The sequence below is a fragment of the Pantoea brenneri genome, from assembly GCF_038594305.1.
GTDB classification, from domain to species: domain Bacteria; phylum Pseudomonadota; class Gammaproteobacteria; order Enterobacterales; family Enterobacteriaceae; genus Pantoea; species Pantoea brenneri.
Genome location: NZ_JBCGBG010000002.1, coordinates 287,391 through 345,061, shown reverse-complemented (window position 1 = coordinate 345,061; position 57,671 = coordinate 287,391). Strand labels below are relative to the sequence as shown.

The window sequence follows — 57,671 nt, the reverse complement described above, 5'->3', positions numbered from 1 at the left end:
ATGAGTTATCTGGCCTCCCGTCATGGGTGCCTGTTGTATTACTCTTCTCTCTCTCGTTTGTATTGGGTTTTCTCGCACGCCTTATCCTTCTCAGGTTTATTCGCTACTGGCAGAGTCGTGACCGAAAGCTCTTCAAGTCACTTGAAAAGCACCTTCGTGGATCGATGTTTCTTTTTATTCCCCTACTGCTGATCAATGTAGGGATAAATTACATTAACATTCATCCGGACCTGCTGGTCTTTATCACCAATACAGTAAACGTCTTTATAATATTATCATTTTGCTCAGTGTTAATCCGGTTGACCAACGTAGCGCAGGATATGCTTTATATCCGCTACGACATTAATATTTCGAATAATCTTCGTGCGCGCAAAATTCGCACGCAGATCATTTATGTGAAGAAAGTCGTGATCGTCATACTGGTGTTATTCTGCCTCTCTCTGATTCTGCTCAGTTTCCCTGGCGTCCGGAAATTTGGCACCACTATCCTCGCCGGTGCTGGCGTAGCCGGTATTATCATCGGCTTTGCCCTGCAGAAGTCGCTGGTCAATCTGTTTGCCGGTATTCAGATCGCTTTTACGCAGCCGATCAAAATTGACGATGCGGTGGTGGTAGAAAAAGAATGGGGCTGGATAGAAGAGATCAACCTGACATATGTGGTGGTGCGAATCTGGGATTTGCGCCGGCTGGTGTTGCCGATCACCTATTTTACAGAAAATCCATTCCAGAACTGGACGCGCAATAATGCCCAGATTTTAGGCTCAGTTTTTCTCTACGTTGATTATTCGATGCCTCTGGAACCGCTGCGACAGCATTTTGATAAGGTGCTGAATGAAACCAAGCTTTGGGATCGGGAAACTAAGGTGCTTCAGGTGACCGATACCACCGAGAAAACCATGACCATCAGGATGCTGATGACCGCTCAGAACTCGCCGATAGCCTTTGATTTACGTTGTCACGTGCGGGAAAAGATGATTGAATTTATTCAGCAAAATTACCCGCAGAGTCTGCCTCACGTCAGGGCCTCCCTGACCGATACCGCTCCTGAGAAACGGAGTGAGTTGCAGGCGTTTTAGATAAAAGTGGAAGGTACAGCGAGCTGCTTAAGCGTCAGGGCCGCTGTACGTCCACTTCTTACTGATAGCCGACGCTGCATAAGCTCTCCTTTAATCCGCGAGTCATTCACGCTGGTAGTGATATCCAGGCATCCGGATGTCAGAAATCAGTCTGGAAGAGGCTTAAAAAGCTAAATTCAGGACCTTAATCATGTTCCAGGACGCCAGAATGACCAGTCCGATCTATACCTGCTGCTCAATTAATCGCTACAGGACTGTTTATGTTGTGCATCCGCGTTTTTTGTTTATTGACAGTTTTTCTCTACGGCTTGCAGGCTCAGGCCTATCCAGGTTTTCGCCAGCTAAGGTTATCCGACTCGACGCCGGAAGCTTTAAATGTGACGGTGTGGTATCCCGCGGCTTCTGAGGGAAATACAGCAGATAAAGGAAGTAATCCCGCTTTCGTTGGCGTTACGGTGATCCCCAATGCGCCGCCATTGGCTGGGGCTCACCCGCTGCTGGTTATCTCACACGGATACAACGGAAACTGGCGCAATCTGTCATGGATTGCCGCGGCGATGGCAGCAGAGGGATATATTGTTGCCGCTCCGGATCATCCAGGCACAACTACCTTTGATCAGAACCCGGTAAAGGCTAAAAAGCTGTGGCAACGTCCGCACGATTTGTCCCAGGTTATTGATTTCGTCACTCGCTCCCCTGCGCTTTTCGGCGTAACGGACAAGGACCGAATTGCTGCTTTAGGGCACTCTCTTGGCGGATGGACAGTCATGTCGCTCGCAGGTGCGCGATTTGACCCTTACCGGTTTATCCAGGATTGTCAAAACCATCCCCAACGGGGCGACTGTCGGTTGACAGAAAAGCTGGGTATTAATGAAGCATCTTCGCGGGAAAAAATGACGGCAAATAACAAGGATGGCCGGGTCCGGACTATCGTTGCTCTGGATTCTGGCTTAGCACCGGGTTTTACGTCTCAAAGTCTGAATGCGATTCACATACCCGTCATGATATTAGCCGCCCAGGCGGACAAACTGGCAGATTTGCCTGCAGCCGGGGAGTCGGGATATCTGGCTGCCAACATCAATCCGGACTGGAGGCACTATGAAATAGTCGAGGGCGCCACGCATTTCAGTTTCATGCAGCGTTGTAAACCCGGCGCTGAAAACCTGTTACACAAAGAATCACCGGGTGATGAGATTGTTTGCCAGGATGGCGCCAATGCAAATAGATCGGACATTCATCAAAATCTGGTTCGTAAGATCAGTGCATTCCTGAATGCTGCTCTTGATTATTCTCCACCTGCTGTCGGAACAAGGTAGGCGATGCGCCAGTGACCCGCAGGAATTCACGATTAAAATTTGATTTAGTGGTGAATCCAGACTCCAGCATGATCTCCGTCACGGGCAAAAGGGTGCTTAACAGCAACACCTTTGCCCGTTCAATTCTGAAGCCGTTGATCCACTGCGAGACATTACACTGACTCACAGAATTGACCGCGCCGGAAAGTTGTCGTGCTGGTATACCTGTTTTTCGTGCCAGAAGCGTTAGCGTAAGATCAGGATTAAGATAAATTTGGCTTTCATAAACGTATTTTTCGAGTCTGTTATAAATCTCCGAAAACGCGTTCGCAGGCGTCACTGCATTAATGGGGATCGCTTCTTCCCTGCTATTATTCCCGGGTGTCGTTGTTCTTCCCGCACTGATAATAGCTGCGGCAATCAGAGGGAGCAGTGTCATCTGGAAAAAAACAATGATACCCGGTGCCTGTTCTCCAGCGGCGATGCTGAAGTCAATTGCAATCGCGAGATCGGTTAAGGCAGATATCCAAAGAAAGCTGCCTGCGAAAAAAGCCATCCTGACGATTTGTGTTGTTTCAGTCAGTCGGCTCAGCGTGAATGTTGACTCCCCCCGCCATGCAATACGGAAGAGCTCACATCCATACCCCGCAAATATGATAAACAGGATAACATCCGTCGCAACGGGCCAATAAAACCTGAGCAATAAGGCCGTTGCTGGAGGCAATAAAAACATCAGCCAGCGATGCTGCTTATTCGTTTCCGTCATTGAGATGAAACAATGCCATGCCAGAGGAGGCAGCAGTATTGCCAGCACTGATTGAATATTCCTGAGCATGACTGATTCGTATTGCCAGCGCAGCATGCTGAAACAAATAAGCGCTATACAGGCGAAAAGGAAACGCAGAGTGCCGCCGTGGCGTTTTTTTTTCAGAGAAGAGCGCTGTTACAATCAAAATCAGCAGCGCCACCAGCGTAATAACAGGAAAGGGAACAGAAAACATAGCCTCAGTACCCGAATAAAAGTTTATAAGCAATATTTGCATACATGCCGGTAACCTGTCGCCTTAAAAGTCATACCAACAAATTTTATCATCGGGGGTTTATCTCTGATGGCTTCTTGCAACGCCAGAACATCCTCTCTGCCTGCCGATTCCGTTGCTGATAGCCGTCACATCCTCGTGAGTCACTGATCCTGTGCTGCCTGCAATCTGCCCCACTTTTAATTAACAGGACGGGGTAAGAACGGCTTCCGAAAGGCGTTCACCAGACGCGGTTGCTCATTCATTCTGCTGGTAGACAATACGGTATCCCTGACCCGCTTCAGACACGCGGGCAAATCCCTGCCGGTCTAAGTGCATTCCTGCAATCAGCAATTTTTCTCTTGCCGCTTGTGAGAGAATTTTTTTCCGCGTCTCTTCAGCCTGACGAGGGTCACAGTCAAAAACAACTGAGACTTCCGGGCGTGCTGCCTGGATAGGGGGGAAATGGACGATGTCTCCCCAGATCAATAAGCTTTCTTCAGCTGAAGTGATGCGAAACCCGGTATGCCCTGGCGTATGCCCTGGCAACCAGACCGGAGCAATGCCCTCAGCGATCTCATCCTGATTAATCAGGCGTATCTTGCCGGCATACGCGCTTAGCGCCCGTCGGGCCAGCTTAAAATTACGCTGTCCGCGCTCATTTGCTCGTTTGAAGTTTTCTTCATCCTGCCAGTATTCCGCTTCAAGAAAATGAAGATGAAGTTCGGCATGTTTAAACATGGGCTGCTCTGCTGCATCCAATAATCCGCCAATATGGTCAGGGTGGCCGTGCGTCAGTAATACGCTATTCACCTCATCTGGGCTGACACCGGTTGCAGCAAGATGACATGCAAGCTGTCCGCCCACATTGTTCAGACCACCAGCACCAGCATCGACCAGCAGGGTTTGTCCCCTGCCCTGAATAAGATAGCCATTGATATGAATATTACCGGGCTGAGTGATACTGGCATTGTGTTGAATATCCGCCGCTTCTGCTATATCAATGCCTGACAGTAAATCCAGGCTGGCTGACATCACGCCATCACTGAGAGCGGTAACCAGATAATCCCCAATCTGACGCTTTGGAAAAGCAGGATAGTTCATAATTTCCTCTGATTAATTTCCGGCAGTATTTGGGGTGTCGCAGAGCCAGAACAATCAACACGCGCGGTGAATCCTGCGGCTCCTGAACGGCCTGTTGCCGTTTGTGCATAAAATCCTGTATCGCGTCTGGCGTGCGGAATGTTGTCATATGACAAAGGCGTTCGGCATAAATTGGATGTCTGCATCCGGGTACTATTTTGAAATAAATGATATCGACGCTTGCCGGCTTTGCGCCGGGAGTGCGGATACAGCGAGCACGGCAGACAGGCGTTATGTCGCTTAAGCCACCGCAACTGTCTACCTGCTCCAGCTAAATATACAAACTCAGGTCAGTCATATTTTATGCACGTTCTTCGTTATCTGCTCCATGCGGCGGGGTCAGTTGCGACGTCAGCGGCGCATAACGGTATGCTCCGGTCACATCTGCTATCTGCGCAGCAGCTTCACGCGTCATCACATAGGCAATGCACTTCGCCGGCATTCTGTCTAACCCTGATGCCACCATCGTGAGTGCATGGCATCCCAGCCTCTCAACAAAACGTAATGGCTGGGTACTGAGCAACAGGATTTCATCTCTGGAAACAGCGGGCGCGATCCCTTCACACTCATAGAGGTTACGATGCCAGTCTGTGATGTGCTTCTGCCAGCGTGAAAAGTTGCCCCCTCCTTTCAGTAAATACTCTTCACTGGTTATCACCTGCGCATCTTTCACCGTATGAATGGCGAGATACATCGGGCAGTCCTGGCTCAGAGCCTGAAAGCGCTGGGAGCTGCTAAAGCCGTTAACAGAAATCAACGCTGGCAGTTTTTCCAGACTGTAAAACGCATTCCATTCTTTCTCACTTTCAGGATCGGTATAGCTGCACGCCACAAGGTAGAACATCGCCTCACCTCTGCATGAAATAAAGCAGTACTTTACAGCCCTGCTTAGTGACTTTAACTCATGCTATATGCTGTTATTCCAGTTATAAAACGATATTAACGCACCCGTTAGTGAGTTTTTGTCACTAACCAATCGTCTTACTTTTCGTATAAGGCAATTTTAATGCGCAGAAAAATCCCCAGCAGCGCTTCACTTCAGGCGTTTGAGGCTGCGGCCCGGCACGGTAATTTTGCCCGTGCCGCAGAGGAGTTGTCACTGACAGAAGGCGCCATCAGCCGACAGATTGCTCGCCTGGAGTCTCTGCTCAACTGCAGACTGTTTGACCGTACTAAAGCCCGGGTAAAGCTTAATCCGGTCGGGGCACGCTATGCTCATCACGTAAGGGAAATGCTCGAACGGCTTGAGCGGGATACACAGTTCGTTATGGGAATGCCTGAAGGCAGCAGAAGTCTGGAAATAGCCGTCCTGCCCACCTTTTGCAGCCGGTGGCTTATCCCCCGCCTCCGCGGTTTCCAATCTTTATACCCGGACATCACCGTGAATATCGCGGCCAGAACCGATCCCTTTATTATGACCGGCAGCGGTTTTGATGCGGCAATACATTTTGAACACCCTGCATGGGCGGGTATGTGCACCCACGCTCTGTTTAAGGAGAAACTGGTGCCGGTGTGCCATCCCGATCTATTAACCGATCAGAATGTGGCCGAACAATTAAACAGGCTGCCTCGTATTCACAGGCGGCAGAATCCTGATGCCTGGCTTCATTACGCTGAACAAAGTGGCATAGTCCTGGATAATCCGGCGCAGGGCGTAAGGTATGACCTTCATGAAATGGCTCTGGCTGCCGTGTTGGCGGGCCAGGGCGTAGCCATGATTCCGCGTATCTACGTCGAAAAGGAACTGGAAAGAGGAACACTGGTGGCACCCTGGCCGGACTCAGAGCAGTTGAGCAAGACATTTTGTCTGGTCAAACCGCTGGAAACAGGAATAAATGAATCTGCCCTGCAGGATTTTGAGCGCTGGTTGCAGGCTGAATCGTTGCTGGTGAGATGAAACCTTAAAACAGGCCGGCCACTTTTTAATGGAAGATGTCCCGTTGCCTGTCGCCGAACAGTTAATTGATTTTGTTAATCAACAGAATATGAGGTAGAGCCATGATCCTGATCGGAATGCTGGATTCACCCTATGTCAGACGGGTTGCTATTTACATGAAAGTATTGGGTATTCAATTTGAACATCGCCCGCTTTCGGTATTCAGCGATTTTGATGCCTTAGCAAAAATTAACCCAACCGTTAAAGTCCCAACGCTTATCACAGATGATAATCAGGTGCTGATCGACTCAACACTGATCATTAATTACCTTGAGAAATATTCCGCTCATACGCCTGTACCCACATCAGCGTCCGAGGCGGAAGAACAACGCGATCTGCGTCTTACCGGATTCGCCCTGGCTGCCTGCGAAAAAGCGGTGCAGATTGTCTACGAACAGCGTGTCAGGCCGGAAGAAAAACAACATCAGCCATGGGTGAATCGGATCACTCAACAACTTCATGGTGCCTGGCAAACGTTGGATAACGGGCTGCGGGAAAGTCATCCTGATATGTTGTCCGTGGCCGGTATCAGTATCGCAGTCGCCTGGAGTTTTACAGATGTGATGCTGCCGGATACGGTGAGCCGTGCGCGGTATCCTGAAGCGGCCAGATTTACATCACTGGCCGAACAGCAAACCGAATTTTTAACCACGCCGATGAAACAGACCTGAAAGGTCCGCAGGATATGATAGCCGGGCTGCACAACGCTGGTATTCATTACCGGGCTGGATTGTTGTAATCGATGACAATCTCTTTCCGCCGCCAGCTTAGCGTCAGGGCGGCTCAATCCTGGCTGCCGCTGAGTCCGGCTATCATTCTATTTTTATCGCACACTAATCGGTGGCATAGATGGCGGCCTGAACAGGCAGGCGCTGGCTCGGCTTCGAGCTTCTTTCCATAAACAGCGTCGGGTATCTGTCGATACGGCCTGTTCACCTCTGTTTCTGCTGTCTGCTGTCTCCTTTTCATTCACTGTAATCAGTGACTCTATTCTCCGCGAATCCGTAACGCAGTTATCCGTACAAACCGGCTGACGATCATGCCTTTATGGGTGTAGCACTATAAAATGACTATCTTTCAAGAAGTTAATTATAAAACGACCTCTCCGAACCGGGTTCCCCACCCGGTTTAATCCCCTCCTGCTAACTGCACCGCAGGAAAGGTTAAAGCAAAGATATTGCATTAAGGCCGCGCTGCCCGTATACCTGATTAAAGCTAATCCTTTGCATTAAGGTATCGATCATGACAGCCATCCAGCCCGCTTTGACACCTCAGTCTGCTGTGCGTCTGACGCTTTTCAGCTTCACTGGCGCGGTACTGATTTCAGCCACCAGCAGTGCCCCGACGCCGCTTTATCCGCTCTACCGCACGCTGTTTCATCTGAGTCCATCGCTGCTCACCGTGATATTTGGGGTCTACGCTTTCGCGTTACTGGCCGCGCTGCTGACGGTGGGGAAAATTTCTGACTATACCGGCCGCCGGCCACTGATGTTGCTGGCTCTGGCGCTCAATAGCGTAGCGCTGATGATTTTTATCTACGCTGATTCTGCCGCGGTTTTAATCGGCGCCCGTCTGGTTCAGGGCTTTGCGACCGGTATCGCTTTACCAACCTTTGGTGCCACCCTGATCGATGCCAATAAACATCGTGGTCCGTTGCTCAACTCAGTCACCGCGTTTCTGGGAATGACGCTGGGAACGCTGGCAGGCAGCATCCTGGTCACTTACGCTCCCTTCCCTACCGTCACGCTTTATGCGCTGTTGTTGCTGACGATGCTGGTGATGATGGCGCTGTTACCGCTGATATCCGAAACCATTTCACCACAGCCGGGCGTGCTGGCTGCACTCCGACCGCAGGTGAGGATCCCGCGTCGGGCGCTGGGGCCGTTGTTGAAAGTCGCGCCGGTGAACATTGCGACCTGGATGCTGGGCGGATTCTATCTCTCATTAATGCCGACGCTGGTGATCAGCGCTACCGGCCTGACTTCACCTTTTGTTGGCGGCAGCGTGGTGACGACCCTGATGCTGAGCGCGACCGCCGCGGTGTTTATCTTCCGGTCGTTAGCACCGGCGCGAGCGCTGTTAATCGGTACGCTGATGCTGATAGCTGGCGTCAGTGTCACGCTGACTGGCGTTGGTTTGCATAGCGTCGCCTTGCTCTATCTCGGTACTGTTATTGCGGGACAGGGATTTGGCTCAATCTTTTCAAATGTGCTGAAGATCATTATGCAACTGGCGGAAAGCCATGAGCGTGCCGGGTTGTTCTCTGCCTTTTTAATCAAAAGCTATCTCGCCTTTGCCGTGCCGGCGATTCTGGCAGGCATCGCCGCGCCACACATTGGTCTGACCCAGACCGTATTTCTTTATGGCATGACGATAGTGATGCTGGCGCTGGTGTCGCTGCTGGCGGTGCGATCCGGTTCATTTGCCAGCACAGCACAATCCTGAGGAGTGGGCTGAATGACGTGCCGTCAGTCGGCACGTCATTCACAAACGGCGATTATCATTTACACTCAACGGGTTGATTCACTGAGCGCTGTCGAGGCGTAACGCCATAAATACCATGCCTGAATCCGGTCCTGATAATGCTTTAGCGCTGTTTTCACCCGCCACGCGGCGCTGGTTTTCCACCGCCTTCGACGCACCTACGCCGGTGCAGCAGTCGGCATGGCAGGCTATTGCCAGCGGTCAGCACTGTCTGGTGATTGCGCCAACCGGCTCAGGGAAAACTCTGGCGGCCTTCCTGACCGCAATCGACTCTCTGTTCCATTTACGCACCGGGCAGCCTGCGCCTGACCGCCAGACCACCACCCGCATTTTGTACATATCGCCGGTAAAAGCGCTGGCGGCCGATGTGCAGCGCAACCTCAATGTCCCGCTGGCCGGCGTGGTTGCCGAACGTCAGCAACGCGGCGAGCCAGAGATAAGGTTGCAGGTCGGGATGCGATCCGGTGACACGCCCAGCGCGGAGCGGGCAAAACTGCTGCGACGGCCACCGGATATTCTGATTACGACCCCGGAATCGCTGTTTTTGATGCTGACCTCAAAAGCCCGCGATACATTGCAGGGCGTCACCACGGTAATCGTTGATGAAGTGCATGCGGTGGCGGGATCAAAGCGCGGTTCTCAACTGGCGCTCAGCCTTGAGCGGCTTGATGCATTACTGCCGCAGCCCGCTCAGCGCATTGGCCTGTCCGCCACGGTACGCCCGGTCGAACGGGTGGCGGCATTCCTTGGCGGCTGTAAGCCGACTCAGGTGGTGAATCCCGCCGCTGGCCGCACCTTGCATCTCAGCATTGAAGTGCCGGTGACCGACATGACCGATATCGCCAGCGATCCGAAACCTCATAGCGGGACGGGCCAGGCCAGTGGATCTATCTGGCCCCATATTGAAACCCGCATTCTGCAGCTGGTAATGGCGCATCGTGCCACGCTGGTGTTTGCTAACTCACGCGGGCTGGCAGAAAAACTGACCGCGCGACTGAATGAACGCTACGCGGCAGCGCAGTCAGCGGAAAAGAAACCGCATCCGGCGCAGCAATATGACTCTTTTGCCGGCGGCAGCCAGAATCGCAGCGACAGCGCGTCCGCGGTTATTGCGCGATCCCACCACGGTTCGGTATCGAAAGAACAGCGCAGCGAAATTGAGTCGGCGCTGAAACAGGGTGAACTGCGCTGTGTGGTGGCGACGTCGAGCCTTGAACTCGGCATTGATATGGGGCCGGTCGATTTGGTGATTCAGGTCGGCGCGCCGTTATCAGTGGCCAGCGCGCTGCAACGGGTTGGCCGGGCCGGACATCAGGTTGGCGGAGCCTCGACCGGTATCCTGTTTCCCCGCACCCGCCGCGATCTGCTTGACGCCGCCGTGACGGTACAGTCGATGCAGAACGGTCAGCTTGACGCCCTTTCGCCGCCGCGTAACCCACTGGACATTCTGGCGCAGCAGACGCTGGCAGCGGTCTCGATGGATCCGTTGCAGGCGGATGAATGGTTTGAACGGGTGCGGCGTGCCGATCCGTTCCGCACTCTGTCACGCCGCGTGTTCGACGCTACGCTGGATATGCTGGCCGGCAAGTTTCCGTCGGATGATTTCACTCATCTGCGTCCCCGCCTGGTCTGGGATCGCCAAAGCGGCCTGCTAACGGCGCGGCCCGGCACTCAACATCTGGCCGTCACCAGCGGCGGCACCATTCCCGATCGCGGCATGTTCAGCGTTATTCTGCCGGAGGGCGAAGAGCAGTCAGGTTCGCGCCGGGTCGGCGAGCTGGATGAAGAGATGGTTTACGAATCGCGGGTGAATGACATCATTACCCTCGGCGCAACGTCATGGCGGATCCAGCAGATAACCCACGATCAGGTGGTGGTGGTGCCAGCGCCAGGCCGATCCGCACGTCTGCCGTTCTGGCGCGGCGAAGGTATTGGCCGTACCGCCGATGCGGGTGCCAGCCTGGCGGTTTTTTTACGCCAGCTTGATAGCGCCGCGCCTGACGAGGCACAACGTTATCTGCGCTCACTCGGGCTGGATGACAATGCGATCAACAATCTGCTGGCGTTACTGGCGGAACAGCGCGCCGCCACCGGCGTTCTTCCCAGCGATCGCACCCTGGTGATTGAGCGCTGCCGTGATGAAAGCGGTGACTGGCGGGTGATCCTGCATTCCCCCTGGGGGCAGCGTATCCATGCGCCCTGGGCGCTGGCGATTGCGGCACGCATTCAGCAGCGCCTCGGCATTGATGCGTCCGTGGTCGCCAGCGACGACGGCATCATTGCCCGCTTTCCCGACAGCGAAGGTCGGGTGCCAGGCGCGGAACTGTTTGTGTTTGATGCCGATAACCTGACGCAGCGCGTTTCTGACACCATCGGCGGATCAGCGCTGTTTGCCGCCCGCTTTCGTGAATGCGCTTCCCGGGCGTTGCTGCTGCCGAGGCGCAATCCGGGTAAACGATCCCCGCTCTGGCAGCAGCGTTTACGGGCTGGTCAGCTGCTGGAAGTGGCTCGCCAGTATCAGGATTTCCCGATCCTGATTGAGACCGCACGCGAGTGTCTGCAAGACGTGTACGACTTGCCTGCCCTGCACCGTCTGATGAATCAGATACAGCAGGGAAGCGTGCAGTTTGTCGAGGTCACGACTGACGTCCCCTCACCGTTCGCGGCGCCGCTGCTGTTTGGCTATGTTGCAGAATTTATCTATGCCAGCGATGCGCCGCAGGCAGAGCGCCACGCTTCTTTACTGGCGCTCGACAGTAACCTGCTGGGCGAACTGTTGGGTCAGACCGATAAAGGTGATTTGCTGGCTCCGGCCGTTGTCGGGCAGGTAGAACAGGAGTTACAGCGCCTGGAGCCACGCTATCAGGCCCAGCATGCCGAAGGCATCGTCGATCTGCTACGTGAACTCGGCCCGCTGTCGCAAGCTGAAATAGAGGCGCGTTTCAGCGGCGATCGGCAACAGGCCATGGCGGCATTACGGCAGTTTGCGGCGGCACAGCGGGTAATCCCGGTCACCCTTGCCGGTGAGGTGCGCTGGGCGGTGGTTGAAGATGCCGCCCGTCTGCGTGATGCCCTTGCTACCGTCATTCCTGACAACCTGCCAGCCACCTTTTTACAACCGTTGTCCGATCCGCTGCGCGATTTAATCACCCGTTATGCCCGCACCCACGCCCTGTTCAGCGCGCAGCAACTTGCCGATCGCTATGGTGCAGGCGTCGCGGTGATCAACAGCGCACTGCTGCCTTTACGCGAGCAAGGCAAACTGCTGCACATCGGCAGCGAAAGCGGCCATACTGGCGGCGTCTGGGTCTCCGCCGACATTTTTAAACGGCTTCGGCTACGTTCACTGCAAACAGCACGCGAGGCGACCCGCCCGGTCCCTCCCGCCGCCTGGGTGACGTTGCTGCTGGAGCGGCACGGTGTACTCAACCCGGCAGCCGCTTTTACCCGTGAACCCTCGCCGGTCGCGCACGCCGTTTACCACGATATCGACGGACTGGCGCGGGTGATTGAGCAACTGGCGGGAGTGGCGCTGCCGGCATCGCTGTGGGAGTCGCAGATCCTGCGTGCCCGCATTCGCCATTACCAACCGGCGATGCTCGATGAGTTGCTCGCCAGCGGCGATGTGATCTGGTGCGGTCATAAGGCGCTGGGTAACAACGATGGTCTGGTCTCGCTGCATCTGAGTGAGTTTGCTGCTGAAACCTTGCCACCCTCCGATTCAGCACAACCGCTGACAGCATTACAGCAGGCGATCCTTGAGGCGCTCAGTCACGGCGGCGCGTGGTTCGCCCACGAGATTATGGCAAAACTCGACGGGCCACAGACGCCGCCGTCCGCAGAGGTTTATGCCGCGCTGTGGCAACTGGTGTGGCAGGGTGCGATCACCACCGACAGCTGGATAGCATTGCGCGGGCTGCTGGGATCGCCAGGCGCGACACGTTCACGGCCGACGCGTACGCTGCGGACCCGTCACGGCCAGCGCTTCACCCCGTCCGCGCTGCCGGGCCGGGGTCCTGGGGTCAATACCATTGCCGGCCGCTGGTCACGTCTCGCCCGTGGGGAAGTTTCGCCGACCCGACAGGCCCTCGCGCTGGCGGAAAATATGCTCGACCGCTATGGCGTCATCACCCGTGGCAGCGCGATTTCAGAACAGATCCCAGGCGGTTTTCCCGCGTTACAGCCGGTATTACGCGGTATGGAGGATGCCGGACGGATTATGCGAGGGCGCTTTATTACCGGCGCTGGCGGGACGCAGTTCGCTGACGCCGTGACCATTGAGCGACTGCGTGAACTGGCACAGCAACCGGCGGAAACCACCGCAGCCGTGGCGCTGGCGGCCATGGACCCGGCGAATCCGTTTGGCGCGACGCTCGGCTGGCCGGTTCATTCGAGCGGAGTACGTCCGGTGCGACGTCTGGGCGCGCGGGTAGTGATTGCCGCTGGCAAGCTGGCTCTGTATCTGCCGCAGGGCGGAAAAGATCTGCTGCTTTTCACCGATGACGATGCGCAGCAGCATGCCGCGATCGCCGCACTGGCGGTGGCGCTGAAACGTGAAAAATCGCTGAGCTTTACGCTGGAAACGGTCAACGGTCAGCCGGTGTCGCAATCACCGTTACTCAGCGTGCTGCGCCATGCTGGCTTTTCCCGGGTGCCGCAGGGATTTAGCTGGTACGGCTGAGGTTGTCCTCGCGAATAAAATCGATGAAAGCCTGTAACGGTGCCGGAATTAAGCGTCGGTCGTGATAATAAAGCCACGGCCCGGAGAAGCTGAGCCACCACGGCTGCAACAACGGTTCCAGTTTGCCGCTCTCAAAAGCGGGTCGCAGCCACTCTTCAAACAGATAAACGATGCCACTACCGGCAATCGCCACCTCAACAGCCAGATCGATTCCGCCACCGACACTCACCACCAGCGGCCCGCTGACCTGTACGCTCAGGTTGGTGCCATCCCGGCTGAATTCCCAGTCCGGCATCACGCCGCTGGCGTAACGGCCGCGCAGACAACGATGATGGATCAGATCGCGCGGATGGGTCGGACGACCCTTTTCAGCCAGATAATCGGCAGAGGCGGCTGCCGCAAATCGCTGAACCCGTGGACCAATCGGCAGCGCCACCACATCCTGCTCCAGCCGTTCATCGTAGCGAATACCGGCATCACAGCCATCGCGGAATACATCCTGAACGTTACTTTCCGCGACAATCTCCAGCTGAATATCGGGATAGCGCCGCAGAAACGCCGGTATCAGCGCCGGCAATACCAGCCGGGTGGCGCTGACCGGTACGTTCAGCCGCAGCGTCCCGCCGGGTGTATTGCGATAAAGATTAATCGCATCCAGCGCGGCATTGACTTCATTCATCGCCGGTAACAGGCGTTCCATCAGCGCCCTGCCCGCTTCCGTTAACACCACCGTGCGCGTGGTGCGATGAAACAGCCGGATACCGAGCTGCTGCTCTGCCCGGCGCACAGCTTCGCTCAGGCGTGAGGCGTTGCTGCCGCTCACGCGAGCCGCCTCGCGGAACCCGCCAGCTTTCGCCACCGCCACTACCGCTTCCAGTAACGCAATATCCACCGCCATTGTGCAGCACTCCGTACAGTCTGTCCCGATTTCACCGGATAGTTGCACAGTGCGATCACCGTTACAATCAATCTACATTCACGCAGGAGGTTTCCATGTCACACACCACCATGACGTATCAGCTGGGCGATCGTGTCGTTAACCGTTTAGGCTACGGTGCTATGCAACTGGCTGGACCGGGCGTCTTCGGCCCGGTCAAAGATGAAACGCGAGCCATTCAGGTCCTGCGTGATGCCGTTGCCGCAGGGGTTAATCACATTGATACCAGTGATTTTTACGGCCCGCATGAAACCAACAAGCTCATCAGAAAAGCGTTGCATCCTTACCCACAGGACTTGTGCATTGTGACTAAAGTCGGTGCCCGGCGGGATGATAAAGGAGGCTGGCTGCCAGCGATGGAGCCGGAAGCACTGACCCAGGCGGTAGAAGATAATCTCCGTCATCTGGGACTGGATGTGATCGAGGTGGTAAATCTGCGCAGCATGTTTAATGCCGCGAAACCCAAAGAGGGTTCGCTGGAACCGCAACTGGCGGCATTGCTGGAACTGCAATCACGCGGGCTGATCCGGCATATCGGTCTGAGCAACGTTACGCAGCAGCAGATTGCCGAGGCGCAGGCCATGACGCCGATTGTCTGCGTGCAGAACATGTATAACCTGGCAAATCGTCAGGATGATGCGCTGGTCGATCAGCTGGCACAACAGCAGATCGCCTATGTGCCGTTCTTCCCGCTGGGCGGCTTCTCACCGTTGCAGTCGACCCGATTAAGTGACGTTGCCACTTCGCTGAATGCCACCCCAATGCAGGTGGCGCTCGCCTGGCTGCTGCGCCGTTCGCCCAATATTCTGCTGATCCCTGGCACCTCCTCACCGGAGCATTTGCAGGAGAACCTCGCCAGCGCCCGCCTGACGTTAACCGATGAGATCATGACAACGCTCAACGGCTTCTGAAGCCTGTAGCCCGCCTGGCGGGCTTTTTTATCCGCGGGATGCCCTCAGAAACGCCTGAGGCATTCCGTGAGCTGCGGCCGATCGCTACAGCCGATGTGATGATCGATTCTGTCGATCATGTAGGGATAAAACGGATTCGAGGTGGCACGCATAATCGAGTCGAGGCCGACAATCAGCACCGCACTCTCACCGCGCAGCGACAGCGTGCCAAAGCTGATGCCGAACTGATTTTTTACCGCTGGCTCGCTGCCATATAACCCATCCTGCGGCGGAAACGGGATCGCGACGTGCGACAGAGAATAGAGGCCGGCCGGGTAATTGATCGCCAGAGGTTGCGTCTGTTCAGTGGTCTCACCGGCACGCACGGTTTTGGTCACCATATTTAGCGAGGTTGCCGAGGCGTTGGTGATCACGGTTGAGGTATATAAACGTCGGGCAGCCGGCAGCAACTGATTAACGGCGGTGTAAGAGGAGTGACGAAACAGTGGACTGACGCTGACCGCCTGATTGATATCGAACAACACCAGCTCACTGCCGTTATCCGGCAGATAGTTATACAGCGAGCGGATAACCGACGGGGTGCTGACGGTCGAGTCCATCACCGACTGAAAGGTCAGTACCGGCGGGAAGTCGGCCAGCTGCTGACGCCGGGCCTCCTGCACAATCTGTTTTTGCAGCGCCTGGGTGAGTAAATAGGTCTGGCGGGCCGCGTGTACCGGAAAGGAGTTGTATTTGAAGGGATTGAACTCTGGCACAATGTTCAGCCACGCGGTTTTGGAAAAAGCGGGAAAGATGGAAGGCAGCCCGGCGATACCGGCAAACCGGGCGAAGCGGGTTACCCCAATCATCGGTGACAGCAGGATCAGCTGCTGCGGGCGGCGTAAATGGTGATCGGCCAGGCTATCGAGGGTGTATTTCACCGCCAGCGCCCCGCCGTTTGAAAATCCAACCAGATGCAACGGCGCATTCTCACCCGCCAGCCGGGTAGCTTCACGTACCGCTAGTCGCGTGGCGGCCAGCCAGTCCTGCCAGTCTACATCGGTCAGACCCGCCGGGACCGTGCCGTGACCGGGTAACCGCAATGCCACCGCGACAAAACCCTGCTGCTGATAAGCTTCTGCCACATGGCGCAGGCTATAAGGACTGTCAGTCAGGCCGTGCAGTAACACTACCGCGCCACGCGGTATGCCCGCGGGCCGCAGCACATAAGAGCGGTTCCAGTCGTGATCAAAACTTTCAGGGTAGATCATGCTGTGGGCGTAGTAGCGATTGAGCGGTGTTTTCTCATCCGCCTCCAGCTTGTCGCTGACCTGCCGTTTCATCTCATCGAACAGCCGGTTCTCTGCCGTCAGGTAATCGGCATAGCTGGCGTGATCGAGCTGCCCGACGCTTAACTCATGCGGAACCCAGGTGTGCCAGCGGTGTAATTCTGGTCCGCGACCGGCCTCATAGACCCGCAAAATCAGCAACAGTATCACCACCAGCGCAGCGGCGAGCGTGATACGTCTGGCCCAGCGGGCAATAAAAGTTAACGTCCTGCTCATGCATCCTTTCCTGAGAAATTAAAATCCATAACGGAACCAGGCAAATAAGACATTGCCGTTGTTATAGGTCCCGGGAATATAAGTGAACTGAAGATTAAGTGCTTTATAACCGGCGGAGAACAGCGGCAATACGATCGGCAACGGAATATATCCGCCGAAATCATCGCGCGCCGTTATGCCTGCAGTCAGTCCCGCGCCTAACCGAAAGTCCTGATTCGCGCCCGGATACCAGCCTTTCTCCCAGCCATAACCGACAATCGGCTGCCATTTATTGTGCGAGTCTTTAAACGCCATCGCATATAACGCGCTCCAGTTGCCGCTGTCGTTGTAACGTGAAATCCCCAGACCACCGCCCCACGGCATCTCGTTATAGTGGTCGGTTTTCTCTTTGTCATACATGAAGCGGGCATGCCAGCTGATAAAAGGCAGATAAACATCGGTGTGCTGCGGCACATTCCACGTTGTGGCGACATCATCCGTCACGCCGTCCCACCACGAAGAAAGTGATGAAACCGCGGTTTCTGCGTAAAGCGGCCCGGCGGCCAGCGTCGAGGTAAGCAATACCGTTGCAATGACATTTTTCATAGCAGGTCTCGTCAGCGCGCGCAGGTCATGACGAATGAGTATAGCGCAGCGCCTGAGATGCAGATTGTCAGCGGTCATGCTTCGCTTAATTCACTGATAAGCCACACTAAGCCGGTTAGCATCCGCCGTGCCGATCGGCCAGCAAGCAGAATTTCAGGCTGAAATCGCCAGCGGTGCGCACATTTTAACCGAGGGTTTTCTGCTGATTACAGTGAACGTCAGGCGGAGGAGATAAGGGGTTCAGACCAGGTATGGCGCGGTCTTCCGCGTATCAGGATAAAAAAACCGGACTGGGTTCAGTCCGGTTTTGGTGTGACGCTGGCGGAAAAAATTAGCTGGCGTTCGCCACTTCGGATTTTTCGCCAAACTTCTCTTTCATATGGGACTCAATCTCTTCCAGACTCTTGCCGCGCGTCTCAGGCACCATCGCCATAACAAAGATCAGCGAGCCGACGTTAATCGCAGCAAAGATGAAGAAGGTGGTGCTGCCGGCATATTCCATTATCGGCGGGAAGCCAAAGGCGACGATCGCGTTAAAGATCCACTGTAATGAGACTGCGCCACCGGTCAGTACGCCACGCAACTGCATCGGGAACAGTTCCGACATCATCAGCCAGTAGACCGGTGAGATGCACATCTGCATACAGAACAGGAACAGCAGAATACAGCCCAGGGCGAGGTAGCTCTGCATCAGGCTCGGGCTGATGAAGGTCATCACCGCTCCCAGCAGAATCTGCGAGGTGATCACCAGACAGAGGCCGGTAATCAGCATCGCCCGACGCGGGAAGCGGCTGACCGCCCAGATACCCACGATGGCCGCCACGACGGAGACCACCCCGTTACCGATGGTCGCGGCAATCGAAGCGCTGGTGCCCAGCCCGGTCTGTTTAAGGATGATCGGAGTGTAATACATAAAGCCATTTACCCCGGTGAACTGGGCAACAAAGCCCAGCCCGACACCGATGATCATCAGACGGATCACCCACTTCTCGCGGATCAGGGTTTTCGCATCAGGTCCGCGCTCTGCCGCCCGCGCCTGCTTCTTCATCTGCGCCATTTCATGACGCACTTCACGCGGCGTTTCGCGCAGGTATTTAAGGATTTTTTTCGCTTCTTTAAGACGACCTTCGGCCACCAGCCAGTGAGGCGACGCTGGCACAAAGAAGGTCCCGATAAACAGCAGCAGGCCCGGCACCATGGCAATCGCCAGCATGTAACGCCACAGATGCTCATCGTGCAGCAGGTAGCTCAACAGAGTACTGGCCACGTAGGCGATCAGCTGTCCGGTAACTATCATCAGCTCATTACGACTGACCAGCGGCGCACGCAGTCGCGGCCCGGCAATTTCCGCGATGAACACCGGCACGGTGGACGAACCGCCGCCAACCGCAATACCGAGCAGGAAACGCATCGCCACCATCACATTGACCGACGGTGCCAGCGCCGTGCCCAGCGAGCCCAGCACAAACAACACGGCCAGGCTGCGCAGCGTGATACGACGTCCGAAGCGATCGGAGAAGAAGCCGCTCAGGAACGAACCGATAGCCGCACCGAACACCAGTGAAGAAGCCACTAACCCTTCAGTGAAGGAGTTCAGCCCCAATCCGCCCTGATCCGGCGGTGAGGTCATATAAGGTAAGGCACCCGAAATAATCCCGGTGTCATAACCAAAAGCCAGCGCACCCATAGTGGCTACCAGCACCACTAAAAAAATACGCTGGCGTACCGTATCGGCAGGCGCGTGTTCGCCCGCTTCACCAGAGTCTGGTGTATTCGTACTCATAATTACCCTGCCATTAACAAGTTAAACATCCGTTGATTAAATTTCATACGGAATAAAAATGGAACTTTTTTACCGATTGGGAGATGAAGTGTAGACGGTATTTTTGAATTAGCTTTAGCAATGCGCTTTTTATGGCGGGATAATTAATTACAAAACAGTGCGCCGAAATAATAGCGGAAGTCGCGCCGGAAGGAGGCGCGGAATAGTGACGAAGCGAAACTTAATTTAACATTATATTAACTCTTTCAGCTCGCTCTGAATCCAGTTAAGGAAGTGGCTAACGCGGGGAAACTGGGCAAAGCCGCGCGGGTAGACCAGATGGTGCGCGCTGACCGGCAGACTGTAGTGCTCCGGCAATACCCTGACCAGTTTACCGCTGCGTATATAATCCTCAGCCAGCAGCTCGCTTTCAAAAATAAGCCCATGACCCAACATCGCAGCCTCCAGGCTCATATAGGATCGGTCAAAGCGAAATAACCACTCATTATCCGGCTGGGGTAATTGCTGAGCAGCAAACCACTGCGGCCACTGAATAAGCGGCGATTCCGATAATATCAGTGCATGATGAATTAAATCGCTGGCCTGATTAACCGGATGGCGGGCTAAATAGCCCGGCGAAGCCAGCACCGACATTCTTTCATGGCGGATGGTTTTAATGTCGAATGACTTCCAGTCCGGAAAACCGTGACGCACCGCAATATCAATATTATCGCGGCTGAAAGATAAGTTCTCGTAGGAGCAGGAGAGCGTCAGCTGGAATTCGGGATAGCTGTCACGGAATTTATGGATCCGCGGTAGCAGCCACAGCAGGCCAAAACTGGGCGCACAGTGAATACGCAAATTGCTGCGCGCTTTCTCATTACTGATGCGCGCCGTCGCCTGCGCCAGACCCAGCAGTATCGGGCTGATTTCCTTCAGGTAATGTTCACCCGCCAGCGTCAGCACCACCCCTTTTGCCGAGCGATTAAACAGGATGCAGCCCAGTTCACGCTCCAGTTTTGCCAGCTGATGACTGGCGGCAGAAGGCGTAATGCTTAATTCCTCCGCCGCACGCGCCACGTTGCCAAAATGGGCAACCTGTTCAAACACCCGCAGCGATTTAATTGACGGTAAGTGGTCGGTCTGCTTTTCCATCTCTCCCTCCGTGCAGAAAATTTGTGATGTGTGCCCGTTTTTAAACCGCAGAAATGTTAACTGCATCAAACCAACAAATTCATTCAGCATCAAATGAATTTTTTTGCATTGCCAATATCGACGGCTTTATCAATTCTGATCGTGACCCTGCCGGTAGGCATACCGAACCACTAATAATTATTCTTCTGGAGTGGACCATGTTACTTGAAAATAAAGTTGCGATTATCACAGGTGCGGCTTCGCAGCGCGGCATCGGCCGTGCAACAGCCGCCTGTTTTGCTCACCACGGTGCCCGCGTCGTGGTGCTGGATTTAGATCTGCAGGCGGCCAGAGCCAGCGCACTGGCGTGTGGTGATGGCCATCTGGGGCTGGCCGCCGACGTGACCGATCCGCTTACGGTGCGCCGCGCAGTCGATCAGGTGCTTGAGCACTACGGTCGCATCGATGTGCTGGTCAATAACGCCGGTATCACCCAGCCGGTAAAAACGCTGGATATCCGCGTGGAAGATTACAATCGCATCCTTGATGTGAACCTGCGCGGCACGCTGCTGATGTCACAGGCGGTGATCCCCACCATGCAGCAGCAGAAAAGCGGCAGTATTGTCTGTCTCTCATCCGTCTCCGCACAGCGCGGCGGCGGTATCTTTGGCGGTCCGCACTACAGCGCAGCCAAAGCTGGCGTGCTGGGGCTAACCAAAGCGATGGCGCGCGAATTTGGTCCCGATCAGATTCGTATCAATGCAATTACTCCCGGTCTGATCCAGACCGACATCACCGGCGGTCTGCTGCAGGATGAGCGCCGCCACGCCATCATCGACGGTATTCCGCTTGGCCGCCTTGGCGCAGCCAGCGATGTCGCCAACGCAGCGTTGTTTCTCGCCAGCGATCTCTCCGGTTACCTGACCGGCATCACGCTCGACGTCAACGGCGGCATGCTCATCCACTAACAAGCGCCCTGCCCTGCCCGCACTCGGCGGGCTTATACCGGGAGTGAATACCATGACCACGCTTAACCTGAGCGCAGCCGCTGCTGCGCGCGATCTCACCTATCGCAAAATCGCCTGGCGCTTAATGCCCTGGCTGATGCTGTGCTACCTCTGTGCCTACCTTGACCGCGTGAATGTCGGCTTCGCTAAATTACAGATGATGGACGACCTGTCGCTGAGCGAAACGGTCTACGGGCTGGGTGCCGGGATCTTCTTCATCGGCTACTTCTTTTTTGAAGTCCCCAGTAATCTGATTCTGCATCGGGTCGGCGCTCGCCGCTGGATCGCCCGCATCATGATCACCTGGGGCATGATCTCGGCGCTGTTCGCGCTGGTCGAAACCGCATGGCAGTTCTATCTGCTGCGCTTCCTGCTTGGCGTAGCCGAGGCCGGCCTCGCGCCGGGCTTGCTGCTCTATCTCACCTATTGGTTCCCCTCCTACCGACGCGCCCGTATGACGGTGCTGTGGTTTATTGCCATCCCGCTCTCCGGAATGATCGGCGGCCCGCTCTCTGGCTGGATTATGGCTACTTTTGCCGGCTTTCATGGCTGGGCAGGCTGGCAATGGATGTTCCTGCTGGAAGCTATCCCTACGGTTGCAATGGGTTTAGTGGTGCTGCTGGTGCTGAAAGATCGTGTTGAGCAGGCGGACTGGCTGGATGAAGACGAAAAACGCCGGGTACGCGCCGATCTTGATGAGGACAACCAGCAGAAAGCCTGTCACAGCACGGTCAAAGCGTTTGTCGCTGATAAGCGTCTGTGGCTGCTGGCGCTGATTTATTTCTGTGTGGTAATGGGCCAGTACGCCCTGACCTTCTGGTTGCCGACGCTGGTGAGAAACTCAGGCGTCAGCCAGCCGCTGCATATTGGCCTGCTGACCAGCCTGCCCTACCTGTGCGCCATCATTTTTATGCTGCTGGCCGGTCGCAGTGGCGATCGTCATCGTGAGCGGCGCTGGCATCTGGTTATCCCGATGCTGGTGGGACTTATCGGCTTGTCAATGGCGACCTTAATGAGCCACAGCGTCTCTCTGTCGCTGCTCTCGCTGTGCATCGCTGCCGCCGGCATCCTCTCTGCTTCATCGCTGTTCTGGATGCTGCCAACCAATCTGCTGGGCGGAGTCTCTGCTGCCGCAGGCATCGCCGCCGTGAACTGTATTGCTAACCTGGCGGGTTTCTTCTCGCCGTGGCTGATTGGTGCCATCACCACGGCAACTGGCTCGCCCGCATCGGGAATGTATTTTATCGCTGCCGTACTGCTGGGTGGCGCGCTGTGCGTGCTGCGCATCCGGGCAGCAGACGTTAATCGTTAAACAGGAGGTAACATGACTGACCATCTGCACGCATCTTCCGGTCTTTCGCTGCAACAACGCGCCACCAATATTCGCCGCCATGCCTTATTAATGGGTCAGGTTCAGGGACAGGGCTACATCGGCCAGGCGCTGGGTGCCGCCGATTTGCTGGCTGTCAGCTATTTTCATGCCATGAACTATCGTGCCGACCAGCCTGACTGGGAACAGCGCGATCGCTTCTATCTGTCGATTGGGCATTACGCTATCGCGCTGTATGCCGCGCTGCTTGAAGCGGGCGTGATACCGCCAGAGGAACGTGAAACATACGGCACCGATGAAAGCCGTTTACCGATGTCGGGAATGGCAGCCTATACGCCGGGAATGGAGATCACCGGCGGCTCACTCGGTCATGGACTGGGTATCGCGGTTGGCGCCTGCCTCGGCCTGAAGCAGAAAGGATCGACGGCGCGGGTTTTCAACCTGCTTTCTGATGGCGAGCTGAATGAAGGATCGACCTGGGAAGCAGCGATGTCTGCCTCGCACTGGCAACTGGATAATCTGATCGCCATTATCGACGTCAACAATCAACAGGCTGATGGTCACAGCAGCGAGATTCTTGCCTTCGAGCCGATCGTGGATCGCTGGCAGGCTTTTGGCTGGTATACGCAGCGGGTTGATGGCAACGACATTGCAGCCTTACAGGCAGCCTTTGATGCCGCCTGTAGCTGGCCGGACCCGCAACCCCGGGTGATTATTTGCGATACCCGAATGGGTAAAGGCGTCTCCTTTCTGGAGAGTCGTGAGAAAACGCACTTCATTCGGGTCGATGCCGATGAGTGGGATAAAGCCCTGACCGCGCTGGAGCAAGGAGCCTGAGATGAGTTCACAACCACAGAAAAAACGCCTGACGACCTCAGCAATGATTGCATCGATCGCCGCCGAGGGTCAGCCCACGGTCTCAGCACCGTTTGGACATGCGCTGGTATCACTGGCGCAGCAACGGCCTGATGTGGTCGGCATGACGGCTGATTTAAGCAAGTACACCGACCTGCACCTGTTCGCTGATGCGTTTCCTGAACGCTTCTATCAGATGGGCATGGCGGAACAATTGCTGATGAGCGCGGCGGCCGGGATGGCGCGTGAAGGCTTTACCCCGTTCGTCACCACTTATGCCGTGTTTGCTTCACGCCGGGCCTATGATTTTATCTGTATGGCAATCGCCGAAGAAAATCTGAACGTCAAAATTGCCTGTGCGCTGCCCGGCCTGACCACCGGTTACGGCCCCAGTCATCAGGCCACCGAGGATCTGGCTATCTTCCGTGGGATGCCTAATCTCACCATTATCGATCCCTGCGATGCGCTGGAGATTAGCCAGGTGGTGCCCGCCATCGCAGAACATCAGGGTCCGGTTTATCTGCGGCTGCTGCGTGGTAAGGTCCCGCTGGTGCTGGATAAATATGACTATCGCTATCAGCACGGTAAAGCTCAGCGTCTGCGTGGCGGTAAGCATGCGGTGATCATCAGCAGCGGGTTAATGACGATGCGGGCGCTGGAAGCCGCCGAGGCGCTGGAGAAACAGGGCATTGAGGTGGGGGTGGTGCATTCACCGGTCATCAAGCCGCTGGATGAAGCGACCATCCTGCGCGAAGCGGGGGAAGCGGTCGACATGAATCGGCTGGTGATCACGGCTGAGAATCACTCGGTGGTAGGCGGGTTAGGCGAGGCGATTGCCGGGGTACTGATGCGTAACAATGTCACGCCGCGCTTTAAGCAAATCGCACTGCCGGATGCGTTTCTGGCGGCAGGTGCATTGCCAACGCTGCATGATCGTTATGGCATCTCTACCAAGGCGATGGTCAAACAAATCACCGCCTGGCTGGCGGGCTAATCCGCATCGAAACCGGGCCTGGCCCGGTTTTTTTCTGCTTTCCTCTTTCTGGTTTCTGTCGTTCTCTTCAGCCTGCTATCTCTTAATCCCCGTTCCGCCGGGAAAGCCTTAGGCAACGCCGAATCTCCAATCACGCTTTACTGATTGCAGTGGACGGCGACTTTCTGACAACACAACGAAATCTGAAGGCAGCACAACCGCGGGCGACGGCCTTTGTTCTTATCCGGATAAGATGGCAAAGTCTGGTTTACTCCCCGGATAGCGCTATTCACTGTAAACAGCAAATGGGTCAGTTAGCGATTTCCAGCCTGCGATGATGGGGGTATATGACGGGATGAGGCTCAAACTGTGCTAAACAAAACGCTGTTACCGATCGCAGTGAACGTTATGTTGCTGAACCATGCTGGTTTCGTCACGCGAGTCTGCGGACATATCCTGACGACACCGCGTTTCGTCAGCCTCAGTTAACAGCCTGCAAGACAGAATCGCTTATCGGGAGAATAGCAGGCAGAGAGTGAAGTTTTTCCGTCTGAAAAAAGTTATCCACTTTTTCTGTGGATAACTGAGGGATATTTTCTGAGTATCTTTTTTCAGTGTAGCTTCACGGCTTCGCTGCCGTGCCAAAACGCACCTTTTATCAGCCAATCGCTTCGCCTTAAGGCTGTTAATTACGCCCTGAAGGAGTGAAATCGTGGCGATTTCAGGCTGAAATTTTAGATGGTTACCTATAATAAACAGCTACTTAGATACTAAATAACTCTGGCGCACTAATTTGTAGCAGGCAGAGGTCTTTACAGCAGCCTGTTTGCACGGGTCTGAGCCGGTTTGAACGAATGTAAATTTAAAGTTAAGTGGTTACTAATGAACCAGCCACTGCAATTCTTTCATTGCATTGCTGTTATTGTTTTGTCCCGGTTGGCTGACTGAAGAGAAGCGTGCAGTAATAACGCTTATCCACGGCTTTGGCTCTGGCTCTGGCTTTGGCTTTGGCTCTGGCTTTGGCTCTGGCTTTGGCTCTGGCTTTGGCTTTGGCTCTGGCTTTGGCTTTGGCTTTGGCTTTGGCTTTGGCTTTGGCTTTGGCTTTGGCTTTGGCTTTGGCTTTGGCTTTGGCTTTGGCTTTGGCTTTGGCTTTGGCTTTGGCTTTGGCAGGGAAGTCTGCCATTTTGCTGGCGAGGTGAAATACAAGCTGGCGATTTCACGCTGAATTTCATGCGCTGAAAAAGCATTTATTCATTAAATATCAAACAGATATGTTTTATAACTTAACTGAAACGCTGGCGATTTCAGCCTGAAATTCGCCTTCAGAGCAGGTGAGGTGGGTATGGCGCATTGGCTGGCTGATGAGATAAAAAAAGCCAGCGATGAGCGCTGGCTTGATTGTCTGACCAAAGATTAACGAGAAAGATATTTTTTCAGTGTCTCAGCAATGACTTTATCCAGCTCTTCCTGCAACTCTTTCGACTGGCGATTAAACTCATAGCTAAACATCCGACCGCGAACCTTCTTACGGGCAAAACGATCTTTGTCAGCAAATGACCAAAGCGTGGTTGCCTGCGTTTTATCTTTTTCCGGCTCCTTCATTAATGTCTGGCTGCCCTGACGAATCAGACGCAGGATATGGTTTTTAAGCTCATCCTCTGCCAGACCATCGCGTGCACAAACCACATCAATTTCCATTGAGATGGAATCGATCAACGCCTCAACAGTTTGACCGGACTCACTGATTTTTTCAGCCGCCTGCAACAATGCTTTGTAGTCCGGATAGGTCAGTTCAGAATGATTGGGGAATAGCGAAATCAATTCAGCCGGTACGCTGGCGGCCTGCAAAGCTCGCGTCACTTTAGCCTGAGATAACCCCTGATTCTCCGCAATCTCTTTCTGCGACAGGCCGCCATCTTTCAGTGCTAACAGGCGCATACCCACTTCACGCAGGTTATGTTCACGCGCAGTCTGAATATCCTGCGCCAGCCGACGTGCCTCATCAGCGCTGATTTCTGCATCGCTGATCAGAACATCAAGACCGGTTTTGCAATAAATTGCCGCAGCACGACGACGTGAACCATCGAGGATTTCTATCCGGTCGTTTCGCATAATCCCGATAGCCGGGAAGAACTGTTGCAGCTTAATAGTGCGAATAATGTCACGCAGTGAATCTGGCGTCAGCCCGGCCTGGTCGCGGCCGTTCGTTTCCATCGTGACAAAGGTTTTAGTTTCAACTTCATTTGCGGCGATGCGCTCAAAGCGAAACAGTGCGCGCTTGCCGGTTGCCAGTACGAAGGTCTGGCTGTGCTGGTCACCTTTGTTGTCATTATCCAGCGGAGTCTGGCTGAAGGTTCTGCCAATCGTAATTCTTTTTGCGCTCATACAAACCTCAGTTCAGGCGAATAAATTCGATACGGTCAAAAACCGCTTTAGCGAAATCCTCAGCAGCCGAACGCGCATTTTTTAATGCTTCGCTACTGCCGACATAAGTCGAAGGATTTGCTGAGATCACGGTGTCGAATGATTCACCGCACCGTTCGAAGCCGTCAAGACGGGGAAGGGCTGCGTCCAGCATGTCTCCACCAAAGATTTCTTTGGCGAGGCTATGACACAGTTTGTGATCCGCCTTGTTTGAGAGTTTCGACATAAAGCCGATGTTGCCTTGCAGCCGACAGGTTGCTCCCGAGTCTTCGATGATGCCAATCAGCTCTGGCAAACGGGTCAGGTACTTCAGGGTTGAATGGAAATCAACCTGAGCAGGCGGTACCGGCGTCATCAGCAGGTCTGACGCGGCAATAGCGTTCTTCAGGAAAGCGTCCAGATGGGGACCGCTATCAATAAAGATGAAGTCATAATCCTTCTTCAGTTTAGCGATGACGTTGTCATACAGCACTGAATGGACGTTTTGACCGGGCAGATGCTCAGCGCATAATTCATCCCAGCGTGAGGCAATAAAGGCGTCGTCGATAGATGCCGGCAGCACATCAACGCCCGGGATGATCGATGAGACAATAAATTCATTCACCAGCTCATCGCGGCTGACATTTTGCAGCATGGCCTGTGCCGCAGTTGCTTCCACCAGGCCAACTGAACGCTCGTGATTCAAAAACATGGTGGCCGATGATTGTGGATCGAGATCAATCACCAGTATGCGCAAATCTTCAAACAAAAGATGGGGATGGGCGCGCAGCGCGTGTGCCAGCGAAACGGTGGAAACCGTCTTAGAGACGCCACCTTTCAGGTTACCCACGAACAGGGTATACGCATCGGCGTGGCGGTCACGATACTTAGGCACGCCACGGTGGTGATAAATGTCGATGATGTTCTGGATCGACATCGCATACTTAACCGATGAACCAGCAGCGCGTTTATCAAACTGATAGCCACTTTCTTCCATCTCATTAACCGCGTAATCCACACTGGCACGGGTCAATTTAGGCAACTTGGCTAACGCCGCTTTGGCATAGACCTGATAATAAGTGTTTTCGTGTAACTCTTGTTTTTGCGCCTGAATTTGCTCGGTTAGGCTTAGCAGCATGCGTTCTGAACGCTGCGCCACCTTCATTACCTGCTTATCATCGTTAGCCATAGTTGCTCCAGACATGTAGGATTTATGACTTTATACAGAAATCCTGCACATGAGGCAATAATTTATCTTCTCAACATAAAGCTCGTATCTGTGTAGTCAGGCTGGTTATGGTGAGCTTCATCACATTATCGTCGCTATGCTGATTTACTTAAAGCCTCTCCAGTGAGCTGAACGTTCACTGTAAACAGTAGATCGGCTTCAGAACATTCACTGTAATCAGTAACCGGTAGGGTCTGGCTAAGGTAATGAGGATTGAGTTTGCCGGTTAAGGAGAGAACAGGGCATAAAAGGAAGAGGGGAGCGGGACTGGCAGGGAGAGCAGGGAGAGCAGGGAGAGCAGGGAGAGCAGGGAGAGCAGGGAGAATAATAGTCCGGAACGGGTTCAAACATTCACTGTAATCAGTAGCACCTGTCAGCATGGTAGTAGCGATATGAGCAGAAGCCCCCGGCAGTAGCCGCTGAACGGTGCCTTTACTGGCTTTTCTGGGGGAACCATCCGTAGCTAAGCACGGTGATGAATTGATGTCACTCAGCACCCAGCATCCAGCATCCAGCATCCAGCATCCAGCATCCAGCATCCAGCATCCAGCATCCAGCACTCAGCACTCAGCACTCAGCACTCAGCACTCAGCACTCAGCACTCAGCACCCAGCACCCAGCACCCAGCATTATGGCATTACGGCATTACGAGAAACGGTTTATGTAAGGTTCACTGTAATCAGTAAACCCCACCGATAAAGCTTTGCGGCATGATGCGACCGGCAACGAAACTTGCTGAACGTTCACTGTAGTCAGTAACCGGGTGACTGTTGGCGATAATGCAGCAGGGAAATCCGGCAAACATTCACTGTAATCAGCAAATCTCAGCAGGCGTCAGGCTAACTGTTTAATCATTGAGTGCTGACTAACTGACTGGATCTATTGCTGACAGAGATGAAGGGCGAGCAAAGCGTCAAACGTTCACTATAATCAGTAGCGCAGCATTATCCTGACAACTCAGCGTTCACTATAATCAGTAAAAAATACGCGCGTTGCTCGTAACGTTCACTGTAATCAGTAAACCACCTTCGACAGAATGGCGGGCTGATTCAAAGTGCATCAGACATGCAGACTGTCACCCGGCTGCCATCCCGCGTAATGCAGGCACCCAAAAGGCATACAGCGCCGTGTGTTGGCTTGACCTGTCTGACCTTTGAAGCGAGACCTGAACTGAGCTTAGAGCTTCTGGCGTTGATTCTGAGGCATCAGATGTGGCCCCTGAACGAGAGCCGTAGACCTGTCGCTAACTTAAAGCGCTAAACCCAGCGAGCAGGATCCTCAGCCTTTGCCTCGTGCCTTAAGCGCCGAATCGACCAGCACAACCGCAGTTTTCCAGCCCGTGAGCTTGCCTGCTTATCGTGAGGCGTGAGCTTTCAATCCTGAGCCCTGACACTGACATGGATGCAAAACCGTGATGTCTTAACCTACGCTTTGAGCCTGAAAATTTAGCTCGTAGCTCGTAGCTCGTAGCTCGTAGCTCGTAGCTCGTAGCCAGAAGTCACAATCATTAACCCTACGCCCGCAACCCTTAGACTTTATTCCAGAGCTTCAGCATTACGCCTAAGCAGTCAACGTCAGACCGCCTGCCACTCATGGAGCAGAGCAGAGCACCATCAGCTTTCCAGCCAGTCACAGCTACGCTCAAACAGCTGAACTAATTACCACCGATGAAGCCGATCAGCCCGTAATCCGCATTCAGAATCGCAACCAGACATTCACTGTAATCAGTAGTCCGATTAGCTCGTTCTCTTTCAGCCAGCACAACGCCACAAACATTCACTGTAATCAGCAGACCATTCACTGTAATCAGTAGGACATCCTGGAAACGCTTTCGCTTTGCTGCCATAAGCAGCGTTTTGTTCACAGCGTATCCAGCCGGAGAACAAACCGTGCGCAACGTTCACTGTAATCAGTAATCCATCCGGTTTCCTTGCCATCACTTACGGCGGAGGTCACCACAATCATGTTGGCAGCGATGCTCAGTCACGCCAGGAGAGGCGGGCACAGGTCTTTAACGTTCACTGTAATCAGCGATTTTGCGAACCCTGTCACGTTTGTCACTGATTATCCTGAAAAACTTTGCCGGTTAGCGTAATAGCCTGCTCAAAGGCACTGAGTCAGTTAATAATCTTATAGCTCAGTGATTTAGGCCCTATCATTCACTGTAATCAGTAATGCGCTGTGGTAAAGGGTTCACTGTAATCAGCAGACCCGCGTTTACCTGCCGGGAACATTCACTGTAATCAGTAAAGCGGGTAAACGCAGCGACCGGCATGAAGAAAACAAAATGAAGCGAGCACTCACTAACCAGTAAAGAACTGTTATTTAATGATTTTCATTTACACCCCCGCAGGAGGAGATATTCGCCTGATTGAGGTTTGCTGATTACAGTGAACGTTACTGATTGCAGTGAACAGTAACAGGGATACTGATTACAGTGAACGGTAGGGGAGCAGAGGAGGGAGAGGCGCAGTGTCACGTTTCGGCTGAAAGTGACACTGCAACGCACAGTAACTGATTGCAGTGAATGTTGTGATCAGTCGTCGAATTCAATCTCATCCAGTGAGTCAATGCTCTCCAGATTACTGATGCCATCAAGTTTCGGCGTACGGCTGTGGATGATAAAAAATACCGAGCGGCCGCGTTTCACTTCTGAATAATCCAGGTAACCAATCTCTTTCAGCTGCTCCATCGCGCGGCGCACTACGTGATTCTGGGTGGTCGTTTTGGAACCGAGGTTCAGACGCATCCGCAGTCGGGCGAGTGAGATTGGGGCAGGATTGGTCGGCAGACTTTCGAGGAAGGTATAAAGCGCCTGAGCAGACTCTTTACGCTTGAGCCGTGAGATAGCCCGCAGCTGCAGTAACACCTTATGATCGAAATTATAGAGTTCGAACAGCTTAGGATCGGCCTGAATACGGACGATATCTTTCTCACGGTCGTAATACGCTGACTGCACCAGGTGCGTATGGTACGCCTTACCGTTACCTTCAAAAGAGAGGGTATTGGTGGCAATACGTCGCAGAGATGCATCCAGTCGCTTACGCAACGCGGCAGAGGAGTTAGCAGAAGGAATGCCACACATCTTCACAAAATCGATAAACGGCAGAGTCACCGTGTCGCCTTTGGTCGGATAACGCGAAAAGGACTGGATAATGCCAGCCCAGGTTTTAAAGTCGTTATCCATATCCAGTCGCGCGCCGGTGATGGTAATCTTTTCATAGCCTTCAGCTTTCACCAGCGAGAGGTTTTTCAGCTCTTTAGTCGCATCCGTAGAAGCCATGGCACCCGATTTACCGCGCGCTGTCGATTTCAGCGTCGGAACAAACAATCCCAACCGCATTAAAGCAACAGGTTGAACCGTATTATTCTTGTTGGGATGAAGCTGAATAACTTCACCACTGTTTTTGGTCACCGACAGAAAAGGTTCTAGTAACGCTTTGTTTTCACTATCTTTATCTGCCATAGCTTGAGATCTTCATTCTGTGGATGAAAGGGATCGTTTTCTGACTACAGTGAACATTAGCACTGTTTATAGTGAACATTCTACCTGGTACAGTGAATAAAGTACTGATTACAGTGAACACTTTACTGATTATAGTGAACGCGATCACCCTTTCAGCCCTTGTGGGGTGCGGCCTGCGACGATCGGGGATCTCTTAGGATCTCTATATGATCTCTTTAGGATCGTTATATAGGAACTAACCACTGTATAAGTGGATAACTGCTGTCGGCGCTGACCATTATGACCGGTTAAAAGAATGGTCAGGATCATTATGGCGATCGCTACCAGACCCACGATCGTCAGCGTCATACAGGCTGAATCAGCATCATTTAAATTCTCAAACCCTAAAGAACTTCCTCATTATTATTCATTTTTCATCACTAATGGCTGAGCGTATGGTGGTGGCACTGTTATCTGAATGAGGAAAGTGCATCATGACTGACTATGCCATCTCACGTAACCCGACCACTGGCGAAGAAATTGCACGCTATCCAATGCTGACTGCCGATGAGCTGGAAAAGAGCCTGAGCCGCAGTGCTGACGCTTTTTCACAATGGCGACACAGCACAATGGCAACGCGAGTCGCGGTTCTGCGTCAGTTGGGCGAACAGATCCGCCTGCGTGAAGCTCAACTCTCACGCACTATCACCCTGGAAATGGGTAAACCTATCGCTCAGGCGCGGGCCGAAGTGCTTAAATGCGCCAACTTATGCGACTGGTATGCAGAGCATGGCCCGGCAATGCTGGCTGACCAGACAACTCAGGTTGCCGATGCGTGGCAACGTTTCCGTCCGCTCGGCGTGATCCTCGCAGTAATGCCGTGGAATTTCCCACTGTGGCAGGTTCTGCGCGGCGCAGTCAGCATGCTGCTGGCAGGCAACACTTATCTGCTTAAACACGCGCCTAACGTCATGGGAAGCGCGACGCTGATGGCTGAGCTGTTCGACGCTACCGATCTGCCGGCGGGTGGCTTTAACCTGATCAACGTCGACAATGATGGTGTCTCCGCCGCGATCAAAGACGATCGTATTGCTGCCGTCGCGGTGACCGGTAGCGTGCGAGCCGGTGCTGCGATTGCCGCGCAGGCCGGTGCCGCCCTGAAGAAAACCGTATTAGAACTGGGCGGATCCGATCCGTTTATCGTGCTGGCGGATGCCGATCTGGATGAAGCCGTGAAATCAGCGGTGATTGGTCGCTTCCAGAACACCGGACAGGTCTGTATGGCGGCTAAACGCTTTATCGTTGAAGCGCCCGTGGCGGAAGCGTTCGAAAAACGTTTCACCGCTGCCGTTCAGGCGTTGACGATGGGCGATCCGCTGGATGAAAACACCTTCCTCGGACCAATGGCGCGCACCGATTTGCGGGATGAACTGCATCAGCAGGTCGAAGCCACGCTGCGTGAAGGCGCGCGTCTGGTGCTCGGCGGTGAAAAAGTGGCGGGGCAGGGTAACTACTATGCGCCGACCATTTTGTCAGACGTCACCCCCAACATGACCGCTTTCCAGCAGGAGCTGTTCGGACCGGTGGCGGCTATTGCGGTGGCGCGCGATCCACAACATGCCCTGGCGATCGCCAACGACAGTGAGTTTGGTCTGAGCGCAACGGTGTGGACTGCCAATGAAGAGATTGCCGATCGGCTGGCGTCAGAACTGGAAGTGGGCGCCGTATTTATCAACGGTAACGGCGCCTCTGATCCACGGGTGACGATCGGTGGCGTGAAGAAAAGTGGCTACGGACGTGAACTGTCGCATTTTGGCGTGCACGAATTCTGTAACGTCCAGACCGTCTGGAAAAATCGTCGCTAGCTTTTACTGCGCTGCCGGCAGATAGGCAGGCGCAGCAACGTTCCGCCCGTCACTGAGCGGACGCACTAACCGATCCGGCGCAAAGTCAGCCAGCATCGCGGGACGTGCGCCGCTCATCATCTCCTCAGCCACCAGCTTGCCGAGTAACGGTGCCAGCGTCATACCGCTGTGGCTTACCATCAGATAGATCCCCGCCAGTCCGCTGACATAACCAATCGCCGGTAATCCATCAGCCGGGCGTGAACGTTGTCCGACCTCAATCCGTTCAATCCGCGCATTGTCACTGTTGGCAAACAGCCGCCGCAGGCGACGCAGCAGTTCATTACCGATCATCCCATCCACTGCAACCGGACGTGCCGGATCGGCATGCTGATCCAGATCCAGCGCCTGCAACATCAGGCGACCCCCACCATCGGGCCGCACGTTCAGTTCCGGGGTGATGATGTTGCAATTGAGCTGAACCGGCAGGGGCTGCGTATGCGCCAGAAAGCTGCAGGCGGCGGGATCGGCACGGTTAGCATCGGTCATCGCCAGTTCAAGACCACACTGCGCCAGCAATTCAGCTGACCAGCGGCCGGTCGCCAGCACCAGCTGATCGCCGTGCCAGCAGTTGCCACTGGCCAGCGTCACTGAGACGCCCTGGTCGGCGGTGGAGAGTGTCGTCACCTGATCGTGACAGATCAGCTCGCCGCCCAGCAGGCGCAGATCGGCCAGCATCCGGGCGATAAACAGACTCGGATAGATCAGACATTCAGAGGGGAAATACCATCCCTGCTGTACCCGGGGATCGAGTCGCAGTTCCGGCAGGGCAGCCTGCAGTCTGGCGCGATCGTAGGGTTCTGACGGGTAATCGAGCGCCTTGAGCTTTGCCACCCGTTGTTCAAGCTGACGCCGGGTTGCCGGATCTGCTGCCCACTCCAGCGTGCCGGTTTCCAGCAGCCACGGCGCTGGCGTGGGGTGTTCAGCCTGCCAGCGCTTGTGCTCGTCAATGGCCGCTGCGTTGAGCCGGTGATAGCTGGCCGGATCTTTGCCGTTGGCATTCACCCAGCCATAGCTGATCTGACTGGTGCCGCTGCCGGGATAGCGTTGGTCAAACAGCGTCACCTGCGCGCCCTGACTGGCCAGCGATCGGGCGACCGCTAAGCCCAGCACGCCCGCACCGATGACGGCAATACGGTGTGATCCAGTGTGTTGTCGCACAGTCTTTTGAGGCATAGTCACTCTTCTCCGTAATGGATCGACGCAGCGAAAACCGCCGAGGGTTTGAATCAGGTGGCCTGTTCAGTTCAGGCTGATAGTCAGGATTAACTTAACCGGGAGTCGAAAATGCAACAACTCTCAATTGTGCCGCGCCTGTTGCCCGCCGTCCGACGCGGTGAGAAAACCCATACCCTGCGCTGGCAGGAAGGGGATATCCATCCTGGCCCGCTTCGCTACTGTAATCAGCAAAATCCAGCCGACACGCTGGTGGTGTGGGTGACAAGCGTTGAGACGCTGCCGCTGTGCGGCAGCGGAGAGATTAGGAAAGCAGGCAGAGTGGCCGGATGCGGTGCTGCTGGCCGGGATGCGCGAACACTATCCGGCAATTGAGCTGACCTCACAGGTGCAGCTGGTGCATCACCTCACACCAGAGGCAACGCGTAAACGCATGGCTGAGGGCTGAACGACGCCTACATATGCTCCATTACCAACAGCGCCAGGGTATCGGCTTCCAGCGCACGGAAAATATGCGGCTCATCGCCGGGATAGGTAATGTAATCGCCCACTTCCAGTTCGACCGGCGAATCAACCGGACCGACCAGCGCCCGACCTTTAGCGACGATGATGTGCTCAATGGTGTTAGGGGAGTGCGGCTGCGAACAGCGATCGCTACCGGGCTGAACCTGCAACAGATAGATATCGCGGCGTGCGCCCGGCGGACAGGTCGCCAGCAATACCGCCTGATAGTCGGCCAGATCGGCGGTCACCGTCGGTCCTTCCCCCTGGCGAATCACCTGCATACGGCGCGCTTCCGGCTCCATCAGCCGTGAAAACGGAATATTCAGGGTCACGCAAAGCGACCACAGCGTCTCGATGCCGGGATTACCGTTGCCCGCTTCCAGCTGCGACAGGGTGGATTTGGCGATACCCGCGCGACGTGCCACTTCTGCCAGCGATAAGCCGGCCCGCTGGCGTTCACGGACTAATGCGTTGGCAATGATGCTGATAGGGGTATTCAAAGGGACTCCTGCAGTGTGATCGTTCTCTATAACGAACGTAATGTTCGTCTTGTAAAACAGTCTGACGATGTTCATTATAATGGGTAATTCGTTCATTATGAGATCAGGTTATGCAGTTTCCGCAAACAAAGTTGCTGGACAAAGGAGTGGTAAAGGCCATTTTCCTGGTCTGTCTGGCTGATGGCATTGTTGGTTTATCGTATGGATCACTGGCAACCGCCGATGGGTTTCCGCTGTGGGTGCCGCTGGCCCTCTCCACCCTGGTGCTGGCCGGGGCCTCGGAGTTTTTGTTTATTGGCGTGGTGGCCGGCGGCGGCAGTCCGTTCACGGCGGCGGCGGCGGGTCTGCTGGTCAATGCCCGCCATCTGCCGTTTGGCATCGCGGTAAAAGATCTGGTGGGACGGGGTCCGGCGGGCTGGCTGGGTTGTCACATCATGAACGATGAAAGCGTGGTGTTTGGGATATCCCAGCCGAAACTGGCGCAGCGGCGCAGCGCCTTCTGGCTGTGTGGCATCGGCATTGGCCTGATTTGGCCAATCAGCGTTATGACCGGCGCGGCTATTGGCCAGTTCATTCCCGATACCTCGGTCATCGGACTGGATGCGGTGTTTCCTGCCATCCTGATTGCGCTGATTTTTCCGGCGCTGCGTCAGCGTCGAACCCGGGTTCCCGCCGTGCTCGGCGCTGCTCTGTCGCTGCTGGCGACGCCGCTGGTGCCGGCTGGCATGCCGGTGCTGTTTTCGCTGCTGGGCCTGCTGGCATGGAGATCACGCAAATGAGCCACCAGACGATGGTCATCGCCGGTATCGCCCTGCTGGCCGCCGGTACCTGGCTGATGCGCTTCGCCGGTGTCAGGCTGGGAAATCGCTTACCGCTTAGCGAACGCAGTCAGCAAATGCTGTCGGACGCCGCCACGGTATTGCTGTTAGCTGTGGCTGCCACCACCACTTTATTTGAAGGTCAGCACTTTTCCGGTATGGCGCGGGTTATCGGCGTCGGTTTTGCGCTGCTGCTGGCGTGGCGTCGTGCGCCACTGATTATCATTATTCTTGGCGCGGCGCTGATGACGGCGTTATTACGCTACTTCGGGGTGCCTTGATCGACGATAACCCCAGCAACAGCGGGATTTTATTGGAGCAGATATTTGTTAGCATGCCGGTCAGTTAATTTTTGTTAATGAGTAAACAGGCGCTGCTGAATGAATTTTGCCCGTAAAACCTTCCGTTATTGCTTCCCGTTGCTGCTCACGCTGGCCGCTGTTTTTTTGATCATGCCCGCCGAAGCCCGACCTGATCTGCGCCCGTTAGGTGAAAATATCGCCGACAAAGGCTCGGCGTGGTACCGCTTCGAGAGCAGAACTTTTGACTCGCAGGACGGTCAGCGACACTACCGGGTCTGGCTGGGTATTCCGAAAACGGCGGCTCCGCCCGCGGGATATCCGGTGCTGTATATGCTGGACGGGAATGCGGCGATGGATCATCTGACGGAGAGCCAGCTAAAACAGCTGCGCAGCGGCAATTCGCCGGTGCTGGTGGCGGTCGGCTATGACACCCGGCTGCCGTTTGATGTGGCGGCGCGCAGCTATGATTACACCCCACCCAACGATGCACCGAACCCGGAGGTGATTCAGCCGCACGGGCGCAAGGGTGGCGGCAGCCAGCAGTTTCGTCAGTTGCTGCTGGAAAGTATCGTTCCGTGGGTCGAGGCTCAGGCCGCCAGCGATCCGCATCAGCGTGGCCTGTGGGGCCACTCATACGGCGGCCTGTTCGTGCTGGATACCTTTTACCATGCCGCCTGGTTCAGTCATTATTTTGCTGCGGCTCCATCGCTGGGCTGGAACCAGCAACGCATCATCGGACTGGCGCGACAAGCCGATCCGCGTGCGCTGCAGCCGCTGTCTCTTTATCTGATGGAGAGCGACGGCGTCACCGAACGGCGGGCGGGTCACTCCGATGATCTGCAACGGGAAGAAGCGGAACTGACCAGTATCCTGCGTCCGTCGGGCGTCACGCTGCATCTGACGCATTATGCCGGGCAAAGCCACGGTCAGATCCTGCCCTCGTCGCTACGCGATACCTTAACCCTTTTCTCCGGCGCAAAAGATTGATAAGCGCGGGCTAATCATCGCATGATGTGGTCTGGTGATCCGCCGGGAGTCTTACCATGAGCCGTCCGCTACAGATTGGTCTGTTGCTGTTTCCTGATGTTACCCAGCTGGACTTAACCGGTCCGTGGGAAGTGTTTGCCCGCACGCCGCAGTTCGTCTGTCATCTGGTGTGGAAGGACCTGCAGCCGGTTCGTTCCGATCGCGGCTTGTCGATTCTGCCTGGTATGACGTTCGACGCCAGCCCGCAACTGGATGTGATCTTCGTGCCCGGCGGTCCGGGACAAATCGCGCTGATGTCCGACCGTGAGACGCTGAACTTTTTGCGTCAGCAGGCGCGACAGGCGCAATGTGTGACCTCGGTTTGCACCGGCTCGCTGGTGCTGGGCGCGGCGGGATTGTTACAGGGATATCGCGCCACCTCGCATTGGGGATCGATTGACCAGCTGGCGTTACTGGGCGCTGAGCCGGTCAGCCAGCGGGTGGTACGTGACCGCAACCGGATTACCGGCGCAGGGGTGACGTCCGGCATCGACTTTGCCCTGACGCTGGTGGCCGAACTCTGTGGTGACGCCGTCGCCAGGGCGATTCAGTTGCAGATGGAATACGATCCGGAACCTCCGTTCAACAGCGGCTCACCCCGAACCGCGCCAGCCGGCGAGGTGGAACAGGCGCGAAGTCAGATGGCGTCTTTCATTGCCACCCGACGTCTGGCCACGGAGCAGGCGGCGGCCCGGCTACAGGCTGATCAGCTTACGGACGCCGGGAATACGCAGCATCAGCAGTGAAATAGCCATCGAAAACAGCAGCGTCAGGGCGATAACCAGCAGCTTGTCGCCCAGCGTCTGAATTCGGATCGCCGCGGCCAGCAGATTAAAAATCAGATAGTGCAGGATATAGACGCCGGTCATGGTCTTGCCCAGCGTGGTCAGGAAAGCAGTAATCCACGGTTTATTCGCCGGCAGCCTGATGGCATTAATGCTGATCACAATCAGCACCACCAGCAGGTAAACCTGTGAGCCGGTGAGTACCATTTCATTGCTGGTGGCAAAAAAGCGGGCGATGAAGTAATAACGCTCATACAGCCAGGTAAACAGCCAGACCGCGGGCAGCAATAGCAGGCTGCTTTTGATCATCCGTGGCGACATCAGCAGGCGGATCACCTGCGGCGCAGCCATCAGCCGCCCCGACAGGTAATAGAGCACCCAGGTCCAGATACGGTACTGCGGCAATAGTGAAAACGCCCGCTGGCTGGGATAGAGGCTGGCCAGCAGGTCATATCCAAAGGCAAAAATCAGCAGCAGCAGTATCCCCAGCGCCATCCGTCCAGGTGTACGGAACAGCCGATCGAACAGGGGATGCGAAACGTAAATCACAATCAGCGCAATCACAAACCACGGCTGGATTAAATAGCCCTTCTTGTGCAGGCCGGCAAACCAGAAAAAGCCAAACCAGAACAAAAAAATCAGCAAAATACGGCGAATTTTACTCAGCTGCCACGCCGGAGTAGGCTGCTCGCCCGCATCCATATAGCCATTGAGTAAAAAGTAGAGCGGCGTAGCGATGGTCGAAACAAAGCTCAGCACATTCAGCGCCAGGCCCGAGTCGTAGTGGTAACTGTCGTAGCTCTGATAAAAGGTAAAAAAGGAGACGGCAGTGATGCAGGCCAGCGTCTTGAGCATCGCCAGCCCGCTTTTATTCACTTTTCATCTCCCGTCCATGCAGGCAGCGGTAAATCACCGGTAATACCAGCAGGGTTAACACGGTGGCGAAGCCCAACCCGAAAATGATCACTACCGCCATGCTCTGGAAGAAGACGTCACGCAGCAGCGGCAACAGTCCCAGCACGGTGGTAAAGGCGGTCAGCAGGATAGGGCGCAGACGTGAGGTTGCGGCATCAATAATTGCCTGTTGCAGCGGTTTTTCCTGCTGCAGCAGCCGAATCTCCTCAACCAGCACGATACCGTTGCGGATCAGCATGCCTGACAGGCTGAGCAGGCCAATCAGCGCCATAAAGCCAAACGGAATACCGGTGAGCAGGAAGCCGCAGGTGACGCCGATCAGCGCCAGCGGCACCGTTGCCCAGATCGCCAGCGCGTCACGCAGCGAATTGAACATCAGGATAGTAATCACGAACATCGCCAGGAATCCCACCGGCAGTGAACTCAGCAAACCGCGCTGCGCGTCGCGTGAACTCTCCAGTTCGCCGCCCCATTCAAGCCGGTAGCCAGCCGGCAAGTCCAGCCGATCGATCTGCGGCTTAACCCGGGCGACAATCTGCGCGGACGTTAAGCCCGCTGCGGGATCCGGATCGGTCTGCACCGTCAGCACCCGCATCCGATCACGCCGCATGATCAGCGGATTTTCCCACTCCAGCCGGAAGTCCGCGACCACATTGCTGAGCGGAACGACGCGCTGTAAGGCGGCGCTCCACTGCTGAATATTGGCGATATGATCGATATCCTGACGCTCTTCATCCGCCGGGTAGAGCATCACCGGCATCAGTCGCGAGCCGTCACGGAAAATGCCCACCGCATCGCCGCTGAAATTCATTCTCAGGGCCTGATCGATATCGCGTTTATCAATGCCCAGCTCCTGGCCGCGTAGCGCAGAATAGAGCGGCCGGATCACTTTGCTCCGCTCCTGCCAGTCATTGCGCACCGGGAAGGTGGTGCCGTCCGCGAGGAAGATGGCGTCCAGCTGGCTGGCAATGTGGCGCAGTTTTTCCGGATCGGGACCGATAACGCGCAGGGCGATTGCACTGTCGCTGGCGCTGCCAAACTGAATGCGTTTAATCCGCTCATTCACCTGCGGGTAGTGCTGCTGAATAAAGTGTTCAGTTTGCAGCGCTAACGCATCCAGCTGACGGGCATCTTTGACCCGCACCATGATCTGGGCAAAGTTGCTGTACTGGCGGGCGCCATCATAGGTCAGCGTAAAGCGCAGCGCGCCCTGACCGACCGTGGTGACCGTCGCCTCTACCGCCGGGTCCTGATTGATAAAACGCGCAATCGAGGCCGCCGTCTCTGCGGTGTAGTGGATATCGGTACCGTAGGGCAGCCACAGGTCGGTAAAGAAGATCGGCGTGCTGGAAGAGGGAAAGAAATTCTGCTTAACCAGACCAAAGCCGTACAGCGACACGGCTAACAGCGCCACCATCACGGTCAGGGTAGTCAGACGAAAACGCAGCAAGCTGCTGAGCATCTGGCGGTAAAGGCGGAAAACCACGCCCTGGTAAGGCGCGGCTTGCTGTACCGGCTGGCGGGCCGGCTGACGCTTCTCGCTCCAGCGGATAAACACCGGGGTTAAGGTCAGCGCGGTGACCCAGCTCAGCATCAGCGAAATCAGCAATACCTGGAACAGTGATTTGCAATATTCGCCGGTGGAGTCCTGGGACAGGCCGATCGGGGCAAAGGCGATGATGGCGATCACGGTCGCACCCAGCAGCGGCAGCGCGCTACGGCGTATCATCCGGTTCATTGCCTGTTGTAAGGGCTGGCCGCGCTGGTGGTCAATTTTGACTCCTTCAACCACCACGATAGCGTTATCGACCAGCATACTCAGCGAGATAATTAACGCTCCCAGCGATATCCGCTGCAGCTCCAGGCTGAATAAATTCATGATCAGCAGAGTGCCCAGCACGTTGAGCGCCAGCGAGGCGGCAATCACCAGCCCGCTGCGTAAGCCCATAAACAGCAGCAGCGTACCGACCACAATGGCCAGCGCCATCAGGAAGTTAAGGATAAAGCCATCAACCGACTGTTTGACCTCGTGCGCCTGGTTATAAAACACCTTCAGGCTGATGCCCGCCGGCGTATCCTGCTGATAGCGCGCCAGCTTGCTGGAGAGCGCATCGCCGACGTCAATCACGTTGACGCCTGGCGCAAAAGAGACGCCAATCGCCAGCGCGGCCTCGCCATCAGCAAAATAGAGATTCGCCGGATTATCCGTAACACCGTGCGTCAGGGTGGCGATGTCGCGCAGATGCACATTTTGCGGACTGCCGGCCGGCAGAATCGGCAGGCTGGCCAGGTCGTCCAGCGTCTGCAACTCGCCGGTTGAATGGAACCGGATGGATTCACTGTCGACCCGCACGCTACCGGCATTGGCTACGCTGTTGTTGCGGCTGAGCAGTTCAGCTATCCGCTGTGGCGTCAGGCCGTAGGCGGTCATTTTAGCGGTGGAGAGGGCGATCCGTATCTCTTCCTGCTCGACGCCCGCCACCGCGACTTTAGCCACGCCGGGCACCAGCACCAGATCGCGCCGCAGCTGATCGGCATAGTTGCGCAGTTCGCTGTTGGTGAAGTCCTTGCCATGGATGACAAAAAAGTAGCCATAGACATCGCCGAAATCGTCGTTGACCAGCGGTGCCTGAACGCCTGGCGGAAACTGGCGGGTCGCATCATCAACGCGTCGCCGCAGTTCGTCCCAGATCTGCGGCAGCTGATCGGCAAGGTAGCTGGTATGAATGTTGACGGTGATCTGCGACAGGCCATTGGCCGAGATGGAACTGACGTTATCCAGCGACGGCAGGCGCTGTAAGGCATTCTCTAGCGGCAGGGTGACCTCTTCCTCCACCTGCTGCGCTGAGGCACCGGGATAATGCGTCACAATCACCGCTGATTTGATGGTAAATAGCGGATCTTCCAGCCGTCCGATATTGAGCAGGGCGTAAATGCCGCCCACGCCCAGCAACAGAATAATCATCCAGTAGCGGATCGGCTTATCAAGGAAATGCTGCTGAATACGCATTATAACCCCCGCTCGCGCTGCCAGATCCGCACCGCTTCGCCTTCACGCAGCTCACCCACGCCGGCGGCGACAATCCGGTCACCCGGTTTCAGTCCGCTGACGATCTCAACGCCTTGCGCACTCAGCCTGCCGACTTCAACCTGGCGGTCTTTGACCCGCAGAACATCGCCCTGTTGCTCCACCAGCCAGACGTGCGGCTGATTAGTCGGGCTGTGATCGGGATTAAATACCGCGGCGGCAGGCACCACAAGACGCGGCAGCGCCGGGGCATTGGGCAGATTATGCAACTGGACCCGCACCGAGCCGCTCAGGCCCGCCACGCCGGGTAAATCCGCCGGACGCGGCATGGTCAGCACCACCTGATAGGTCAGGGTGGCGGCATCGGTCTGGCTGGTGTGCTCCTTATACTGAGCCTTAAATACCCGGCCCGGCAGCGCATTGAACTGCACCTCGGGCTGATAGTCGATGTTCTGGATATCGAGACTGGTAAACAGGGTTTCGGGCAGCGTAAAAATCACATCGAGTAAATCTGCGCGGGTCAGCAGAGCCACCGGCTGTCCGGCAGCGACGACCTGATGATTACGCACCTGAACCTGCGCGATCATCCCATCAAACGGGGCGCGCAGCGTCAGGAACTGCAGCTCCTCCCTGGCGAGTTTTAACGCCGTCGCCGCCGCATCGCGATTGGCTTTTTGCACATCCATCTCCGACTTAGAGACGGCGCTGCGCTGTGCCAGGGTGCTGAAGCGTTGATATTGCCGTTCGGCGAGTTGCAGGCTGGTCTGACGGTCACGCACCCGTAATTGTGCTTCAGCGTCGTTGAGCGTGGCGAGGATCTGACCCGCTTTAACCGCTGTTCCATCGCGAATATTCAGGGTAATCAGCTGACCTGCGCGCTTAAACGCCAGATCGGTATTGTCACCGGCCTGAATACGTGCAGGAAAAATACGGATATTTTGCGCAAGATCAGATTCAATAGTGAATGTTTTAATTACGCGCGGCGGTGGCGCATCCGGCTCTTTTTTCTCGTCGCAGGCTGTCATAAAAACACAACAGAGCAAAACAGGGATAACTTTGTGTTTGATCATTTTCCTCGCCTTAACTTCAGCTATTTTAGCCGCGGTTTAATAAGCGTTAAGGAATAATTCAGCCCGATGCTTATTGCCAGCGATTTAAAATAAAGTTTAACCGCATCAACATATTTTTAAGCCAAACGGCAGGGCCGCTTCGTTTGTTACATATCAGATTGGCATCTGTGAAACCACCAGCCAGGTTAATAACCCCACCAGCGTGGTCGCGGCAACCGCGAGAATAACGAAACCGCAAAGCACGATAATGCTCTGTTTTTTCATCAGAGTTTCCTTTTATAGGCCACGATATAAACCGATGCACACTGCATGAGCCAGGCTAAACCTTAGCTAAACAAAAACAACGTTGTCATTCTGATAATATAGGTTAAATTTAATTTAGCCATTCCTGTCATTCACCAGACCTTTTTTGCAGAAAAATGATGTCGGTCATTACCTGTGGGTTTTGCATCCCGCAAAATGCGTTTTTTTTAAATTTCGCCTTTAATTCATCGCTTAATGGCACGGGGTTTATATATGCTAAACAACGAAAAACAGGATAAAGCGCCCGCTTTATCCGATCGTCCCTGGTATCAGCGCAGTGTGGCCGAGATATTTTCTGACTTACAAAGTTCGTCAGCGGGATTAACCTCGGCCACCGCGCATGACCGTCTGCAGAAATATGGTCCAAATGCCCTACCGCAAAAAGCAGAAAAGTCTGCGCTGCTAAAATTTATCGCGCATTTCAAAGATGTACTGATTTATATCCTGCTGGCTGCCGCAGTGATTACTGCAATCATGGGCCACTGGGTAGATACCTTTGTCATTCTCGGCGTTGCTGTCATCAACGCACTGATTGGATTTATCCAGGAAAGCAACGCCGAGAAATCTTTGAAAAGCATCCAGAATATGCTGGCGAATGAAGCCATGCTGGTGCGAGACGGTAAACAAGTCACCGTGCCGACGCGTGAGATTGTGATCGGTGACGTGGTGATGCTGCGTCCCGGCGATAAAATTCCGGCAGATTTGCGGCTGTTTGAAGTGAACAATCTGCGGGTCGAAGAGGCGATTCTGACCGGCGAATCGACGGTGGTATCGAAAAGCGTTGATACGCTGAGCGGTGAAAAATCGCTGGGCGATCGCCTTAATCTGGCCTTTTCAGGCACCACCGTCAGTTCAGGTACGGCGGCAGGCGTGGTCATCGCCAGCGGTGGCGATACTGAACTCGGACATATCAACGAGATGATCAGCGGCATCAAAGAGGTGAAAACCCCGCTGCTGGTGCAGATCGATAAACTGGGTAAAGCGATCTTCTTCATCATCCTGCTGATGATGGTGGCGCTGTTCATTTTCGGCTATCTGCTACGCGATATTCCGCTGGGCGAGCTGTCGCTGTCGGTGATCAGCCTGGCGGTCGCGGCGGTGCCGGAAGGGCTGCCGGCGATTATTTCGATCATCCTGTCGCTGGGCGTGCAGTCGATGGCGCGCAATCAGGCGATTATCCGCAAGCTGCCGACCGTCGAAACCCTGGGTGCCATGTCAGTCATCTGTTCTGATAAAACCGGCACGCTGACCATGAATGAGATGACGGTCAAAGCGGTGGTGCTGGCCAAAAGTCGCTGGCGCGTCAGTGGTAACAGTTATGAACCCAAAGGCGAGATCGTAGCCGAGCAGGCCACAGCAGGCACTACCAGTGCCGCACAGGATCCGCTATTCCAGCAGTTCCTGCGTGCGGTCGATACCTGTAATGAAAGCCAGCTCCGCCAGGATAATCAGGGCCACTGGACCATCGTGGGCGGCCCGACGGAAGGCGCGCTGAAAGTGCTGGCGGCCAAAGGGCTGACCGATTCCGGGCCAGTTGAGGTAGTCAGTAAGCTGCCATTTGATTCTCTGTATAAATATATGTCAGTCAGCTGCGTAGCCGGCGGCGAATCCTATGTATTGCTGACCGGCGCGCCAGACGTGCTACTCAATTTATGTCAGCAGCAGCAGACGCCGGAGGGCGCAGAGCCCATCGACCGTGACTACTGGGACGCCGCCATCACTACCTACGCCAGCGAAGGGTTACGTACCGTGGCCGCGGCCTGGAAGAAAACCGCTGCGCCGGTCACCTCGCTCGATCATGATGAGCTGAAACATGACATGGTGCTGCTGGGTCTCGCCTGCATGATGGATCCGCCGCGCCCTGAAGCGATCGCGGCCATTGATGAGTGCCAGCAGGCGGGAATCCGCGTCAAAATGATCACCGGTGACCATCAGGAAACCGCGATGGCGATTGGTCAGATGCTGGGGATTGGCAACAGTCACGCGGCAATCACCGGCTACCAGCTGGAACACATGAGCGATGCCGAACTGGCTGAAGCGGCGAAAACCTACGATATCTTCGCCCGCACCAGCCCGGAACATAAACTGCGGCTGGTAAAAGCGCTGGAAGCCAGTGGCGAAATTGTCGGGATGACCGGCGATGGCGTCAACGATGCGCCCGCGCTGAAACAGGCCAACGTCGGTATCGCGATGGGGATTAAAGGCACCGAGGTGACGAAAGAAGCGGCAGATATGATCCTGGCTGACGACAACTTCGCCACCATTGCCGCTGCGGTGAAAGAGGGACGTCGGGTTTATGACAACCTCAAGAAGACCATCCTGTTCATCATGCCCACCAACCTGGCGCAGGGTTTGCTGATTATTATCGCCATCCTGATGGGGAACCTGCTGCCGCTCACGCCGGTACAGATTTTATGGATGAACATGGCAACGTCCGCCACGCTGTCGTTTGGTCTGGCGTTTGAACCGGCTGAAGCCAATGCGATGCGGCGTCCACCGCGTAATGTGAAGGCGCACGTAATGGATGGTTACGCTATCTGGCGCGTGGTGTTTGTCGGCTTGCTGATCTCAATCAGCGCCTTCGTGCTGGAAGCCTGGCTGCAGCCGCGTGGCTACAGCGCAGAATTTATCCGCACTGTGCTGCTACAGATGCTGGTCACTGCGCAGTGGGCCTATATGCTCAACTGCCGTAACGCTGATGGCTTCTCTCTGGATCGCGGTCTGCTGAAAAATCGCGGCATCTGGCTGGTTACGCTGGTGCTGATTGTGCTGCAGGCGATAATTATCTATGTGCCACTGATGAATACGCTGTTTGGTACCCGTCCATTGCCGATCAACTACTGGATGATTTCACTGATCGTCAGCGTCATCATCTTCTTCATAGTGGAGATCGAGAAGCGTCTTACCCGTTCATGGCGACTGAAAACGCCCTCACGGCGTTAATTCCGACTGATGGTCCTGCTGCTGCGGATAACCCGCCAGCAGGACCTTTTTAATCAGATAGGTTAACGGAATCGCCAGAATTGCCCCGGTTATCCCCAGCAATGCCTGCCAGAACAGAAACGCCAGTAACTGGCTGGTCAGCGACATATCAAGCCGCTTACCCACCAGCAACGGTTCAATCACTGAACTCAGCCCCAGATTCAGCACCATGAAAAAGCCGGCAACCGCCAGCGCCATCTGCAGATCAAACAGTATGTAGCTCTGGACCACCGGCGGGATCGCCGCCAGGAACGATCCCAGTACCGGCACATAGTTAAAGACAAACATCAGTACGCCCCAGAAAAAGGCAAACTTCAGGCCCAGCAACTGCGCGCCGGTTCCGACGATCAGCGCGCCAAGCAGGCTGGTCAGGGTTTTTACCCGTGCATAAACGATCACACTCATAATCCCTTCCTGCAGTGCCTGATAAAGCGCCTGATGTTTGCCTGCTACCCGCTGTTGTAGCGTCTTTTTCAGCAGCGGTAATTCATACAACATAAACAGCAGCATCAGAAAGACCATGATCCACCAGGAGATGACGCCAGGTATCTGCGTCAGGAAGGCGGTCACTATCCGCACCACCGCACCCGCATCAACAAAGGTCAGCAGCTGGTCGGGCGTCATGCCGATATCCAGCCGGGCAAACGCCTGCGTGAGTTGCTCCAGCCGGGCGGCCAGCAGCAGCGGTGCCTGACGACTGAGCTGCATCAAATCGGGGGTCAGCACCGTCAGTTTAATGATGGTGACCACCACCACCATCAGCATCAAAGCAATCACCAGTATCGTCGACACAATACGCGGTATGTGCTTCTTCTCCAGCCAGCTGATAAGCGGATCGAGCATGATCGACAATAACATCGCCAGTAGCACCTGGTTGATCAGCGGTGCCGCCAGATAGAGGCCGCTAAGAATGAGGGTTAACGAAGCGAGAACAAATAATACGCGTGCCAGCGGCGGCCAGAGGGTAAACCAGCTCAGTCCCATGAGGGAGCTCCTTTAGCGAAGATAAATTGCAGTATAGATGAGCGGCCGGTAACAGCGCTTTGCGTCAGGTCAGTCGGGATTAGCATCCCGCAAAGCGGACCGGCGAACCGGTCGCTGTTCAGATCCTGAGTTTGGCGAGGACGAAATACGCCTCTTTTATTGTGAGTAGATTCCGGCTATCGTTAAGGAAACGAACGTTTCCTAAAGGGCGAGCAATGCGCAATGATAATCGGATCAGAGAACGGGGCCGACCGCGGGCATTTCAGACAGAAGCGGCGCTGGACAGCGCGATGCAGATCTTCCGCGAAAAAGGGTATCACGCCACCTCGATAGGCGATCTCAGCCGCGCGATGCAGCTCACCACCGGCAGCATTTACAAAGCGTTCACGGATAAACGCTCGCTGTTCGCGCAGGTGTTTGCACGCTACCTCTCATTACGCAACGCCGCGCTGAGCGAGCGGCTGGCGCAGTGTGAAAACGGTCGCGCCAGGCTGGCAGCACTGCTGCAATTTTATGTGGAATCAGTACGTGATATTGAAGGCGAACGCGGCTGTCTGGTCGCCGGCAGTGCCGTTGAACTGCAGACGCTGGATGACGATCTGGCCGATGCGGTCAGTGACGCGCTGACGCGCAATCAGCAGAATCTGCGGCAGCTTATCGTTCAGGGACAGCAGGATGGCTCGATCAATCCGGCGCTGAATGCTGATGCCTCCGCCTCACTGATGTTATGTATTGTGCTCGGTATGCGGGTGGCCGGCAAAGTGGCCGCGACCCGGCCGGATGAAAGCGTTATCCCGCTGGCCCTGAAAATCCTCGACTAAATTTTTTAATCAATATGGAAACGATCATTTCCTAAATTTTGGAGCGACACCATGCAACATAATTCGCACTATCAGCATCACTTTGCCAGCGTGGATCAACTGCGTCTTCATTATCTCAGTGCCGGATGTGAAAACGCCGAGGTGGTAGTTCTGCTGGCCGGTTTTCCGCAAAGCAGCTATGCGTGGCGCGAGGTCATCCCTGGGCTGGCTGACCACTTTCAGGTGATCGCACCTGACCTGCCAGGACAGGGGGACTCTGACTTTCCTGCTGAGGGTTACGATACCGATACGGTGGCGCAGCGGGTAATGGCGCTGTTACAGCAGCTCGGCATCACGCGCTTTCATCTGGTGGGACACGATATCGGTGCCTGGGTCGCCTGGTCGCTGGCGGCGCAGTTTCCGCAGCACGTCAGCCGGCTGGCGCTGCTGGATGGCGGCATTCCCGGCATTACGCTGCCTGAGTCGCTGCCCGTGGCCGGTGGTAATGCCTGGAAAACCTGGCATTTCGCCTTCCACTGCGTCAGCGATCTGCCGGAAGCGCTGATTGCCGGCCGGGAGGCGATCTACCTGGACTGGTTCTTTAACCGTAAAGCGGCCAGTCCGCACCGGATAGATGCGGCGGCGCGCGCTGAATATCTGCGCCTGTATCAGCAGCCCGGCGCGCTGCGGGCCGGGCTGGCTTACTACCGGGCGGTTGAGCAGTCGGCCGGCCAGAATCGCCAGCGCGCGCAGGCCGGAAAGCTGGCGCTGCCGCTGCTGGCGGTCAGTGCCGATCAGGGCTCGATACCGGATATGGCGACCCCGCTGCGCGCCGTGGCTGAGCAGGTCAGCGGTGCGGTTATCGGGGAATGCGGGCATTTTATTCCCGACGAACAGCCGGAAAAACTGGCGGAAATATTAACGGATTTTTTTACTCACTGATCCGATAAGCGGCTAACCGTGGCAGTGTGCCTGCGTATCGCCCCAGGCCGCCAGCGGCAGGCTGGCGGCGCTGCTGATATCCTGAGGCTGATTAAACAGGTTCAGGGGAGGTCCGGTTTTCAGCTGTTTTCGTCAGCCAGAAAATCTTTCTCATCAGCCCGGCAGAGGACGAAAATTCTGTTCTCCTTCAATAAATCGCTGCTGACGTAAATGTGCTTGTCAATTAACGCTAACCTGCCATGCTGGGCCCTCTTTTACCGGGGATGATCCTAATGTGTATTCATGAGGTTCGCTAAATTTCAATGCCCGTTCTGCGGTGACAGGAAGTTTACCTATTCTCTCCTGTCTGACATGAAGAAAGGTGCTCACGGAGCAGTCTGTTTTGGATGCGGCAGGCCGGTAACCGTGGCAAATTTTCAGAGGCTTACGCTGGTCAAAAAATAGTGTAATCCGACAGAGGTTTTGTTAATTATTTTCAGCCAGTGAACCAGTGGAAATGGTTAATCAGCGTTTCCTCAACCTGATTAACTGCCAAATATAGGTTTTATAGAGTATTTCCCATGAAAAACGTTGTGTTAAGCATGCTTGCCAAAATCTCTAAAATTGATGCGGCAACCAAACAGTTAACTGCCCGCGTCGAGGCTCAATCGCTTCTGATCAGCGCGCTGGTGCTTGCAGTGAGTAAGCAGGGCGGTGTGACTGAAATGATGGAAAGCGCCGGAAAGGCCATCAATACGATTATTGAGTCCGTGGATACCGATGAGGTGCTTAAATCGGATGCGGCCATTCTGCTGCACGAACTGCAGGACTTACTCATGATGGCCCGGACCGTTGATGGTGCCGCGGCTGAAATCGATCAGGATGGGCTTTCTGACATCACCGGCGTTTCTGCCGCAGAGGATGTGCAGCGTAAAAACGAGCAGTAGCCGAGTACCTGCCGGGCTAACCGCCGTTTATTACTTCTGCAATTGCAATCTCTGTACCAACGACTATCAACGTTTCCCGGGGAGATGCCCCGGGAAACGAACCCGCGTAGTGTGCACGCCTTTAAGCATTACGAAGGTTACGTACTTTACCGTGCCACATCCGGTAGCAGGCAACCTGGGTAAGCAGACAGAACCTGCTGCGCGGTAGCGTATCAACAGGTTGCTGCACCAACCATAATCTGCCTGTGCTACTCCGCTTCCGTCCCGACCGCCTTACTCACCCGATTGGCCGTTGCCCGCTTATAACACCTCTCCGGCTGGTTTAACTCAGCAGATCGCATTGGCAACTGATGCCGGAACGTTCAGCGTCTTAGTAAATATCAGCGCTAAGGCGATGATCGATAAACGGTTCCACAGACCAGCAAGAGCCTCGTGGCGATCCGCGACGTGCATCCTGGCAGCAAGGATCTTAAAGCCGCCTGTCAGAGCATTTTGTGGCAGGTCAGCGAGCGTCTGGCATAGTTAAGGCTGAATCGCTTTACCCTGCTCATCAAGCAGATCGGTCAGGAGTGCCGTACCATCACTCCCGACGCGGAATGCCCCGTAACGTGCCTGCGCGAAACGCTCGCCATGGCCTTCCTGAAAGAACCAGGCGTTGGTGCCGACGGTCAGCGAGCCAGAATGTTGATGGTATTTCACCCGTAGCTGATTCGCCTGCAGAGGCTCACCGTGATCAAACCGGGCCTGAGTCGCATGACGCTGCGCATCGAGGTCAACAATCAGCGTCCCGCTGGTGGGCAGGCAGGGCGCTGACAGGGTCGCGCCGCAGGTCTCAGCCTGCTGATACAACCTCAGTTCCAGAGGTCGGGTCAGGGCATAATTCAGCGCCATGTAATCACCCTGCATCAGGGATCGCGGGTCAACCGGCGCAAGGGGTAAAATCATGACCGCGCCCTGTTTCAGCACCTGCTCTTTTTGCCAGATGCTGACATTGACGGCCACCAGCGCCAGCGCTATCACTGCGCCTGCCAGCCATCGGCTCTGTTTACGCATTCTCACTGGCACCTCCGATTGGTGCGGGTAACACTTTTTTGACTCCCCATACCAGCCCCAGTAAAACCAGACCACCGACCATCAGCAGCAGGGATTTCTGCAGCAGAGTAACCGCCAGGAAGTAATACCAGCCAATGACATACAGCACCATGAAACCGCCACTGACCACCAGTAATCCCTGACTTCCCTGATAACGCGCCATCAGAATCAACCACAGGCCCAGTCCAATACCCGGTGCATAGAGGGCGACAGCCCCGCAGATCAGGGCGGCGGGCAGTGTGATAATCGAAAACAGCGACTGGCCATTCCTTTTCTGACTGAGTGCACTCAGCACTAAGCCTGCCGCGATCCCTGTGCCTGTCGCAGACTGAAGCGTAGTCAACTGCGCAGTTGACCAGATGAAATCCGTGAGATACGCCGCGTTTATCCCGAGGAAACTCAGCAACATCAGACCAGCCGGGATGCCATACAGCAGGGGATGTACCGCGTCAGCGTACGGCCCTGCCTGTAACCTCAGCTGATGACTGACGATCCACAGCCACCAACACGTTATCGCCGCCACCACTCCGCAAACAGCAAGGCGGCCAGCCGTCGGCGACAGGGACAGCCGGGCCAGAGAATGGCCCACCAGCACCAGAAAAAAGCTCAGGGCAGTGATGGCCATAAATCGATAAGTGCGGTCGGGCATAACCACCGCCATCACGGCCAGGATCGGCACTGCACACAGTGAACTGAGCATAAGGAAGCTGACGTCATTGCTGTGGATTTGCAGCAGAACGCCGGATATCAGCCCGCAGGTCGCCGCAATTGCCCATGCCAGCCCGAGGTGATGTTTACCGTCACGCTGACTGCGCAGCAGGCCGCGCGCAATGATGGCGAGCAGCAGTGAAGGAAGAATAAGGGTGGCGGCATTCGGTTGGTCGAGTAAGTCAGCGGTATAGAGCAGCAGTATCAGCAGTAACAGAATGATGATCGCTGCGATCCAGCCACCGACGCTTAGCGCCAGCCTCAGATACCAGGGCAGGTCGGAGGCGAGATCGCGTTGCTGAATTTCTTCAATCTGCGAGGCGCTTAGCAAACCCTGCTGACGCAACGTGTCTGTCAGTAAGGTCAGCCTGGCCGGAACCCGATCGATCGGCTCCTTTTCAACCATTTTGCGTTGCCACTTCAGCAGGATAGAACCATTTACCGCCAGCCAGAATGCCATCAGGGCACCGGTCAAAAACAGATCGCCCGTATCGTAGGCGTAAAGAAATAACCGCATGATTAGCGCACAACCAACAACAGTCAGACTGGCGATGCCCAGCGTCAGCATGCAGAGATCCTGATAGCGGTAACGGTACAGGTAATAACCTGCCAGCAGGGTGATCGCCCAGCCGACCGTGATGTAAGTAAAGTGGTTGTTACCGTCCCAGTCAGAAATGTTCCCGGCCACGATGGTGGTCAGCAGCAGCAGTAAAAATCCAGCCATCACCCGTGAGAACCAGCGACTTGCCAGCCAGCTCTCAGGATGATGCGTTATCGCCCGACAGGCCAGCGCTTCCCTGAAAAGCAGGCAGGCGGCCAGCAGCGCCAGATATCCGTGAAGCACCGCCGACGGGAGTCGGGTGAAGCTGTCAGACACGGCGAGATCCAGCAGTGAGGTCGGCATCGTGGTGTAATAGAGCTGGAACGCCAGGTTAGCGACCAGCCAGCTGCAAAACCACAGGCTGTTTTGCCGGGCAATCAGCGCCAGCGGCAGAAGAACGCATAACCAGGCCCGGAATAGCTCCCAGCTGTCAGCCCCGGTCTGATAAATCTGCCCATAAAGCGCAAACAGGGCGCCGAAACTTAACCCTGCTGCCAGCAATGCGCTGCGTGCCAGCGTGCTGTACCAGCGCCACCAGACCACCACCGCCAGCGCGACAATCAGCAGTTCAGCCAGGGCAAATTTCGCCATCTTCGGCAGCCACGCCCAGTTCCAGGCAATAAAGAATACCGATCCGGCAACCAGTGACAGTAATCCCAGACAGCAAAGAACCGGGATAAGAAACTGACGCCATTGAGTATCTGACGGTCTGATACCACAAAAAGCATAGATACGCTGGCAGGTCTCCGGGGTCAGGCTTCCTCTTTTCACCAGGCGTGCAGTCTGACGGCAAAGATACTCTGCCGTGCGTGACGGCATACCGGTTATGCCCTCGGGTGCAATCTCCCTCATACTTTCCCTGCCTCTGTTTGCGGAGTTACTTTTAATGTTAACGACGGGTCTTCCCTGCGATCAATCCGCGTGTCGGTGAGTAACACTCTGCTGAGCGGCAGAGCCGCGGATAAGTTTGCTGAATAAATGTAATCATCTTTTCGCGGACATAACAGCGTCAATCAAAGGCGACTGGTGGACCCGGATTGCAGGATGATTCAACCTCTTCTGCATGCCGGGAATCATACCGCAACTGAGCCTGCTCCATTTCCGCACCATGTTTTAGCGCCCATCCATACAGCGCACTAAAAGGCTCCTGAAGCGTCTGTGCCAGTGATGTAAGACTGTACTCCACACTCACCGGCGAAGTCGGCAGTACCTTTCGATGCACCAATCCATTGCGCTCAAGCCGCTTAAGCGCATCGGACAAGGCTTTGTGCGTAATCCCATCCAGTCGGCGGCGAAGTTCATTGAAGCGCACGGGTTCACTACAAAGTACGGTGAGAATTAAAATTGACCATTTATTGGTGATGTTCTCCAGCACCGGTCGGGTTTTTCCTATTTCTGTCAGATCATTACTCTCAATTTGAGCCATAGCGATATATTCCTCGATACCTGATTTAAACAAAGTGCGTAATTGTTATTAAGTATAAAAATTATATCATCTGTTTTCCATCCCGACAGGAGTGAGCAGATGCGTAGATTAGAGAATAAAGTTGCCCTGATACTCGGCGGAGCAAAAGGCATTGGTCTGGCTATCAGCCAGCGATTTGCCAGTGAAGGTGCAACGACCTGGCTGACCTCGCGCCGAAATGAGGAGTTAGCAGTAGCCAGCCACACCATAAAGGGCACCGCCAGGCCCGTTCGTGCTGATGTCAGCCAGATAAGCGAACTGACGCGGATAGTTGATGTAATCAGGGCAGAGTCTGGCCAGATAGATGTGCTGGTCATCAATGCCGGAATGGCAGAATACTCGATGATTGATGACGTCACCCCGGCACATTTTGATGCTATTTTCGGCCTGAATGTGCGCTCACCGCTTTTTGCTATGCAGGCAGCACTTCCCCTGATGAAGAAGGGCGCGAGCGTCGTTTTGATCGGGTCGATTGCCGATGTGATTGGCACGCCGGGATATGGCGTATATGGCGCCAGTAAAGCAGCACTTCGTTCTTTTGCCCGCACATGGACAAAAGAACTCTCCGCCCGTGGCATTCGAATAAATGTTGTCGCCCCTGGCCCCATCGATACGGAAATGATGCTTGCGGCCTCTGAAGAGCTACGTAATGGGATAATCAGCACCATTCCGTTATCAAGAATGGGCAGGCCTGAAGAAGTTGCCAGTGCTGCACTATTCCTCGCAAGCGATGAAAGCAGTTATATAGCCGGAGCAGAAATCTGTGTGGATGGTGGGATGACGCAAGTCTGATCAATGATGTTCAGTTTTACTAACACCAGAGAAAGGCTGAATGAGAAACGAACCGGGCTATTACCCGGTTTTATCTTTCGCCAAAGCGGGTCGCTGTCAGTGGCTATGCAGGCAGAGGTCCTGATGCGCGGTATGAATCGACCAGGGCATCGAAAAGCGAGATATCCGAGCGACTTCTGGCAAAAAGCTGGGCACCCACAATAGCGGCGAAAATTGCACGTGCTCTGGATTCACTCTCACTTGATTCGCACACCTTCGCAGCCACCAGAAGCTTACTGAGCCACGCAATGTTTACTTCAGCAAATTTCTGGATTTCATTGGTCATTTCAACCGGCAAAGTATCCGTTTCAGCGCCCATGAAACTGCCCAGGCAGAGACGATTGTCGGCCTCAAGCGATCTGCGGAAGATTTCAGGAAAGCGACGCAGCGCGTCAATCGGAGATGGGCTTTCTGATTCGATCATCTCGAGTGCGAGCGCACCGTCCTCCCAATAGCGTCTGGCAACGGCAATACCCAGATCGGCTTTGCTGGGAAAATGGTAGTAAATACTCGCCGCTTTGATACCAACAGCTTCCGCGAGGTCGCGGAAATTCAAACCATTGTAGCCCTGCGATTGGGCAATTTTTTTGGCCGCCAACAAAATGGCTTCCTTAGAATTGACGCTCATCTTTGTGCCTTTCGTCCAGGGACGATCTGTTCAATAAAGAAGGCTATTTTACAGCAAATACCTACCGTGTGACAGGTAGATTATCAGGCAGAGCACGGCGTTCAATGCGACCAGAGTGCTCAGGCAGAAGCCGTTCCATCATGGTTCAGAAAGCGGCATCGCCAGCCGATACTAGCGGGACCACTACGGTCACCGGGAAAGTTAAAGGATGGCGATCCCGGCGTACCGGCGTTGTCATTGAGAAGCTATTACCGGGCTGGCGAATCCAGCTCAGGAATGCCGCTGCTGCGATCGGCGTAGGCTGCCTGGAAAGCAGGACGTTTTGTCCAGCGCTGCCAGTACGCATCCAGGAACTCAAAACGCTCGTCCAGTGGTGTGGCATTGACCGGGAATTTCGAGAAGGCGATGGCGGTTGCCAGCGTAATGTCCGAGAAGGTCGGGGCATCGCCGCCGAGCAGCCATTCGCGGCCGTCTGACAGATGACGATTGACCAGGGCGGCGTGAGCCAGCGCTTCCTTACGGCAGTGTTCGCCCCAGGCCTCATTTTTGGTCAGTTCCAGCTTGAAGCCGAGTCCGGTGTGCAGCACATGGAACGCGGTTACGATACGGTACAGGATGTGCACCCAAATCCGGTTATCCCACATGTTATCCAGACCCTGTTCCAGTGCGGTCTCTCCCATGATCTTGCGACCGGGATACGCCTGATCAAGATAACGAACGATGGCAGCCGTTTCGGAGATGTAGCTACCGTCAGCCAGTTGCAGAGTAGGCGTTTCGCCCCACGGATTCATATTCAAATGACGCCAGCCACGCTGTTCTCCGACAGGAGACATGTCATAGATGGTCTCGGCAAAATGGTCAGCGATGCCTTTTTCGTGCATGAACAGACGCAGACGCTGTGGATTCGGAAAGGCTGAAGGCGAAGTGAAAAGCTGAAGTTTAGTTGTCATGGTCATGATCCTTAAAGTTGGGGGTCGAGTTATCTAACTAACGTTAGGTAGGTAAACCTTAGCGGGTGATTCGATAGGCGTCAACACCTATCTAACACTTGTTAGGTAAATATTTTTTGTGCCGTCCCGGTTGATACGATACTTCAGCGTCTGCCTGGCTGAAGGCAGGGGCAGAATAACGCCAGACGGTCGAACGAAGATGAATGACGGGTAAGGTCGAATGCAAACGGGTAGTCAGATAGGTGGCATGACGTGAAGTTAACGCGATAGCTGATACTGACTATGCGATGCCGCAGAGGTATCGGAGTGGGTGAGGTAGCGTCGGTTTACAGCGGACGATGGGTCTGAACCGCTCGGTGTTTGCTTACCGTTAATCCGTAACCCGTTTTAACGGGTACGCTGGCCGAATCAGCTGAGTTAATTTCAGGCACGCATCGCTGCTTTTAGCGTGTCAACGAACAGTCGCAATGCGACAGGCATGTGGCGATTTTGCGGAAAGTAGAGTGCAATACCCTGAGACGTGATCGTCCATTCTTCCAGTAACGTAACCAGCCGCTTAGTGTCGAGACCCTGCCGGGCGTAGGGCTCTGGCACATAGGCCACACCCAACCCTGCGACAGCGGCTTCCACCATTAAAGCGCTGCTGTCGAGGGTCAGGCTGCCCGGCACATCCAGCGCAAACT

General features: G+C 55.0%; 48 protein-coding genes (2 of these 48 cut by a window edge). 22 read left to right on the top strand and 26 right to left on the bottom strand.

Translation table 11 applies throughout. The annotated features are described in order from the left end of the window. Both AABB92_RS12390 and AABB92_RS12385 read left to right on the top strand, forming a co-directional pair. Positions 1-1,076: the 3' portion of a mechanosensitive ion channel family protein gene (locus AABB92_RS12390; protein WP_031376945.1), read on the top strand. It extends 16 nt beyond the left edge of the window; only the last 1,076 of its 1,092 coding nucleotides appear in the window; its start codon lies off the left edge, out of view; the stop codon is at positions 1,074-1,076. Positions 1,077-1,336: 260 nt separating this feature from the next. Beyond that, positions 1,337-2,392 carry an alpha/beta hydrolase family protein gene (locus AABB92_RS12385; RefSeq protein WP_031376946.1) on the top strand — a complete coding sequence of 352 codons (1,056 nt, stop codon included), beginning with the start codon at positions 1,337-1,339 and terminating at the stop codon, positions 2,390-2,392. On the opposite strand, the gene AABB92_RS12380 is transcribed toward AABB92_RS12385, so the two are convergent. The 4 genes from AABB92_RS12380 to AABB92_RS12365 all read right to left on the bottom strand — a co-directional run bounded on the left by AABB92_RS12380 (position 2,334) and on the right by AABB92_RS12365 (position 5,377). After that, positions 2,334-3,137: a helix-turn-helix domain-containing protein gene (locus AABB92_RS12380; protein ID WP_238585873.1), complete on the bottom strand. Its 804-nt coding sequence runs from the start codon at positions 3,135-3,137 to the stop codon at positions 2,334-2,336. The two genes, AABB92_RS12385 and AABB92_RS12380, sit on opposite strands and share 59 nt — an antisense overlap. Further along, positions 3,121-3,414 (bottom strand): hypothetical protein, encoded by a 294-nt coding sequence (locus tag AABB92_RS12375; RefSeq protein WP_238585874.1) that lies wholly within the window; start codon positions 3,412-3,414, stop codon positions 3,121-3,123. Before AABB92_RS12375 ends, AABB92_RS12380 begins: the two co-directional genes overlap by 17 nt. 234 nt (positions 3,415-3,648) lie before the next feature. Then, a complete protein-coding gene (locus tag AABB92_RS12370; RefSeq protein WP_031376948.1) occupies positions 3,649-4,494 on the bottom strand; it encodes an MBL fold metallo-hydrolase in 846 nt (281 codons plus the stop codon). A 340-nt stretch (positions 4,495-4,834) separates the two neighbouring features. Continuing rightward, positions 4,835-5,377 carry a hypothetical protein gene (locus AABB92_RS12365; RefSeq protein ID WP_031376949.1) on the bottom strand — a complete coding sequence of 181 codons (543 nt, stop codon included), beginning with the start codon at positions 5,375-5,377 and terminating at the stop codon, positions 4,835-4,837. Between the two features lie 162 nt (positions 5,378-5,539). Here AABB92_RS12365 and AABB92_RS12360 point away from each other — a divergent pair, with 162 nt between their 5' ends. The 4 genes from AABB92_RS12360 (at position 5,540) to AABB92_RS12345 (ending at position 13,634) form a co-directional block, all read left to right on the top strand. Beyond that, the gene (locus tag AABB92_RS12360; RefSeq protein ID WP_046289483.1) at positions 5,540-6,430 is read left to right on the top strand and encodes a LysR substrate-binding domain-containing protein; all 891 of its coding nucleotides are present in this window, start codon (positions 5,540-5,542) and stop codon (positions 6,428-6,430) included. A gap of 101 nt (positions 6,431-6,531) precedes the next feature. Next, a complete protein-coding gene (locus tag AABB92_RS12355; protein WP_031376950.1) occupies positions 6,532-7,140 on the top strand; it encodes a glutathione S-transferase in 609 nt (202 codons plus the stop codon). Between the two features lie 571 nt (positions 7,141-7,711). Further along, positions 7,712-8,914, top strand: a complete 1,203-nt coding sequence (locus tag AABB92_RS12350) for an MFS transporter (RefSeq protein ID WP_238585875.1) — start codon at positions 7,712-7,714, stop codon at positions 8,912-8,914. 115 nt (positions 8,915-9,029) lie between these two features. Then, positions 9,030-13,634: an ATP-dependent helicase gene (locus AABB92_RS12345; protein ID WP_031376952.1), complete on the top strand. Its 4,605-nt coding sequence runs from the start codon at positions 9,030-9,032 to the stop codon at positions 13,632-13,634. On the opposite strand, the gene AABB92_RS12340 is transcribed toward AABB92_RS12345, so the two are convergent. Continuing rightward, positions 13,618-14,532 (bottom strand): LysR substrate-binding domain-containing protein, encoded by a 915-nt coding sequence (locus AABB92_RS12340; RefSeq protein ID WP_031376953.1) that lies wholly within the window; start codon positions 14,530-14,532, stop codon positions 13,618-13,620. The two genes, AABB92_RS12345 and AABB92_RS12340, sit on opposite strands and share 17 nt — an antisense overlap. 95 nt (positions 14,533-14,627) lie before the next feature. Here AABB92_RS12340 and AABB92_RS12335 point away from each other — a divergent pair, with 95 nt between their 5' ends. Next, entirely contained in the window at positions 14,628-15,482 is an 855-nt protein-coding gene (locus tag AABB92_RS12335) for an aldo/keto reductase family oxidoreductase (protein ID WP_031376954.1), read from the top strand. 44 nt (positions 15,483-15,526) lie between these two features. Here the strand turns inward: AABB92_RS12335 and AABB92_RS12330 are convergent, their stop codons facing one another. The 4 genes from AABB92_RS12330 to AABB92_RS12315 all read right to left on the bottom strand — a co-directional run bounded on the left by AABB92_RS12330 (position 15,527) and on the right by AABB92_RS12315 (position 20,528). Next, positions 15,527-17,026 (bottom strand): alpha/beta hydrolase, encoded by a 1,500-nt coding sequence (locus tag AABB92_RS12330; RefSeq protein ID WP_031376955.1) that lies wholly within the window; start codon positions 17,024-17,026, stop codon positions 15,527-15,529. Between the two features lie 18 nt (positions 17,027-17,044). Further along, positions 17,045-17,611 (bottom strand): lipid IV(A) palmitoyltransferase PagP, encoded by a 567-nt coding sequence (pagP, locus tag AABB92_RS12325; protein ID WP_031376956.1) that lies wholly within the window; start codon positions 17,609-17,611, stop codon positions 17,045-17,047. Between the two features lie 331 nt (positions 17,612-17,942). After that, a complete protein-coding gene (locus AABB92_RS12320; protein ID WP_031376957.1) occupies positions 17,943-19,394 on the bottom strand; it encodes a sugar porter family MFS transporter in 1,452 nt (483 codons plus the stop codon). 231 nt (positions 19,395-19,625) lie between these two features. Beyond that, the gene (locus AABB92_RS12315) at positions 19,626-20,528 is read right to left on the bottom strand and encodes a LysR substrate-binding domain-containing protein (RefSeq protein WP_031376958.1); all 903 of its coding nucleotides are present in this window, start codon (positions 20,526-20,528) and stop codon (positions 19,626-19,628) included. A gap of 197 nt (positions 20,529-20,725) precedes the next feature. Here AABB92_RS12315 and AABB92_RS12310 point away from each other — a divergent pair, with 197 nt between their 5' ends. The 4 genes from AABB92_RS12310 to AABB92_RS12295 are packed head-to-tail and all read left to right on the top strand — an operon-like array spanning position 20,726 to position 24,693. Beyond that, positions 20,726-21,475: an SDR family NAD(P)-dependent oxidoreductase gene (locus AABB92_RS12310; RefSeq protein WP_031376959.1), complete on the top strand. Its 750-nt coding sequence runs from the start codon at positions 20,726-20,728 to the stop codon at positions 21,473-21,475. Between the two features lie 52 nt (positions 21,476-21,527). After that, positions 21,528-22,826 (top strand): MFS transporter, encoded by a 1,299-nt coding sequence (locus AABB92_RS12305; RefSeq protein ID WP_031376960.1) that lies wholly within the window; start codon positions 21,528-21,530, stop codon positions 22,824-22,826. A 12-nt stretch (positions 22,827-22,838) separates the two neighbouring features. Then, entirely contained in the window at positions 22,839-23,681 is an 843-nt protein-coding gene (locus tag AABB92_RS12300) for a transketolase (RefSeq protein WP_031376961.1), read from the top strand. Between the two features lies 1 nt (position 23,682). Beyond that, entirely contained in the window at positions 23,683-24,693 is a 1,011-nt protein-coding gene (locus tag AABB92_RS12295; RefSeq protein ID WP_031376962.1) for a transketolase family protein, read from the top strand. 898 nt (positions 24,694-25,591) lie between these two features. Here the strand turns inward: AABB92_RS12295 and AABB92_RS12290 are convergent. The 5 genes from AABB92_RS12290 to AABB92_RS12270 all read right to left on the bottom strand — a co-directional run bounded on the left by AABB92_RS12290 (position 25,592) and on the right by AABB92_RS12270 (position 31,769). Further along, complete coding sequence (locus AABB92_RS12290) at positions 25,592-25,855, bottom strand: hypothetical protein (RefSeq protein WP_342560938.1); 264 nt, start codon at positions 25,853-25,855, stop codon at positions 25,592-25,594. Between the two features lie 230 nt (positions 25,856-26,085). Continuing rightward, entirely contained in the window at positions 26,086-27,057 is a 972-nt protein-coding gene (locus AABB92_RS12285; RefSeq protein WP_031377765.1) for a ParB family protein, read from the bottom strand. A 7-nt stretch (positions 27,058-27,064) separates the two neighbouring features. Continuing rightward, positions 27,065-28,264 carry an AAA family ATPase gene (locus tag AABB92_RS12280; RefSeq protein WP_046289285.1) on the bottom strand — a complete coding sequence of 400 codons (1,200 nt, stop codon included), beginning with the start codon at positions 28,262-28,264 and terminating at the stop codon, positions 27,065-27,067. A 1,693-nt stretch (positions 28,265-29,957) separates the two neighbouring features. Beyond that, a complete protein-coding gene (locus AABB92_RS12275; RefSeq protein WP_031376863.1) occupies positions 29,958-30,167 on the bottom strand; it encodes a hypothetical protein in 210 nt (69 codons plus the stop codon). 672 nt (positions 30,168-30,839) lie between these two features. Beyond that, complete coding sequence (locus tag AABB92_RS12270) at positions 30,840-31,769, bottom strand: RepB family plasmid replication initiator protein (protein ID WP_031376864.1); 930 nt, start codon at positions 31,767-31,769, stop codon at positions 30,840-30,842. Between the two features lie 473 nt (positions 31,770-32,242). Here AABB92_RS12270 and AABB92_RS12265 point away from each other — a divergent pair, with 473 nt between their 5' ends. Next, on the top strand, positions 32,243-33,613 hold the full coding sequence (locus AABB92_RS12265) for an aldehyde dehydrogenase family protein (RefSeq protein WP_046289286.1): 1,371 nt from the start codon (positions 32,243-32,245) through the stop codon (positions 33,611-33,613). Between the two features lie 3 nt (positions 33,614-33,616). Here AABB92_RS12265 and AABB92_RS12260 read toward each other — a convergent pair whose 3' ends face one another. Then, entirely contained in the window at positions 33,617-34,828 is a 1,212-nt protein-coding gene (locus AABB92_RS12260) for an NAD(P)/FAD-dependent oxidoreductase (protein WP_046289287.1), read from the bottom strand. 111 nt (positions 34,829-34,939) lie between these two features. On the opposite strand from AABB92_RS12260, the gene AABB92_RS12255 reads away from it, so the two are divergent. After that, positions 34,940-35,203 (top strand): ASCH domain-containing protein, encoded by a 264-nt coding sequence (locus AABB92_RS12255; protein ID WP_238585847.1) that lies wholly within the window; start codon positions 34,940-34,942, stop codon positions 35,201-35,203. An 80-nt stretch (positions 35,204-35,283) separates the two neighbouring features. Here AABB92_RS12255 and AABB92_RS12250 read toward each other — a convergent pair whose 3' ends face one another. After that, on the bottom strand, positions 35,284-35,832 hold the full coding sequence (locus AABB92_RS12250; protein WP_031376866.1) for a helix-turn-helix domain-containing protein: 549 nt from the start codon (positions 35,830-35,832) through the stop codon (positions 35,284-35,286). Positions 35,833-35,942: 110 nt separating this feature from the next. Between AABB92_RS12250 and AABB92_RS12245 the strand changes: the two genes are divergently transcribed. The 4 genes from AABB92_RS12245 (at position 35,943) to AABB92_RS12230 (ending at position 38,724) form a co-directional block, all read left to right on the top strand. Beyond that, on the top strand, positions 35,943-36,611 hold the full coding sequence (locus AABB92_RS12245; protein WP_031376867.1) for an AzlC family ABC transporter permease: 669 nt from the start codon (positions 35,943-35,945) through the stop codon (positions 36,609-36,611). Further along, entirely contained in the window at positions 36,608-36,931 is a 324-nt protein-coding gene (locus AABB92_RS12240; protein ID WP_031376868.1) for an AzlD domain-containing protein, read from the top strand. The genes AABB92_RS12245 and AABB92_RS12240 overlap by 4 nt, the downstream gene beginning before the upstream one ends. A 99-nt stretch (positions 36,932-37,030) precedes the next feature. Continuing rightward, positions 37,031-37,939 carry an alpha/beta hydrolase gene (locus AABB92_RS12235; RefSeq protein ID WP_031376869.1) on the top strand — a complete coding sequence of 303 codons (909 nt, stop codon included), beginning with the start codon at positions 37,031-37,033 and terminating at the stop codon, positions 37,937-37,939. A gap of 56 nt (positions 37,940-37,995) precedes the next feature. Continuing rightward, entirely contained in the window at positions 37,996-38,724 is a 729-nt protein-coding gene (locus AABB92_RS12230) for a DJ-1/PfpI family protein (protein WP_031376870.1), read from the top strand. Here AABB92_RS12230 and AABB92_RS12225 read toward each other — a convergent pair. The 3 genes from AABB92_RS12225 to AABB92_RS12215 are packed head-to-tail and all read right to left on the bottom strand — an operon-like array spanning position 38,674 to position 43,776. Further along, positions 38,674-39,639, bottom strand: coding sequence for an acyltransferase family protein (locus AABB92_RS12225; protein ID WP_031376871.1), 966 nt, complete (start codon positions 39,637-39,639; stop codon positions 38,674-38,676). The two genes, AABB92_RS12230 and AABB92_RS12225, sit on opposite strands and share 51 nt — an antisense overlap. Beyond that, positions 39,632-42,688, bottom strand: a complete 3,057-nt coding sequence (locus AABB92_RS12220; protein WP_031376872.1) for an efflux RND transporter permease subunit — start codon at positions 42,686-42,688, stop codon at positions 39,632-39,634. Before AABB92_RS12220 ends, AABB92_RS12225 begins: the two co-directional genes overlap by 8 nt. Then, entirely contained in the window at positions 42,688-43,776 is a 1,089-nt protein-coding gene (locus tag AABB92_RS12215) for an efflux RND transporter periplasmic adaptor subunit (RefSeq protein ID WP_031376873.1), read from the bottom strand. The genes AABB92_RS12220 and AABB92_RS12215 overlap by 1 nt, the downstream gene beginning before the upstream one ends. Positions 43,777-44,292: 516 nt before the next feature. On the opposite strand from AABB92_RS12215, the gene AABB92_RS12210 reads away from it, so the two are divergent. After that, complete coding sequence (locus AABB92_RS12210; RefSeq protein ID WP_031376874.1) at positions 44,293-47,022, top strand: cation-transporting P-type ATPase; 2,730 nt, start codon at positions 44,293-44,295, stop codon at positions 47,020-47,022. On the opposite strand, the gene AABB92_RS12205 is transcribed toward AABB92_RS12210, so the two are convergent. After that, the gene (locus tag AABB92_RS12205) at positions 47,011-48,045 is read right to left on the bottom strand and encodes an AI-2E family transporter (RefSeq protein WP_031376875.1); all 1,035 of its coding nucleotides are present in this window, start codon (positions 48,043-48,045) and stop codon (positions 47,011-47,013) included. The two genes, AABB92_RS12210 and AABB92_RS12205, sit on opposite strands and share 12 nt — an antisense overlap. 215 nt (positions 48,046-48,260) lie before the next feature. On the opposite strand from AABB92_RS12205, the gene AABB92_RS12200 reads away from it, so the two are divergent. The 3 genes from AABB92_RS12200 (at position 48,261) to AABB92_RS12190 (ending at position 50,713) form a co-directional block, all read left to right on the top strand. Next, complete coding sequence (locus tag AABB92_RS12200; protein ID WP_031376876.1) at positions 48,261-48,866, top strand: TetR/AcrR family transcriptional regulator; 606 nt, start codon at positions 48,261-48,263, stop codon at positions 48,864-48,866. 51 nt (positions 48,867-48,917) lie between these two features. Continuing rightward, a complete protein-coding gene (locus AABB92_RS12195; RefSeq protein ID WP_046289288.1) occupies positions 48,918-49,787 on the top strand; it encodes an alpha/beta fold hydrolase in 870 nt (289 codons plus the stop codon). Positions 49,788-50,368: 581 nt separating this feature from the next. Further along, positions 50,369-50,713 carry a sigma-S stabilization anti-adapter protein IraP gene (locus AABB92_RS12190; protein WP_425343578.1) on the top strand — a complete coding sequence of 115 codons (345 nt, stop codon included), beginning with the start codon at positions 50,369-50,371 and terminating at the stop codon, positions 50,711-50,713. Positions 50,714-51,235: 522 nt separating this feature from the next. Here AABB92_RS12190 and AABB92_RS12185 read toward each other — a convergent pair. The 3 genes from AABB92_RS12185 to AABB92_RS12175 all read right to left on the bottom strand — a co-directional run bounded on the left by AABB92_RS12185 (position 51,236) and on the right by AABB92_RS12175 (position 54,540). After that, on the bottom strand, positions 51,236-51,766 hold the full coding sequence (locus AABB92_RS12185; protein ID WP_031377585.1) for a GDYXXLXY domain-containing protein: 531 nt from the start codon (positions 51,764-51,766) through the stop codon (positions 51,236-51,238). Beyond that, positions 51,759-53,966, bottom strand: coding sequence for a DUF4401 domain-containing protein (locus tag AABB92_RS12180; RefSeq protein WP_046289289.1), 2,208 nt, complete (start codon positions 53,964-53,966; stop codon positions 51,759-51,761). Before AABB92_RS12180 ends, AABB92_RS12185 begins: the two co-directional genes overlap by 8 nt. A gap of 157 nt (positions 53,967-54,123) precedes the next feature. Continuing rightward, a complete protein-coding gene (locus AABB92_RS12175; protein WP_046289290.1) occupies positions 54,124-54,540 on the bottom strand; it encodes a winged helix-turn-helix transcriptional regulator in 417 nt (138 codons plus the stop codon). A 99-nt stretch (positions 54,541-54,639) separates the two neighbouring features. On the opposite strand from AABB92_RS12175, the gene AABB92_RS12170 reads away from it, so the two are divergent. Continuing rightward, on the top strand, positions 54,640-55,371 hold the full coding sequence (locus AABB92_RS12170; protein ID WP_046289291.1) for an SDR family NAD(P)-dependent oxidoreductase: 732 nt from the start codon (positions 54,640-54,642) through the stop codon (positions 55,369-55,371). A gap of 103 nt (positions 55,372-55,474) precedes the next feature. Here AABB92_RS12170 and AABB92_RS12165 read toward each other — a convergent pair whose 3' ends face one another. The 3 genes from AABB92_RS12165 to AABB92_RS12155 form a co-directional block, all read right to left on the bottom strand. Continuing rightward, a complete protein-coding gene (locus AABB92_RS12165; RefSeq protein ID WP_031377583.1) occupies positions 55,475-56,038 on the bottom strand; it encodes a TetR/AcrR family transcriptional regulator in 564 nt (187 codons plus the stop codon). A 248-nt stretch (positions 56,039-56,286) separates the two neighbouring features. Beyond that, positions 56,287-56,988 carry a glutathione S-transferase family protein gene (locus AABB92_RS12160; RefSeq protein ID WP_031377582.1) on the bottom strand — a complete coding sequence of 234 codons (702 nt, stop codon included), beginning with the start codon at positions 56,986-56,988 and terminating at the stop codon, positions 56,287-56,289. Positions 56,989-57,411: 423 nt separating this feature from the next. Further along, positions 57,412-57,671 carry the 3' end of a LysR family transcriptional regulator gene (locus AABB92_RS12155; protein WP_031377581.1) on the bottom strand. Its footprint extends 637 nt past the window's final position, so the window shows 260 of its 897 coding nt (coding positions 638-897); its start codon lies beyond the right edge, outside the window; its stop codon occupies positions 57,412-57,414.

Bases quoted from the DNA above. Each gene is read 5' to 3' on its own strand.
- AABB92_RS12195 (WP_046289288.1), top strand. From the start codon at position 48,918: ATGCAACATAATTCGCACTATCAGCATCACTTTGCCAGCGTGGATCAA.
- pagP (WP_031376956.1), bottom strand. From the start codon at position 17,611: ATGAAAAATGTCATTGCAACGGTATTGCTTACCTCGACGCTGGCCGCC.
- AABB92_RS12280 (WP_046289285.1), bottom strand. From the start codon at position 28,264: ATGGCTAACGATGATAAGCAGGTAATGAAGGTGGCGCAGCGTTCAGAA.
- AABB92_RS12355 (WP_031376950.1), top strand. From the start codon at position 6,532: ATGATCCTGATCGGAATGCTGGATTCACCCTATGTCAGACGGGTTGCT.
- AABB92_RS12365 (WP_031376949.1), bottom strand. From the start codon at position 5,377: ATGTTCTACCTTGTGGCGTGCAGCTATACCGATCCTGAAAGTGAGAAA.
- AABB92_RS12180 (WP_046289289.1), bottom strand. From the start codon at position 53,966: ATGAGGGAGATTGCACCCGAGGGCATAACCGGTATGCCGTCACGCACG.
- AABB92_RS12265 (WP_046289286.1), top strand. From the start codon at position 32,243: ATGACTGACTATGCCATCTCACGTAACCCGACCACTGGCGAAGAAATT.
- AABB92_RS12240 (WP_031376868.1), top strand. From the start codon at position 36,608: ATGAGCCACCAGACGATGGTCATCGCCGGTATCGCCCTGCTGGCCGCC.
- AABB92_RS12320 (WP_031376957.1), bottom strand. From the start codon at position 19,394: ATGAGTACGAATACACCAGACTCTGGTGAAGCGGGCGAACACGCGCCT.
- AABB92_RS12245 (WP_031376867.1), top strand. From the start codon at position 35,943: ATGCAGTTTCCGCAAACAAAGTTGCTGGACAAAGGAGTGGTAAAGGCC.
- AABB92_RS12200 (WP_031376876.1), top strand. From the start codon at position 48,261: ATGCGCAATGATAATCGGATCAGAGAACGGGGCCGACCGCGGGCATTT.
- AABB92_RS12370 (WP_031376948.1), bottom strand. From the start codon at position 4,494: ATGAACTATCCTGCTTTTCCAAAGCGTCAGATTGGGGATTATCTGGTT.
- AABB92_RS12255 (WP_238585847.1), top strand. From the start codon at position 34,940: ATGCAACAACTCTCAATTGTGCCGCGCCTGTTGCCCGCCGTCCGACGC.
- AABB92_RS12315 (WP_031376958.1), bottom strand. From the start codon at position 20,528: ATGGAAAAGCAGACCGACCACTTACCGTCAATTAAATCGCTGCGGGTG.
- AABB92_RS12205 (WP_031376875.1), bottom strand. From the start codon at position 48,045: ATGGGACTGAGCTGGTTTACCCTCTGGCCGCCGCTGGCACGCGTATTA.
- AABB92_RS12165 (WP_031377583.1), bottom strand. From the start codon at position 56,038: ATGAGCGTCAATTCTAAGGAAGCCATTTTGTTGGCGGCCAAAAAAATT.
- AABB92_RS12170 (WP_046289291.1), top strand. From the start codon at position 54,640: ATGCGTAGATTAGAGAATAAAGTTGCCCTGATACTCGGCGGAGCAAAA.
- AABB92_RS12290 (WP_342560938.1), bottom strand. From the start codon at position 25,855: ATGGCAGACTTCCCTGCCAAAGCCAAAGCCAAAGCCAAAGCCAAAGCC.
- AABB92_RS12185 (WP_031377585.1), bottom strand. From the start codon at position 51,766: ATGCGTAAACAGAGCCGATGGCTGGCAGGCGCAGTGATAGCGCTGGCG.
- AABB92_RS12385 (WP_031376946.1), top strand. From the start codon at position 1,337: ATGTTGTGCATCCGCGTTTTTTGTTTATTGACAGTTTTTCTCTACGGC.
- AABB92_RS12295 (WP_031376962.1), top strand. From the start codon at position 23,683: ATGAGTTCACAACCACAGAAAAAACGCCTGACGACCTCAGCAATGATT.
- AABB92_RS12330 (WP_031376955.1), bottom strand. From the start codon at position 17,026: ATGAGCAGGACGTTAACTTTTATTGCCCGCTGGGCCAGACGTATCACG.
- AABB92_RS12215 (WP_031376873.1), bottom strand. From the start codon at position 43,776: ATGATCAAACACAAAGTTATCCCTGTTTTGCTCTGTTGTGTTTTTATG.
- AABB92_RS12190 (WP_425343578.1), top strand. From the start codon at position 50,369: ATGCTTGCCAAAATCTCTAAAATTGATGCGGCAACCAAACAGTTAACT.
- AABB92_RS12230 (WP_031376870.1), top strand. From the start codon at position 37,996: ATGAGCCGTCCGCTACAGATTGGTCTGTTGCTGTTTCCTGATGTTACC.
- AABB92_RS12285 (WP_031377765.1), bottom strand. From the start codon at position 27,057: ATGAGCGCAAAAAGAATTACGATTGGCAGAACCTTCAGCCAGACTCCG.
- AABB92_RS12220 (WP_031376872.1), bottom strand. From the start codon at position 42,688: ATGCGTATTCAGCAGCATTTCCTTGATAAGCCGATCCGCTACTGGATG.
- AABB92_RS12210 (WP_031376874.1), top strand. From the start codon at position 44,293: ATGCTAAACAACGAAAAACAGGATAAAGCGCCCGCTTTATCCGATCGT.
- AABB92_RS12270 (WP_031376864.1), bottom strand. From the start codon at position 31,769: ATGGCAGATAAAGATAGTGAAAACAAAGCGTTACTAGAACCTTTTCTG.
- AABB92_RS12310 (WP_031376959.1), top strand. From the start codon at position 20,726: ATGTTACTTGAAAATAAAGTTGCGATTATCACAGGTGCGGCTTCGCAG.
- AABB92_RS12160 (WP_031377582.1), bottom strand. From the start codon at position 56,988: ATGACAACTAAACTTCAGCTTTTCACTTCGCCTTCAGCCTTTCCGAAT.
- AABB92_RS12335 (WP_031376954.1), top strand. From the start codon at position 14,628: ATGTCACACACCACCATGACGTATCAGCTGGGCGATCGTGTCGTTAAC.
- AABB92_RS12305 (WP_031376960.1), top strand. From the start codon at position 21,528: ATGACCACGCTTAACCTGAGCGCAGCCGCTGCTGCGCGCGATCTCACC.
- AABB92_RS12300 (WP_031376961.1), top strand. From the start codon at position 22,839: ATGACTGACCATCTGCACGCATCTTCCGGTCTTTCGCTGCAACAACGC.
- AABB92_RS12380 (WP_238585873.1), bottom strand. From the start codon at position 3,137: ATGACGGAAACGAATAAGCAGCATCGCTGGCTGATGTTTTTATTGCCT.
- AABB92_RS12260 (WP_046289287.1), bottom strand. From the start codon at position 34,828: ATGCCTCAAAAGACTGTGCGACAACACACTGGATCACACCGTATTGCC.
- AABB92_RS12340 (WP_031376953.1), bottom strand. From the start codon at position 14,532: ATGGCGGTGGATATTGCGTTACTGGAAGCGGTAGTGGCGGTGGCGAAA.
- AABB92_RS12175 (WP_046289290.1), bottom strand. From the start codon at position 54,540: ATGGCTCAAATTGAGAGTAATGATCTGACAGAAATAGGAAAAACCCGA.
- AABB92_RS12375 (WP_238585874.1), bottom strand. From the start codon at position 3,414: ATGCAAATATTGCTTATAAACTTTTATTCGGGTACTGAGGCTATGTTT.
- AABB92_RS12235 (WP_031376869.1), top strand. From the start codon at position 37,031: ATGAATTTTGCCCGTAAAACCTTCCGTTATTGCTTCCCGTTGCTGCTC.
- AABB92_RS12345 (WP_031376952.1), top strand. From the start codon at position 9,030: ATGCCTGAATCCGGTCCTGATAATGCTTTAGCGCTGTTTTCACCCGCC.
- AABB92_RS12350 (WP_238585875.1), top strand. From the start codon at position 7,712: ATGACAGCCATCCAGCCCGCTTTGACACCTCAGTCTGCTGTGCGTCTG.
- AABB92_RS12360 (WP_046289483.1), top strand. From the start codon at position 5,540: ATGCGCAGAAAAATCCCCAGCAGCGCTTCACTTCAGGCGTTTGAGGCT.